A 56,138-nucleotide genomic window follows, 5' to 3' on the forward strand; every position below is an offset into this window, starting at 1 on the left:
GAAGAAGCCCGCCAGGCCGCCCGCGCCCAATCCGACCGCACCCAGCCGCGGCCACATGTGCGGCCGCGGGTAGCGGTCCGCCCCGCCCCGCCCGCGTCCGCGCACCATCAGCGCGGCGACCACCAGCATGAGCAGCGCGAACAGCACCAGCAGGTGCCTGCCGTTGATCGCCTTGCCCAGGCTCGAGCCCAGGAACGCGCCGACCACGCCGCTCGCCGCGAACACGAAGGCCACCTTCCAGCGCACATTGCCGGCACGCGCATGAGGCACCAGGTTGGCGAACGCGTTGGCGGCCACGGCGAGCGCGCTGGTGCCGATCGCCACGTGCGGATCGCGCACGCCGACCACGTAGAGCACCAGCGGCGTGGCGAGGATCGAGCCGCCGCCGCCGATCAGCGCGAGCGAGAAACCGACCAGCGAGCCGCACAGGATCGCCAGCAGGGCCTGGACCAGCAGATCGGACATCACGCGGTAGTGCTCATCTGGAGGCGTTCCCGGAAGGATGGTGGGTGAGTGAGGCTACTGGTGCGTGCGTCTCCCGTGAAGAACCCGCCGGATTCCCTGGGGTTTCGGTGCCAGCGCAGGGTCTGCCTGCCGACCGGGCGCGCGGTGGGGCGTGTTCCCGCCGGGCGCACCCGGAACGGGAACACGCCACGGCTTGGGTCAGTCGGCCTCCACCGACACGCGATCGATCGCAATGGCATCGCTCTGCGGGGCGCCGCCGGCATCGACCCGCACGAAGCTGACCGTGAGGGCGTCCAGCGGCTCGGGCCAGATCCGGCTGAGTACGTCCCGCGCCGGGAGCACCAGCCGCACCGGCCCGTTCATGGCCATCGGGCTGCCGCCGCCGGCCATCATCCGCGCATGGCGCGCGACGCTGATTTCGAAAGGCCCCAGGGTGCCGACCAGATAGGTCTGCTCCGGTTGCGCCAGCCCCTGGGCCGGCAGGTTCAGCAGGATCTTGTAGAAGAAGCCGCCCCGTGCCCCCGCCGAGGTGAGGTCGACGCCATCGAGCACGATGCGCACCGCGTCGGCGGCCTGCCCCGGGGTCGTGACCCGGCTGCGCACGCGGTTGCGCCCTTCCTCGGTCAGCGGGATCCGCACGCGCGCCGACCGCGGGCCGAGCGCCAGGCCGCCCACGCCGCCCAGCGACCCACCCTGCACGGCCAGTGGCGTAGCGAACACCTCCTGGATGGACGGCAGTGGCGCGGCCAGGTTGTTCGGCTGGCTCGCCGGCATGGCCGTGTCGTCGTAGCGGTAGCCGAGGATGCTGGGCGCGTAGGTGTTCACCCGCTTCACCGACGAGACCGCGGTGCCGTAGTGGAACGATCCGGACCAGTAGCTCGCGGTCTTGGCCGGCATGTGGCGGCCGTCCCCGGCGAGCACCCAGGCGTCCCACAGGCGGTCGATGTTCGCGTGGTGCACCCAGAAGATCGGATCGCGCGGCGAAATGGAAATGTTGTCCATCGCACCGCCGATCAGGTTGTGCACGCCGTTGTGCGGCGCGGTTTCCACCGCCGGCTCGAAGGCGTCGGTCTTGCCTCGTTGGAAGTTGATCAGGGTGGGATCGAAGGCGCCGAGGGTGCAGGCACCGGACACGTCCGAGCCCGTGCGGTTGGGCTGGTAGAGCGGCGAGGTCGAGTCGCGAAATTCCGCCGGGATCATCGGGTGCTCGTAGTAGTTCCAGTAGGGAAGCACCAGCGCACTGTTGCCGGAGGCCTTGCGCAGCTGCGCCTCGAAGCGCACCAGGAAACCACGGTGCCACGCAAGAAAATACGGTTTGCGGTGCGGACAATAGTTCGCGTGCACGTTCGTCCAGTAGGCCCAGCTCCCTGGCCGGGTGGAATCGGAGTTCGCGCGCATCTTGCGCACGGCGTCGAGGAACGACGGATACAACGGACCATCGCGGAAAGCCGGCCACGAAGGCCGGGTGCGCAAGCTGGTCGCGCCCATGATTTCGCGCGGAAGCATGGGTACCAGCGCCAACGATGCCGACGCCTGCAGGAATTGTCTCCGGGTAATCATTGTGTCCTCCATTTCGGTGCGTGGCTGCCGGCATGACTTCGCCGCAGCCCTCGGTCTTGCCGCGCGCATCTGGCGCGCAACCGGAACCTAGGTCGATGGCAATGCGTGGCGTTGATGCACATCAACCGATCGAAGGACGCGCAGCCCGATGTCGTGAAGGAACTCGGCCGCAGGAAACGGGCCGGCCTCGCGGTGGCTGTCGAGGGGGAGGCCTACTTGCGGGATGCTGCGCGCGACGGCTCCGCCGCGCGCATGAAGCGACGTTTGAGCAACTGCACGAGCAACAGGTAACTGCCGGTCGCGATGGCCAGGAAGGCGAAGAATGCCGGCGGCAATGGCACGAAGCCGAACATGCCGGCGAGTGGCGTCCACGGCAACACCAGACCCAGCGCGACCACCGTCACCACGCTGGCCACCAGCAACGCGGCCGGGCGGCTGCGCAGCGGGTTGCCGCGGGTGCGGATGACGAACACCACCAGCGTCTGCGTGGCCAGCGACTCGATGAACCAGCCGGTATGGAAGGTCTCGGCCGTGGCATGCAGCCCATGGATCAGCACGTAGAAGGTGAGCAGGTCGTACAGGGAACTCACCGGCCCGATGCCGACCATGAAGCGGCGGATCAGCGGCACGCTCCAGCGCTGCGGGCCGCGCAATTGGGCCTCGTCCACGTTGTCCGAGGGAATCGTCGTCTGCGCGAGGTCGTACAGAAAATTGTTGAGCAGGATCTGCGAGGGAAGCATCGGCAGAAACGGCAGCACCAGCGCACCGACGACCATGCTGAACATGTTGCCGAAGTTCGAGCTGGTGCCCATGAAGAGGTACTTCATGACGTTCGCGAACGCGCGGCGTCCCTCGAGCACCCCGGCGTGGAGGACTTCCAGGTTGCGTTCGCGCAGCAGGATGTCGGCGCTGTCGCGCGCGATGTCGACCGCATCGGCCACCGAGATCCCCACGTCGGCCGCGTGCAGCGAGGGCGCGTCGTTGACGCCGTCGCCGAGAAAGCCAACCACCTCGCCTCGCGCCTTGAGCGCCACCACGATGCGGTGCTTCTGCTCGGGCGTGACCTGGGCGAACACGCGCGTGCGTCCGGCCAGCAGGCCCAGCGCGGTTTCGCTCATGCCGAGCAGTTCGTCGCCGGTCACCACGCGGCCCGGTTCGATGCCCGCCTGCTCGCAGGTGTAGCGCGCCACGCGCGGGTTGTCGCCGGTGAGCACTTTCAGCGGAATGCCGTCGCGAGCGAGCGCCTGCAAGGCCCGGGCGACGCCCGGCATGAGCGGATCGACGAATGAGACGAAGCCGGCCAGGACGAGCCCCGTCTCGTCCGCAACGGCATAGCGCGCTTGCGCCTCGACCGGCCGCCAGGCGATCGCGAGCACGCGCAGGCCGCGCTCGCCCATCGCCTCGTACGTGCGTTCGCAGGCGGCCCGCCGTGACGCATCGAGCGGTGCATTGCCGTCGGCGACTTCGCATTGCGTGCAGGCGGACAGGATCGACTCGGGCGCCCCCTTGGCGACCAGCCACCGCTCCCCTGCCCGCGCCACGACCACGCTCATGCGGCGGCGTTCGAAATCGAGCGGGATCTCGTCCAGCTTGGTCCAGCCGGCCGCGGGCGCCGGGCAGTCGCGCAGGATCGCCGTATCGAGCGGGCTGCGCGTGCCGGTCTCGAAGCGGGCATTCAGGGCGGCCAGCTGCGCGGTGCGGGGCGACGGCTGCCCCTGCGCGTCCCAGCTGCCGTCCACGGCAGTGTCGCCGCGGGTGAGCGTGCCGGTCTTGTCGCTGAGCAGCACGGTCATGCTGCCGAAGTCCTCGATCGCCGCGAGGTGGCGGACGATTACCCGCCGCCGCGCCATGCGCACGGCGCCACGCGCCAGCGTGACCGTGGTGATCATCGGCATGAATTCCGGCGTCAGGCCCACCGCCAGCGCCAGCGCGAACAGCAGCGTCTGCAAAGGCGGACGATGCAGCACGACGCCGACCAGCAGCACCAGCAGCACCAGCAGCACGACGGTGCGCATGATCAGCCCGGCGAAGTCCTTCAGGCCGCGCTCGAACTCGGTCAGCGGCGGCCGCTCGCCGAGCCGTGCCGCGACTTCGCCGAAGGCGGTGGCCCGACCGGTGGCGACCACTTCGGCCACGGCGGTGCCGGCGACCACGGACGAACCGAGGAACACCTTGCCTTTCGACTCGGGACCCGTGGCGGCGTCGGCCGGCGCAGGCTCTTTCTCGACCGGCAGAGACTCGCCGGTGAGCGCAGCCTGCTGCACGTGGAAATCGCGGGCCTCGAGCAGAAGCGCATCGGCCGGAATGCGGTCGCCGGCCGAGAGCCGGATCAGGTCGCCCCGGACCAGTTCCCGCCGCGGGCGCTCCTGCCACCGGCCGTCGCGGCAGACCGTCGCCATCGGCGTGATCTCGGCGCGCAACCGCTCCGCCGCCCGCTGCGAGCGAAAGCCGAGCGTGGCGTTGAGCACCAGGCTCAGCAGCACGATCACCGCGATGATCAGCGCGCCGAGGACGTCGCCGAGCACACCGGAAGTTGCCGCTGCCGCGATCAGGATCGCCACCAGCGGATTGGCCAGGGCGCCGGCCAGGGTGGCCAGCAGGCCGGAGCCGGCATGGCGGAACTCGTTCGGGCCATCGCGGGCCCGGCGACGGGCCGCTTCGGCATCGGACAGCCCGGCGCAGGCCGATGGGGCGGCCTCTCCCGAGGGAGCCGCAGGTCCGGCCGCGCAACGGAATGAATGATCCATGTCGGCCACCATGCACGACCGCACGCGCACGCCGTTGACAGGCATCAAATCCGCGGCGATCGGCGCCGTTCTTGACGCAACTCAAGCCGGGAGAGGCCGGTCGTGATGGCATGGGCCCGTACGCCGTCCTCACCCAAGCCGATCCCATGGACCACGACCCGTCTGCGTCCAGCCACTGGCCATCGCCCCCCGCGGGCGGCGACCGGCCGGCGGCCACGCTGCAATGGACCGGGTGGCTCCTGGGTGCATTGGCCCTGGCCGCCCTCGCCGGCGTCGTCCTGCGCCGTGGCGAGGTGGAACGTTTCCTGGACCTGCTGGGTTCACTCGCGCCGGCCTGGCTGGGCCTGGCCGTGGTGTTGCAGGCGACCACCTACGCCTGCGTCGCCACCGCCTGGTGGCTGGGACTGGATCGTGCCGGCGCTCCCCGCTCCTGGCGCTCGCTGATCGGCCTTTCGGTCGCCAAGCTGTTCGTCGACCAGTCCGTGCCGACCGGCGGCATCGGCGGCACCGCCTTCCTGGTCGGCGTGCTGGCACGCCAGGGCGTGCCCAGGCCGGCGTGCATGGCTGCCTTGATGACGAATTTCATCGGCTTCCATGGCGCCTACCTGCTCTCGGCCCTGGCCGGCATGGGCCTGCTGTGGCTCCGCCACGATGCGCGCCCGTGGATGACGACCGTCACCGTCGTCTTCGTCATGGTCGCGGCGGCGGCGCCGCTCGCGCTGTTCGCGCTGCACCACTATGGACGGCGCGCGCCCGCATGGCTGGAACGCCTGCCGGGCGTGACCGCCTTGCTGGATGCCGCCGCTGCGGCGCCGATGGGCCGCCTGCTGCGCCGCGGCCGACTGCTGGCCGCCACCGCCGGGCTGAACCTCGCCGTCATCGCCACCGACGCGGCGACGCTCTGGACCATGCTGCAGGCGCTCGGGCTGCACGCCTCCTACGGCGTGGCCTACCCGAGCTTCCTGCTGGCCATGATGGTGGCGACGGTCAGTCCGATCCCGATGGGCCTGGGCACCTTCGAGGCGGCCAGCGTGGCGGCGCTGTCGATGCAGGGCGTGCCGATCGAAGGCGCGCTGGCGGGGACCCTGCTGCTGCGCGGCTGCACCACCTGGCTGCCGATGATCCCTGGACTCTGGCTGGCGCGCCGTGCCCTCCACGGCAGGCGGGGCGAGGCTTGATCCACGTCAAGCCGGATGCCCTCGTGCGTGGCAGCGTAGGCCTGCACCGGAGGCCCATGCCATGGCCCAGTCCACCGCCCTGCCCGCCGCCTCTCCCGTGGTCGCCGCCAGCAACGCCGAGGTCGCGGCCGTCTTCGACGAGATCGCCGACTGGCTGGAACTGGACGGCGCCAACCCATTCCGCGTGCGTGCCTATCGCAATGCCGCGCGCACGATCGGCGGCTGGCCGCAGCCGCTGGACACCTGGCGCGATGCCGACCATCCGCTGGCCGACCTGCCGGGCATCGGCGACGACCTTGCGGGGAAGATCGAGGAGATCCTGGCGGCCGGCTCATGCGCACTGCTGCGTGAACTGCGGCATACCCACCCGCGCGGCCTGACCGCCCTGCTCCGGCTGCCGGGCCTCGGTCCGCGGCGGGCGTTGCGGCTGCACGAGGAACTGGGTGTCAGCTCGGTCCGCGGACTGCTGCGCGCCGCGCGAGCCGGCCGCATCCGCACGCTGAAGGGCTTCGGCAAGGACACCGAGCGCCACCTGCTGGAGGCCGCGGTGCAATCGCTGGGCACCACGCCCCGCTGGAAGCTGTCGGCCGCGCTGCCGCAGGCCGAGGCGCTGGCGGCTTTCCTGCAGGCGGCGCCGGAACCCGCGCAGGTGGTGCTGGCCGGCAGCCTGCGGCGCTGGCGGGAGACGGTCGGCGACATCGACCTGCTGGTGGCCACCCGCCATCGCCGCGCGCTGAGCGAACGCTTCCTCGCCTATCCGCTGGTGCAGCATGTGCTGGCGCAAGGGGAGACCCGCTCGAGCGTGGTGCTGCGCAGCGGGCTGCAGGTGGATCTGCGCGTGGTCCGGCCGGCGAGCCTCGGTGCCGCGCTGGTCTACTTCACCGGTTCCAAGGCGCACAACCTCGCGTTGCGGGCGCGGGCGCGCAAGCGCGGGCTGAAGATCAACGAGTACGGCGTGTATCGCGGCAGCCGCCGGCTCGCGGGTGATACCGAAGCCTCGGTCTATGCCGCCGTCGACCTCCCCGTCATCGAGCCCGAGCTGCGCGAGGACGCCGGCGAGATCGAGGCCGCGGCGGCCGTGACGCTGCCCGCGCTGATCACGCCGGGGGACCTGCGCGGCGACCTGCACAGCCACACCAACGCCAGCGACGGCGGCGCCGATCTGGAGACGATGGCCCGCGCTGCCGCGGCCGCGGGGCTGGAGTACCTGGCGATCACCGACCACTCGCGCGGCCTCGCGGTGACCGGCGGCCTGGACCGGCGCCGGCTGCTGGCGCAGATCGAAGCGATCGACCGCTTCAACGACACGCACGCGGCGCCGGTGCTTCTGAAGGGCATCGAGGTGGACATCCTTGAGGATGGACGGCTGGATCTTCCGGATGCGCTGCTGGCCCGCCTCGACCTGGTGGTCGCTGCCGTGCACAGCCACTTCGACCTGTCCCGCGAACGGCAGACCGCGCGCCTGCTGCGCGCCATGGACCATCGCTGCTTCAGCATCCTGGCGCACCCGACCGGGCGCCTGATCGAGCAGCGCGCCGCCTACGCGGTGGACATGGAACGGGTGGTGCGCCACGCGCGGGATCGCGGCTGCTTCCTGGAAGCCAACGCGCACCCGGACCGGCTGGACCTGAACGACGCGCACTGCCGCCTGGCCAAGGCCGCCGGCGTGCCGCTGGCGATCGGCAGCGACGCCCACGACGCGTCCGGCTTCGCGGCGCTGCGCTTCGGCATCGGCCAGGCGCGGCGTGGCTGGATTGAAGCGAAGGACGTGGTCAATACCCTGCCGCTGGCCGCCTTGCGGGCCCGCCTGGCCGCCACCATGGGTGGCTAGGAAAGCCCGCGCTGGCCCGTGCAGGGGCGTACCCGCGCGCTACCGGGTTGGTCCGCGCTCGCGTTCGGGTGCGCTCCTACGTCGGACGCGGGCAGCGGCACTCAATGTCCGCAGCAGCACGACGGGGCCCCGTCTCACATGCCCACGGGAGCCTTGCTGTGAGGTGGCCGCCCTCGCGCCGTTTGGCGGGCTTCGCTTGCCGCCATCGCTTCGCGTGCGATGTCGCTCGCCCGCCAGATCGCCAGGCGGCGACCGAGGAAGGGTTGCCGGTACAGCGGCACGGCGGCGTAGTCGTAGTCCATGTCGCTGCTGATCACCCAGCCGCGCGGGTGGGCCCGGACCCAGGCCGCCACGTAGCGCGGGCCGGGCGCCGTCGGAATGGCGGCCGTCAGCCGGCCGGCGAAGGTGAACAGCCCGTTCTGGTGGTTGAGCATCAGCAGCGGCACGTCCGCGCGCTGTGCCTCCGCGACCATGCGCGAGGCTGTCGCCACGGAGTAGCGCGAGGCCGAACCCGCGAGGAAGGCCCCCTTGACCAGGGCCGCCACCACGATCATCGCCAGCGCGGCGGTTGCCACGTCGAGCGCGCGCCTCCCGCGCACCAGCAGGATTGCGCCGACCAGGGCGGCGCCGGCCAGTGCCAGGTGGACGCCCGGCGGCGCCTGTGGCGCGAAACGCCCGAGCGCGAACCAGGCCCCCACCGGCATCGCCAGCAGCAGCAGCCCGATGCGCCACCCGACCACCCGCCAGCGCCCCGAGGCCAGCCGGAGGGCGGCTGCGGGCGCGATCGCCGGCACGAGCGGAAGCAGATAATGCGGCTGCTTGCCGCTGATCACGCAGAAGGCGAGGAAGGCCGGCAGGGTTGCCGCAAGCGCGAAGCGGTCGCAGCGCGGTGCGGCCGCTTCGCGTTCGCGTGCCGGCCCGGTCCGGCCCAGGCCGATGAGCCAGGGAAGCAGCAGCACCGGCACGATCGGCAGATACCACCAGAGCGCGCGGTTGTGCGCAAAGCTCTCCGCCACCCTGCCGGCGGTCTGTCCGAGGAAGATGGCGTTGGCATAGGCAGGGCCCCCATGCATGGCCGCCGGCACCGCCCAGGCGAGCGCCAGCGCCGCGCCGCCGAGCAGGCCGAGCGCGATGGCCAGGTAGGGCCGGCGGAGCGGCCGCGGGGTCGGTGCACACCACCACGGCCCCAGCAGCACCGGCAGGCCGCCGACCAGCAGGCTCACCGGTCCCTTCGCGAGCAGCCCCAGTCCCAGGCCCAGGGCAAGCATCGCGGCGCCTGAGCGCAGGCGCCCGTACCAAAGCCACACGCCGCCGAGCCAGGCGACCAGCACGCACAGGCACAGCAGCATGTCGAACATCAGCGCACCGGCATAGCCGGCGAAGGTAAGGCTGCCGAGCCACAGCCACCCGGCCAGGGATGCCGTGGACGCGTCCGCGCCCAGCTCCCTGGCCAGGCGGCGCAGCAGCGGCAGCGTCAGCAGCCCCATCGCCACCTGCAGGAGCCGGGCCGCCCACGCATGGATGCCGGTCACCCACCAGGTGACGTTGATCAGCCAGAACAGGAGTGGCGGCTTGTCCGGATAGGGCATGCCATCGAGCCAGGGAACCAGCCAGTCGCCACGCCAGTGCATGTTCCAGGCGACGGCGAGGTAGCGCGTCTCATCGATCGGAACGGGCGGCAGCCAGCATATGGCGAGCAGCACGATGGCGGCCGCCAGCAGGCGGTACGGGTCCAGGGCCTCGTTTCTCGTCACCATGGAAGGCTCCATGGACGGACAGATGGGTCCCGAAATTACGGCGGCCATTGCCGGGCGTCAATGAAGAGCCCGTCGTGGCGGCACACACGGGCACGGCCATCGCTCCCGCAGGGGCCGCACGGCGCACGCTCCCGTTGACCGAAGTCAATTCGCCGCGGCACCGGCCGGGCCACGCTCCCGGTTGCGGGAGGCCGAGACCATGCGAGTCCACGACATATGCACGCACGAGGCGGTTTCGATCAGCCCCGCCGCCTCCGTGGCGGATGCCGCGCGACTGATGCGCGCGCGACACGTCGGGGTGCTCGTGGTGGTGGAGCAGCCCAACGGCGAGCGCATTCCGGTCGGCGTGCTGACCGATCGCGACATCGTGCTGGAGGTCGTGGCGCCGGAAGCGCCCTGTGCGCGGCTCCGGGTGGCCGACGTGATGACCCGCGAGCCGGCGACCTGCTCGGAAGAGGAGCTGTTGCTCGACGCGGTGGCGCGCATGCGCGCCTACGGCGTCCGCCGCCTGCCGGTGGTCAATCCGAAGGGCGGCCTGTGCGGCCTGCTCAGCCTGGACGACATCTACGGCGCGCTGGGCGTCTACCTGCAGGAGATGAGCCGGGCGCTGACCCGCGGGCACGTGCGCGAGATGGAAGCGCGCACGTGAACCCCGATACGCGGGATGCGGCCGTCACCGCGACCGGGCTCCCGTCGACCATGGCCGCCATCGGCCCTTTCCTGCCCCGGACGCACATCGCCTACTTCTCGATGGAGATCGCACTGGAGCCGCCGATGCACACCTACGCCGGCGGCCTCGGCGTGCTCGCCGGCGACACCGCGCGGGCCGCGGCCGACCTCGAGCTGCCGATGGTCTTCGTCACCCTGATGTCGCGCGAGGGCTACCTGCGCCAGGCCTTCGACGCGCAGGGGAACCAGCTCGAATCGGCCGATCCGTGGGCACCCGAAACCTTCGTCCATCCCCTGCGCGCCAAGGTTGCCGTGCTGGTCGAATGCCGCGAGGTGTGGGTGCGCCCGTGGCTCTACCGGCTGCAGGGACGCCTCGGACACGTCCTGCCGGTGCTGCTGCTGGACACCGACCTGCCGGAGAACGATCCGCAGGACCGCGGCATCACCGGCGTGCTGTACGGCGGCGATGCGACCTATCGCCTGCGGCAGGAGATCGTGCTCGGCATCGCCGGCATGCGCGTGCTGCACGCACTTGGCTTCGAGATCGCCACCTACCACCTGAACGAGGGGCATGCGGCGCTGCTCGGGCTGGAGCTCCTGCGCCGCTACCCGTTGCCGCCGGACACGGTCGGCGCCGGCGAGCTGGCCTTCGATGCCGGCCCGGTGCGCAGGTCGTGCGTCTTCACCACGCACACGCCGGTCGAGGCGGGGCACGACCGCTTCCCGTACGCGCTGTACGAACGCCTGCTGCCGGGCTACCTCGACAGCGGGCAGGTCCGCCTGCTGGCCGGACCGCAGGCACTGAACCTCACCCAGCTCGCGCTCAACCTGGCCGGCTTCGTCAACGGCGTGGCGGTGCGCCATGCCGAGGTGACCGAGCGGCTGTTCCCCGGCTACGACGTGCGCGCGGTGACCAACGGCGTGTACCTGCCCGACTGGGTGCATCCGGCCTTCGCCGCCCTCTTCAACCGCTGCTCGGACTGCTGGGTGCACGACCCGGAGACGCTCGCGCGGTTCGACCAGGTACCCGATGCCGACGTCTGGCAGGCCCACGAGCGCGCGCGCGCCGACCTGATCGCCCACGTCGCCGGGCACACGGGCGTGGCACTGGATGCGCAGCTGCCGATCCTGGGTTTCGCGCGCCGCATGACCGCCTACAAGCGGCCCACGCTCCTGTTCACGGACACCTCGCGGCTGCGCGCGATCCATGCGAAGTCGCCGTTCCAGGTGGTCATCGCCGGCAAGGCGCATCCGCGCGACGAGGCGGGCAAGGCGCTGGTGCGCCAGCTGCACGCGCTCGCCCGGGAACTGGCGCCGCAGATCCGGCTGGTGTTCCTGCCCGACTACGACCTGGCGGCCGCGCGGGTGCTGGTGGCCGGCTGCGACGTCTGGCTCAACACGCCGCTGCCGCCGATGGAGGCCTCCGGCACCAGTGGCATGAAGGCCGCCGCCAACGGCGTACTCAATCTGAGCGTGCGGGACGGCTGGTGGGTGGAAGGGTGCATCGACGGTGTCACCGGCTGGTCGCTGGGCGAGGAACACGACGATGCGACCGCGAGCAGGAAGCTCTACGACTGCCTGGAGCAGGTGGTGCTGCCGCTGTACCAGCGCAACCGCGCCGGCTGGATCGGCATGATGAAGCAATCGGTGGCCAAGCTCGCCAGCTATTTCAACGCCCATCGCATGATGCGTCGCTACGCGTCGGAGGCCTATCTCCAGCGGCGCGGTTCGGCGGTCCGCGGCGCCACGCACCCGCCGGCCTGATCGCGCCGGCGTTGCGCCGGTTTGACCTGCATCAAGCGCGCGACCCGCCCGCATGGGCATAAGCAAGGCTATGGATACTCCCCGGCACGACGTGCTCTGGTACTGGCTGGTGCCGCTGGTCATCCTGCTCGGCCTGCAGCTGATGCTGGCCGTCCCGCAGGCGCCGTCGATCCCCTACAGCGCATTCCGCGCGGCGCTGGCGGCCGGGAAGATCGGGAGCGTGGAGGTCGGACGGGACCGGATCAGCGGGACGTTCAAGCCCGCCCGGCCGGGAGCGGTCGCACGGCACTTCACCACCGTCCCGGTCGAGCCGGGGTTGGCCGACGCGCTGGCTGCGGCCGGGGTGGAGTTCAGCGCCGAGCCGCCCACCAATCCTTTCGGCCACGCGCTGGCCTGGCTGGTCGCGGGCCTGCTCCTGTTCGCCCTGTGGCTGGGGCTGACCCGGCGCGTGGGCGGCGGGGGCCGCGCGTCGGGCCTGTTGGGCGTGGGCAAGAGCAAGGCGAAGGTGTACGTCGAACGGGGTGTGGGCGTCACCTTCGCCGACGTGGCCGGCGCCGAGGAGGCGAAGGACGAACTGAAGGAAGTCATCAGCTTCCTGCGCGATCCCAAGCGCTACGGACGGCTGGGCGCGCGCATGCCCAAGGGCATCCTGCTGGTGGGGCCACCGGGCACCGGCAAGACGCTGCTGGCCCGCGCGGTGGCCGGCGAGTCGGACGTGCCGTTCTTCTCCATCAGCGGCTCGGAATTCGTGGAGCTGTTCGTGGGCGTCGGTGCCGCGCGCGTGCGCGACCTGTTCGAGCAGGCGCGGGCGCAGGCGCCGTGCATCATCTTCATCGACGAACTGGACGCGGTCGGGCGGGCGCGTGGCGCGTACGTTTCCACCGGCGGGCATGACGAGAAGGAGCAGACGCTCAACCAGCTGCTCAAGGAGATGGACGGTTTCGACCCGAGCGGCGGCGTGGTGCTGCTGGCGGCCACCAACCGGCCGGAGATCCTCGACCCCGCCCTGCTCCGCGCCGGCCGCTTCGACCGCCAGATCCTGATCGACCGGCCGGACAAGCAGGAGCGCATGGCGATCCTGCGCGTGCACCTGGCCCGGCTGGTGCTCGGCAGGGATGTGGATGTCGAGCAGATCGCCTCGCTGACCACCGGCTTCAGCGGGGCGGACCTGGCCAATCTCGCCAACGAGGCTGCCCTGCTCGCCACGCGTCGCGACGCGACCGACGTGGGCATGGAGGACCTGACCTGCGCGCTCGAGCGCGTGGTTGCCGGCCTGGAAAAACACAGCCGCGTGCTCAGCGCCAGGGAACGGCGCATCGTCGCCTTCCACGAGGTCGGCCACGCGCTGGTCGCGGTGGCGCTGTCGGGCGACATCCAGGTGCAGAAGCTGTCCATCGTGCCGCACGGCATCGAGGCGCTCGGCTACACCCTCCAGCGCGCCACCGAGGACCGCTTCCTGATGCAGCGGCAGGAACTGACGCAACGCCTCGCGATGCTGCTGGGCGGCCGCGCCGCCGAACTGATGATCTTCGGCGAGGCCTCCACCGGTGCCGCCGACGACCTGGCCAAGGCGACCGAACTCGCCCGGGCGATGGTCACCCGCCACGGCATGACCGTGGAACTTGGCACGGTCAGCTACGAAACCGACACGGCGCCGCTGCTCGGGACCGCCGATGCCTGGCAGCCCCGCCGCTACGCCGAGAGCACCGCGGCGACGATCGACCAGGCGGTGCGCCAGTTGCTCGATCAGGCCCTGCTCACGGCGACCGACGTGTTGCGCCGTCACCAGGTCGCACTGGAAGCGGCGGCGGGGGAACTGCTCCTGCATGAAACCCTCAGCGGCGAGGCGCTCAAGGCCATCCTGCAGCGGAACACGCCGACGCCGGAAGCACGGCATCCGGCGGGCCCGGTGCCGGCGCGTTCGGCAGGGTGAGCGCCGCGACGCCTGCGCCCCAGCCGGCAGTACGGCAACAAAAAGAGAGGGGCGCCCACGCGGGCGCCCCTCGCGCGGTCGCCATCGGGGTCAACCGACCTTGATGCGCCGCTGCTGGCCGTTCGGCTTCTTGGGCAGGTGCAGGCTCAGTACGCCGTTCTCGTAGCGCGCCTCCGCCCTGGCGTCGTCGACGTCGGTGGGCAGGCTGAAGGAGCGGAACACCTGGCCGTAGTAGCGTTCGCTGCACACTTCACGGTTGCCGTCCTTCTTTTCGGTCTCGCGCTTGGCTTCGGCGGTGATCGATACCTGGTTGCCGTCGATCGTGATGTCGATGTCTTCCTTGCGCACGCCCGGCACGTCGGCCTGGATGTCATAGGCCTCGTCGCTCTCGCTGACGTCGACACGGATCTCCGGCGCCACTTCCAGGTCCCTGAACATGGCGCGCAGCCCGAAGTTGCGGAACAGCTCGTCGAAGTCGCCCGGTTCGGTCCGTGAAACCGGCTTCAAGGGGTTCCAACGGGTAAGCATGGTCATGATGGCAAGCCTCCAATCGATGCGGGGGGAAGCCCTTCGGGCATCGCGCCCGTCGGGCCAGCGTCGACGCTACGCCGCGCCGCCGGCGCCGGGTTGATCGACATCAAGCCGGATCGACCATCGTCCCTGCCGCTCCGGCGACGGTGGGCCCGCGGCGCCGATTGACATGCATCAACGCCCACCGGTATTGGCGACCTACGCTGTGGCACCGAACGGTTCGGCGCGCTTCGGATGGCTTCCGCCCCCGCTCGCCGGAGCCCCTGATGCCAGACGATGCACCCCACGCCAAACCGGTAGCCGCCGTCGGCCCCGCGCCGCCGCATCCGGCGCGACACCGCCATGTGGCCGCATGGCTGGTGGGCGCCGTGCTGGTCCTCGCCCTGGCTGGCCTGGCGACCTGGCGGCTGCTGCCGCCACGCGTGGCCGTGGTGCACGCGCACCGCGGCACGGCCATCGATGCGGTCTACGCCACCGGCACGGTGGAACCGACCGTCATGCTGCCGATCGCCGCGCGCATCACCGCGCGGCTGGTCGAACTGGATGTCGACGAAGGCGACCGCGTGCACGCCGGGCAGCAGCTGGGCCGGCTGGAGGACACCGACCTGGCCAGCAACCTGGCGCAACTGCGCTCGCAGGAGGCGTTCGCGCAGGCCGAGTACCGCCGTTACGCCGCCCTGCTCCCGCGCGGGGTCATCGCGCGCACGCAGTACGACAAGGCCCGCTCGGACTGGCTGTCGGCGCGCTCGGCCGTCGCCCGTGCCGGGGCCGAGCTCCGCTACGCGCGGCTGCTGGCGCCGACGGACGGCACGGTGATCCGCCGCGATGGCGAGATCGGCCAGCTGATGACGCCCGGCACCACGCTGTTCTGGCTCGCCGTCGATTCGCCGCCGCGGATCACTGCCGATGTCGACGAGGAAGACATCGCGCGGATCGCACCGGGCCAACCGGTGCTGATCCGTGCGGACGCGTTCCCGGGCCGGGTCTTCCAGGGGCGCGTGCGCAGCGTCACGCCCAAGGGCGATCCGACCGGCCGCAGCTACCGCGTGCGCATCGCGATCGACGGGGACACGCCGCTACGGGTCGGCATGACCGCCGAGGTCAACGTCATCGTGCGCCGCCACGACCACGCCCTGCTGCTGCCCGACGGCGCGCTTGCCGGCGACCGGGTGTGGATCGTGCGCGCAGGCCGGCTGCAGTCGCGCCGGGTCGCCGTCGGGATCCACGGCGAGCGGCAGGTCGAGATCACCGCGGGCCTGTCCGGGGACGACGCGGTGGTGGCCTCGCCGGCCGACGGCCTGCGCGAAAACGCGAAGGTTCGCGTGGCCGGCGCCGGGGCACGCCCGTGATCCGGCTGCTGGTGGACATCGCCGCACGGCACCTGCTGGCGCGCCGACGCCAGAGCATCGTCTCGCTGCTGGGCGTGGTGCTGGGCGTGTCCTTCTTCCTCTCGATCTCCGCGATGATGCGCGGCTCGGAGCAGGACATCATCCATCGGCTGGTCGACAACGCGCCGCACATCACCATCGAGGACGAGTACCGCAACCCCACCCTGCAACCGGTCAGCCAGCTGTTCCCGCGGGCCGTGGTGCAGCTGCGCCACCTGGTCCCGCAGACCGAGATGCGCGGCATCCGCGGCTACCCGCAGATCCTGGACTACCTGCGGCGCACGCCGGGTCTGCGCGCCTCGGCGGTGCTGAGCGGCCAGGCATTGGCAAGCTTCGCCGGCAAGGACCGCGCGATCGGGCTGTACGGCATCGTCGCCAGCGAGTACGCACAGGTCTCGACGATCCGCCGCTACATGGTGCGCGGCTCGCTGGATGAGCTCGAAGCCAACCCCAACGGCATCGTCGTCGGCGACGAGCTGGCACGGCGCATGAGCCTGTCGATGGGCGACAACCTGCGGGTGGCGAGCACCACCGGCCAGGTGCGAACTTTCAAGATCATCGGCCTGTTCCATACCGGCCGGTCCGACTTCGACGCAGGCCAGGCGTTCGTCGCGCTCAAGCGCGTGCAGTCCATGCTCGACCGGCCGAACCGGATCAACACCATCGTCATCAAGCTGGCCGACCCCAACGCCGCGCGCACCGAGGCGGCCCGCATCGAGCGGCGCGTGCGCTACAAGACGGTGTCCTGGCAGGAACGCTCGGAGGACCTGATGAGTGCGCTGGCGATCCGCAGCGTGATCATGTACGCGGTGGTCGGCGCGGTGCTGGTGGTGGCCGCGTTCGGGATCTACAACGTGATCTCCACGGTGGTGCTGGAGAAGCAGCGCGACATCGCGATCCTGCGCGCGATGGGCTTCGAGGCGCGCGACATCGAAGGCATGTTCCTCGCCCAGGGCGCGCTGATCGGCGCGGTCGGCAACGTGTTCGGCATCGGGCTGGGCTGCGGGCTGATGGCCGGCCTGATGCGCATTCACTTCCGCGTGCCGGGCAGCACCGACGTCACCTACCTGGCGATCGACTGGAGCCCGTTCCAGTTCCTGCTCGCCGGCGGCGTGGCGATGCTCGCGGCGATGATCGCCGCGTACCTGCCGGCGCGGCGCGCGGCCAAGGTCGAGCCGGTCGACGTGCTGCGCGGGGGCACCTGATGGCCGAGGCGATCCGGCTGGAGCACGTGACCCGCCGACTGGAGGGCGAGGTGCCGGTCACGCTGGTCGACGAGGCCAGCCTGCGCATCGACGCCGGGGAGTGCGTGGCGATCACCGGTCCCTCCGGCTCGGGCAAGTCCTCGCTGCTCTACCTGATGGGCCTGCTCGACCTGCCCACGGCCGGGCGCATCTGGCTGGGCGGCACCGACACCAGCGACTACGGCGAGGACGAACGCTCGGAGGCGCGGCTGCGCACGATCGGCTTCGTATTCCAGGCGCACTTCCTGCTGCCGGAATTCAGCGCCCGCGAAAACGTCATGCTGCCGATGCGCCGGCTGGGCCTCTACGACGAGGCCACGATCCGCGAGCGGGCGGGTGCCCTGCTCGCCGGGCTGGACCTCGGCTCGCAATGCGACAAGTGGCCGCGCCAGCTGTCCGGCGGCCAGAGCCAGCGCGTGGCGATTGCCCGCGCGCTGGCGAACGACCCGATGCTGGTGCTGGCCGACGAGCCGACCGGCAACCTGGACAGCGTCGCCAGCCGCAACGTCCAGCGCACCATCCTGGCGCTGGCACACGCGCAGGGCCGTGCGGTGGCGGTGGTGACCCACGACCCCGACTTCGCCGCCCAGGCCGACCGGCGCATCCGCATCGTCGACGGGCGTATCCAGCCCTGACCGGCTGCGTCGTCCTAACCCGCGAGCCGGCCCGCCCCGGGGCCGTCGACCGGCCGCCGGCGCGGTGCGCGCACCCGTGCGCCCAGCCAGCGGGCGAACCAGTCGCGGGCAAGCTTCGAGGCCGCCTCGAGGGTGCCGGGCTCCTGGAACAGGTGGGTCGCCCCGGGCACCACCGCCAGTTCGTTCTTGCCCGGGATACGACGCTGCGCGGCGCGGTTGAGCGAGACCACCTGCCGGTCCTCGCCGGCGACGATCAGCAGGGTCGGCGCGGTCACACGGGCCAGGGTCCCGGCACCGGCCAGATCCGGCCGCCCGCTCCTGGACACCACCGCGGCGACGTCGCGCGGCCGCTGCGCGGCCACCGCCAGCGCCGCGCCGGCGCCGGTGCTGGCGCCGAACAGGCCCAGCGGCAGCTGGCCCAGCACGGGGTCCTGCCGGACCCGGGCCACCACCGCGGCGAGCCGGTCGGCGAGCGCCGCGATGTCGAAGACCGCGGCGCGCGAGAGCTCCTCTTCCGGGGTCAGCAGGTTGAACAGCAAGGTGGCCATGCCAGCCTGCTGCAGGAACTGCGCGAGGTTGCGGTCGCGCGGGCTGCCCCGGTCGGCGCCGCTGCCGTGGGCGAAAATGACCAGCCCGCGCGCGTGGGGCGGCACCGCCAGGTCGCCCGGCAGGCTCACGTCCGGCAGGTCGAACGTCACCGGCTCCGGCGCCGGTAGTCCGGCGGCCGCCTTCGGGGGCGCCGCGAGCAGCCGCAGGACCTCGACATCGTCGACCGGCCGGAAATCCTCGTAGAAGGCGCCGACGGCCCGGAACCGCGTCGGCGCGTACAGGCAGACGACCTCGTCGGCCAGCTCGTCCAGGCCGTCCAGGCTGTCCGGCGCCGCCACCGGCACCGCCGCCACCAGCACGGCCGGATGCTGCTGGCGCACCGCGTCCAGCGCGGCGCGCATGGTCGCGCCGGTGGCCAGCCCGTCGTCCACGACGATCACCACGCGACCGGTAGGGTCGACCGGATGGCGGCCCGGACTGTAGCTGGCGCGCCGCTTGCGGATCACCGCCAGTTGCCGGGCCGCCTCGGCCCTCACGTAGCCCATGCCCGCGCCGACCACACCGGAGCACGCCGACAGCTGGACGCGTCCCTGCTCGTCGACGGCGCCGATGGCGAGCTCGCAGTTGACCGGCGAACCGAGCTTGCGCACCAGCACCACGTCCAGGTCGCCGTCCAGCGCATCGGCGACGATGCGCCCGACGGGAACGCCGCCGCGCGGTATGGCGAGCACCAGCGGGCGCTGTCCGCGATAGGCACTCAACGCTTCGGCCAGTTGCCGGCCGGCGTCCTGGCGATCGGCGTAATGGCGGGTCCCGGATGGCACAAAACCCTTCATGACGATGACTCCGGCCGCAACCTGCATGTGCGGCGGCTTGCGAATCGCAGCGTTTCAGCCGATCACGAAGCTGACCCGCATGCATACGCGCCAGGCCATGATCTTGCCGTCGGGCCCGGTGACCACCTTGGTCTCGCTGATCCAGGCGCCCTTGATCCCGTCCAGCGTGCGGGCGGCCCGTTCCAGACCCTGCTGCACGGCATCCTCCACGCTGTCAGGTGATTCGGAAATGATTTCGATGACCTTGGCGACGCTCATGGCGCTCCTCCGGCGAGGGTTGCTCGGTCCGGGCGCGACCGGCGCCGGACACGCCCCACCCTAGGCCGCCGGGCGCGAGCGGCCTTGATCACGATCAACTCGGGACGCCGTGCGGCTATCCGTTGCGCACGGGCAACGCTACCCCGGCCGGATCGAGCACCCGCACGTCGACCTCGACGCCCTGGCGCACGCTGCCGGTGACCACGCAGAAGTCCTCGAACTGCGCCAGCACGCGGTCCAGGTGCTGCAGCGAGGTGGCCGCGTCGGCAAGCTGCAGGTCGACCTCGATGCGCGGCACCCGCCAGCGACCGGCCGCGTTGCGCGCGACGCTCGCGCGTGCCCTGGCGGCAAGGGGTGCCGGTGCGTTGCCGAACTTGCGCAGCGCGAACAGCAGGCTGGCCGCCAGGCAGTTGGCTACCGCGGTGGCCAGCAGGCGCGAGGGGTTGGGACCATGGCCCTGCCCCAGCGGCGGCGGCTCGTCGGTGGCCAGTTCGCCCATCGCGGCGCCGTCGAAGCGCACGTTGAACTCGTACTCGCCCACCTGGGTCAGGCTGACCTCGACCGTCTGCGTCTCGCTCACGTCACGTCTCCTTGCGAAGGTGGCGCCCGCTGCGCCAGCCAGGCGTAGTAGAGCAGCGGAATGACCAGCAGGGTAAGCACCGTCGACACCAGGATGCCGAAGATCAGCGACACCGCCAGGCCCTGGAAGATCGGGTCGTCGATGATGAAGAAGCCGCCGACCATCGCCGCCACGCCGGTCAGCACGATCGGCTTGGCGCGCACCGCCGCGGCCTCCACCACCGCCTCGCCCAGCGGCCGCCCGGCGGCCAATGCGTGGTTGATGAAGTCGATCAGCAGGATCGAATTGCGCACGATGATGCCGGCCAGCGCGATCATGCCGATCATCGAGGTCGCGGTGTACTGCGCGCCCACCAGCGCATGGCCGGGCATCACCCCGATCACGGTCAGCGGGATCGGTGCCATGATGATCAGCGGCACCAGGTAGCTCCTGAACTGGCCGACCACCAGCAGGTAGATCAGCAGCAGGCCGACCGAGTAGGCCAGGCCCATGTCGCGGAAGGTCTCGTAGGTGATCTGCCACTCGCCGTCCCATTTCACCGACGGCGCGGAGGTGTCTTCCGGCTGCGCGATGAAGTGCTGCCCGAGGCGCGCGCCGGCCACGTCCTGGTGGCGCAGCGTGCCGACCAGGCTGAACATGCCGTACAGCGGGCTGTCGGTGGCCCCGGCGTCGTCGCCGGTGACGTAGGCATAGGGCAGCAGGTCCTTGTGGTAGATCGTCTGCTCCCAGGTGGCCGGGCGCACGCTCACGACTTCGGACAGCGGCACCAGCGCACCTCCCTGCGCGCGTACTTCCAGCGCCAGCAGCTGGGCCAGCGAGGCCTGGTCGCCGGGCGGCAGGCGCAGGCGCACCGGTACCGCGTAGCGGGCGTGGCCGTCCATCAGGTAGGTGGCATCCTCGCCGGACAGCGCGGTGCGCAGCGCCTGCGCGATGCCGGCCTGGTCCAGCCCCAGCCGCGCGGCGCGCTCGCGGTCGACCACCATCACCTCGCGCGGGGCGGGGTCCTCCACGCTGGAGTCGACGTCAACGACGTCCGGGTTGGCCTTGAAGCGGCGTTCCAGCGCCAGCGCGGTGCGCCGCACGGTGGCGTCGTCCGGCCCGTAGACCTCGGCGACGATCGGCGCGAGTACCGGCGGGCCGGGTGGCACCTCCACGATCTTCACGGAGGCGCCGTAGCGGGCGCCGATCTTCGCCAGCGCCGGGCGGATGGCCAGCGCGATGGCGTGGCTCTGGCGGTGGCGCAGGGACTTGTCGACCAGGTTCACCTGCAGGTCGCCGACGTTGGCGCCGCTGCGCAGGTAGTACTGGCGCACCAGCCCGTTGAAGGTGATCGGCGCGGCGGTGCCGGCATAGCCCTGCCAGTTGGCCACCTCGGGCAGCCTGGACACCGCCGCGGCCAGCTCGCCGAGCACGCGGTTGGTGCGCTCCAGCGTGCTGCCCTCGGGCATGTCGACCACCACCTGGAACTCGGACTTGTTGTCGAACGGCAGCATCTTGAGGACCACCGCCCGGACCACCACCAGCCCGACCGCGGCGAGCACCAGCACGCCCATCGCGGCGAACAGCAGGCGCCGGCGGCGGCGCGCCCTGTCGCCGGCGATGAACGGCGTCATCACCCGGTCGAAGACCCGGTGCAGGCGGCTGTCGGCCGGCACCGCCGCGGCGTCGCCTTCGTGTGCGTGGTGGCGCAGCAGCTTCAGCGCCAGCCACGGCGTGACGATCAGCGCCACCGCCAGCGACAGCAGCATGCCGGCCGAGGCGTTGATCGGGATCGGCCGCATGTACGGCCCCATCAGTCCCGACACGAACGCCATCGGCAGCAGCGCGGCGATCACCGTGAAGGTGGCCAGGATGGTCGGCCCACCCACCTCGCTCACCGCCTCCGGGATCGCCTCGCGCAGGGTGCGCCCGCCGAGCGCCATGTGCCGGTGGATGTTCTCCACCACCACGATGGCGTCGTCGACCAGGATGCCGATCGAGAAGATCAGCGCGAACAGCGATACCCGGTTGAGCGTGAATCCCATCGCCCAGGAGGCGAACAGAGTCAGCATCAAGGTGATGATCACCGCGCTGCCGACCACGATCGCCTCGCGCCAGCCCAGCGCGAGGAGCACCAGCAGCACCACCGAGCCGGTCGCGAAGATCAGCTTGTGGATCAGCTTGTCGGCCTTGTCGGTGGCGGTCTGGCCGTAGTCGCGGGTGACCGTGACGTGCACGTCGGCCGGGATCGACACGTTTCGCAGCGCAGCCAGGCGTGCGGCGATGGCGGTGGTGATGTCGGCGGCATTGGCGCCCGGCTTCTTGGCCACCGCGAGGGTGACTGCCGGTGCGTTGCCGGTCGGCCCGTCCTTGCCCGCGGGCGCGCCGAACCAGACATAGCGGCCCGGCAGGTCGGCGCCGGCGTGGATGCGCGCCACGTCGGAGAGGAACACCGGCTGGCCGTGCTTGAGCCCGATCACCAGGTTGGCCACGTCCCCGGCGTTGGCCAGGAAGGTGCCGGCGGTGACCGGCACGTCGCGGTCGCCGGTCACCCGGTCGCCGGCCTGGGCGACCACGTTCGCCGCCTTGAGCGCCCCCGCGAGGTCGCCCACCGCCATGCCGTAGGCGGCCAGACGCGCCGCATCCAGCTCCACCACCACCGCCCGCGTCGGCGCGCCCAGGGCGTAGACGTCGCGCGTGCCGGGGATGCGCTTGAGATCGGTCTCCAGCGTGTGCGCCACCTCGGCCAGCCGGGTCGGGTTCTGCGCCGGCGCATCGCTCCACAGCGTGAGCGACATCACCGGCACGTCGTCGATGCCCATCGGCCGGATCAGCGGCGGACCGACACCCAGCCCCGGCGGCACGAAGTCCTGGTTCTGGAAAACCTGGTTGTACAACCGCACGATCGCGCTCTGGCGCGGCACGCCGACCTGGAACTCGACCGTCAGCACCGCCATGCCCGGCCGGCTCATCGAATAGACGTGCTTGACGCCCTCGATCTCGGCGAGCTTCTGCTCCAGCGGGAAGGCCACCAGGTTTTCCACGTCGCGCACGTCGGCACCGGGGAACGGCACCATCACGTTGGCCATGGTCACGTCGATCTGCGGCTCTTCCTCGCGCGGCGTGATCGCCGCCGCGGCCAGGCCGAGCAGCAGGGCGGCCAGCGCGAGGATCGGAGTGAGCGGGGATGCCTGGAAGGCGCGTGCGATGCGGCCGGAGAAGCCGAGCTTCGGCTCGCTCATGGCGCGGCCTCGCCGCGGTGCACGCCGATCCAGCGCGCCGTGGCCGCCGGATCGAGCGCGATGCGCTCGCCGTCGTCCAGGCCGGCGAGCACTTCGACCGAATCGCCGTAGCGCGCGCCAGTGCGTACCTGGCGCAATTGCGGCGCGCCCTGCCCCAGCACGTACACGCCCTGCAGTTCGCCCCGCTGTACCAGCGCCGAGGCCGGCACCAGCAGCCGGCGCTCGCGCCCGACCGCGAAGGCGACCTTGACCGTCATGCCCGGATACAGGCCGGTGTCGTCGCCCGGCAGCTCCAGCCGCACGCTGAAGGTGTGCGTGTCCGGGTCGGCGTAGGGAAACACCGTTACCTTGGTGGCCGCGACGCGGCGTGCGCCATCGGCCAGCAGTACCTCGGCATGGTTGAGCCGACGGATCGCGGCGACCGCGCTCTGCGGCACCTGCACGGTGACGCGCAGGTCCTTCAGCGAGACGCCGGCCATCAGCGGCTGGCCCGGCTGCACCGATTCGCCCACCTGCACGAAGCGACGCGTGACGATACCGGCGTAGGGCGCGCGCACCACGGTGTAGTCCAGCTGCTGGCCGATCTCGCGCAACTGCGCCTGCGCCGCCTGCAGCGCAGCCCGTGCCGCATCGCGCCGGGCGCGCTCCTGGTCCAATTGCTGGCGCGCGACCAGGCCGCGTGCGGCGATCGCGGCGACCCGCTTGTAGGACGCCTCCGCCTCGTCATAGGCCGCCTGCGCCGCGGCGATCTGGGCCTGTGCGCGGTTGTGCGCGGATTTCTGCTCGACGTCGGTGAAGCGCACGATCACCGCGCCCTCGGGCACGGTGTCGTTGACGTCGTAGGGCAGCTCGACCACGCGGCCGGCGGTCTGCGCCGACACGGTGGCCTGGTTGACCGCCTCGACCACGCCGTCCCAGGCCTGTTCACGCGGCGCCTCCTGCAGGCGCACCACGCGGCTGGCCAGGTCGATCGGCGCGCTTGCCGCGCGCGGCGCCGGCGGCGCATCGCCGTGGCAGCCGGCCAGCAGCGCGACGGCGAAGGCCAGTACAGGCAGTGGACGGGCGTGGCGCATCAGCGGGCCTCGTCGATCATCCGGCGCATCTGCGTCTGGACCTCGTCCGCCACGGGCTGCAGGGCGGGATCGTCCGACAGCATGCCGAGCAGATGGTCGGGCTCGATCATGCCGATGCGGGTCTGGCCGCCTTCGGTGTAGACCGAGATGCGGCACGGCAGCGCCATGTTCAGGCGCATGTCCGTCGCCATCACCGTCGCCGCCTGCCGCGGGTTGCACACCTCGAACACCTTGCACTCGCGCTCGAACGGCACGCCCTTGCCGCGCAGCGTGGCGCCGATGTCGTGCACGTGCAGCACGCCGAAGCCGTGGCGGCGCACGGCGGCATCCAGGTCCTCGGCGGCCTGGGCGAAGGGCTTGGCGGTCTCGGTGATGTAGTACACGGCGGTGGCCTCGGTGGTCGGCAGGGATGGCGTGGTCAGCGGGGGAAGGCGCAGCCGGGCTTGAACCCGAGGCCCTTGAGGATCATCGCCAGCGGGCAGAAGCCGGTGAACGAGGACTGCAGCAGGTTGGCGCCGACGAACACGGCCAGCCACAGCCAGGCGGGCGCCACCCACCAGCCCAGGGCGACGGACAGCAGAACCATGCTTCCGGCGAAGCCGAGCACGACGCGATCGATGTTCATGGAAGGTCTCCCTGGGCATGCTTGACGGGCGGCTTGAGCCGCTCGATGCCGAGCAGCCTGAGCACGTATTTCTCGTAGACCGGTTCGGTGTTGCCGCTGCGGATCTTGTGCAGGTAGTACTTCTCGAAGGCGAGCTTGGCCAGGTGCACCCACTTGCCCTCCTTCGCCCAGGTCACGTTGCGCGGCGGGATCTGCGGCAGCGCGACGAACGCCGCGCCGGTGTCGCCCATGTCGGCCAGGCATACCGCGTTCCAGGTCGCGCGCGCATCGGGCTGGCGGCCGGCGATTTCCTCGCGCAGGTTGTGCGCGATCGCGGTGACCATCGACTCGATCATGAAGCCGGTCTTGGGCGCGCCGGTCGGCACCGGCGTGGCCTCCACCGGCGGGATCGCCACGCACACGCCGGCGGCGAAGACGTTGCGGAAGCGGGGGTTGCGCTGGTGCTCGTCGACCAGGATGAAGCCGCGCGGATTGGTCAGCCCCTCGATGCCGCGCACCGCGTCCACGCCGGTGAAGGCCGGCAGCAGCATGGCGTAGGCGAACGGCAGCTCGCTCTCGCCTGCCGGCTGGCCCCGGGCGTCGAGCTCCTGCAGCCGGAGCTTGCCCGCCTCGGCGCCGAGCACCTTGGCGTTGGCGATCCAGCGGATGCCACGCTGGCGGAACTCGTGCTCGAGCAGGCCCTTGGAGTCGCCCACGCCGCCCAGCCCCATGTGCCCGACGTACGGCTCCGGGGTCACGTAGGTGATCGGCACGTGCTCGCGCAGCTTGCGCCGGCGCAGGTCGTTGTCCATCAGCATGGCGAATTCGTAGGCCGGGCCGAAGCAGCTGGCGCCCGGCGCCGCCCCGACCACCACCGGACCCGGTGCATCGAGGAAGCGCTGGTAGGCCTCCCAGGCACGCTGCGCATGCTCGGCCGTGCAGATCGACTGGGTGTGCCCGTCCGGACCGAGCCCGGGCACTTCGTCGAAGGCCAGGCGCGGCCCGGTGGTTATCACCAGGAAGTCGTAGTCGAGCACGCGGCCATCGACCAGCCGAAGCTGGCTTTCGGCTGCGAGGACCTTCTCCGCCGCCACGTCGATGAACCCGATGTCGTGGTGCGCCATCGGGCCGGCCAGCGCAAGACCGATGTCCTCGCGCTTGCGCGATCCCAGCGCCAGCCAGGGGTTGGAGGGGGTGAAGTTGAAGCGCGGCCCGTCGCCGACGAGGGTCACGGTGTGTCCCTTGCCGAGCGCGGCGCGGATCTCGTACGCCGCGGCGGTACCGCCCAGTCCGGCGCCCAGCACGATGATGTCGGCCATGTTCGCGCACTCCCGTTTGACTGCCGGCATGCTGGCGGCCGCGCGGCACGCGGCTGTTGACCGGCATCAAGCGTCTTGTAGATTAGGTTGCTCTAATATTAGACAACGTTAATATTCGAAAGTGCTAAAGTCAAGCCGCAACGGAGAACCCCTCATGCCCACGCGCCTACCCGCCGACCTTTCCGCCATGCACGCCCGCGCTGACGAGGCCGCGCGGCTGCTCAAGGCGCTGGGCAACCCGCAGCGGCTGCGGATGCTGTGCCTGCTGGTGGAGGGCGAGCGCTCCGTCGGCCAGCTCCACGAGGCGCTCCCCGCCCTGAGCCAGTCGGCGCTTTCGCAGCACCTGGCGCGGCTGCGCGAGGACGGCCTGGTAAGCACGCGGCGCGAGGCGCAATCGATCCACTACGCGCTCGAGCCGGGCCCCGCGCAGGCGGTCATCGAGGCCCTGCATGACGCCTATTGCGCCCCCTCGCCCAGGCCCAGGGGCGGTCGACGGTAGCCGCGACCAGGGCGCCACAAATGACCCGAGTTGATCCCGGTCAACAGCCGCCGGGCACGGCCTGCGCATGCTTGGCGCACACGCCTGCGGAAGCCGAGTCGATGACCGAACTGATCGTTAACGTGGCCGAGCCCGAACGTGAGGCGCCGTTGCTGGACTACGCCTTTTCGCTGGCCCGCCAGTGGCACGCCTGGGTCACCGGGTTGTGCGTGATTCCACTCGATGCGGTGGTGATGGCGTTGCCGGACGCCGCGGGCATCCTGGCCGCCGAGCAGCGCGACGCGCTGGCCGACGAAGCCTGGTGGCTCCAGCGCTGCAAGGCGGCCGCCGTCGGCGGCAACTGGGAAGTGGTCTGCGGCGTGTTCCGCAAGGTCGTGGCCGAGCGCGCCAGCCTGGCCAACCTGATCATCGGGCGCCTGCCTGGCTGGCCGGCCAGCCTGCAGGATGCCTCCCGCCGGCTGGCCGAGACACTGGTGCACGGCGGCTGTCCGGTCATCCTGGTGCCCGACGACTGGATCGCGCGGCCGGCGATCGGCCACGTGCTGCTCGCCTGGAACGGCAGCGCGCCGGCCGCCCGCGCCGCACGCGCCGCCTTGCCGCTGCTGCGGATGGCCGACCGGGTGACCGTGCTCGACGGCACGCACGGCCCCGGCGGCAGGACCGCCGCGCCGCTGCGCGAGTGGCTCGGCCGGCAGGACGTGGCCTGCGACTGGCTGCCCTTCCAGGTGCACGGCGACGTCGGCGAAGCGATCCACCATGAGGCCAGCCGCCTGGGCGTCGACCTGCTGGTGCAGGGTGCCTGGGGACGCCGGCGGACCAGCGAACGGCTGCTCGGCGGCGCCACGCGCCACTCCTTGCGGCACAGCCGCGTGCCGCTGCTGCTCGCTCCCTGACCCCGGGACCCGCCATGAAGATCCTGTTGCCCGTCGACGGAAGCCCCAGCAGCCACCGCGCCGTCCGCTACGTCATCCGTCACTGGAGCCAGGTGCCGGAGTCCTCGCGCCCCGCCCTGGTCCTGCTGCACGTGGACCCGCCGCTGAGCGCCGGCGTGACCCGCTACCTGAGCGCGGGCGACATCAGCCGGTATCACGCGTCCAACGCCAACACGGCCCTGCGCACCGCGCGGCGCACGCTGGCCAAGGCCGGTCACACGTTCGAGGAAAGGCACGAAGTCGGCGACCCGGCCGAGGCGGTCACCCGGCTCGCCTCCCGCCTCAAGTGCGACCTGGTGGCGATGGGCTCGCACGGCTGGGGCGCCCTGCTCAGCCTGGTGCTGGGCTCGGTGGTGGTGAAGGTGCTGGCCCATTCGCGCGTGCCGGTGCTGGTGGTGCGCTAGCTAGCCGCCCGCCGCGCCGAGGGCCGCCATGGCCTGGGCGACGCGGGCGCTGACGTCGATCGCCGAAAGCTCGCCGGGCACGGTGTTGGTGGTGACCAGCCGGATGATCCCGGCGCCATGCAGGGCTTCCAGCGCGCCGCGGCCGAGCAGGCCATGCACCACCACGGCGACCGGTGCCGGCTGCGGCAGTTGCTCGCGCACGCCGCGGGCCGTGTCGATCAAGGTATGTCCCGACGCGGCGATGTCGTCCAGCAGGACCGGCGTGTGCCCGCGCCAGCGGGCCAGTGACGGCAGTCGCACGCTGACGTCGCGGTCGCCGCGGCGCTGCTTGTGCGCCACCACGCAGGGCGCGCCCAGTGCGTCGGCCACCGCCTGCACCCACTGCGCGCTCTCCGTGTCCGGCCCGACCAGCAGCGGCTCGCGCACGTGGGCCCGGATCCATGCCGCCAGCTCGGGCGCCGCGTGGACCACCGACGTGCGGCAGGCGAACACCTCGGCGAGGTCGTGGATGCGGTGCAGGTGCGGGTCGACCGTCACTACCCAGTCGAAGGCGTTGCCGAGCAGCCCGCCGATGACCCGCGCCGACACCGCTTCGCCCGGGTGGAAGCGCACGTCCTGGCGCATGTAGGCCAGGTAGGGCGCGACCAGGCCCACCTGCGTCGCACCAAGCTCGCGCGCCGTCGCGGCCGCGGCCAGCAGCGGGAACAGCTTGGCGTCCGGCCGCTTCAGCGAGCACGCCAGCGCCACGGTGCCGCGCGGCGGGGTGGCCAGCCGCAGCAGCGATTCGCCGTCCGGAAACCGGTGCAGTTCCAGTTCGCCGCGCTGCCAGCCCGCGTGCCTGCACAGCGCCCGGGCGAAGGCCGCGTTGCCCGGCAACGCGTAGAGCAGGCTCATGCGGCGGCACCGAGGTGGACGATGTCCGGGTGGCGGGAGACGTATTCCATCGCGTAGGCAAGTTCGCCCGGGCTCTGCGCATGCAGGGTGAAGAGCGGCTGGCCGACCACCACCGGGTCGCCCAGGCGCACGTCGATCGACAGCCCCGCCAGCGGCGACAGCGGCGCGCCCGCCAGCTTGGCCGCCTGCGCGAGCCGGCGGTTGTCGACCGCCTCGACCCGGCCGCCGCGGCAGGCCGCCACCGGGCGCCGGTAGGGCGCGACGCCGGGGCTGCGCAGGCCGCCCTGGGCCTGGCAGATGGCCTGGAACTGCCGCCAGGCGCGGCCCGAATCCAGGCACTCGCGCGCCAGCGCCAGCGACGGCTCGCCCGCGGCCCGCCCGCCGGCTTCGATCACGGCCGCGGCGAGTGCCAGCGCCCGCTCGCGCAGGTCCTGCGGCTGTGCCGGAAGGTTCTGCAACACCGCCAGCACGTCGTGCGCTTCCAGCGCCGGGCCCACGCCGCGGCCGACCGGCTGCGCGCCGTCGGTGCGCAATACCGTCAGCGCCAGGCCAAAGCGCTCTGCCACCGCACGCAGCATCCGTTCCAGCGTCCGCGCCCGGCGCGGGTCGCGGACCTTGGCGGTTGGCCCGACCGGCATGTCGATCACCACGTGGGTGGAGCCTGCCGCGATCTTCTTGGACAGGATCGAGGCGACCAGTTGCCCGGGGCTGTCGATGTCCAGCGCACGCTCGATCCGGATCAGCGTGTCGTCCACCGGCGCCAGGTTGATCGCCCCGCCCCACACGATGCACCCGCCCGTGTGCTCGACCGTACGGCGCATCCGCGCCAGGTCCAGCTCGACCGGGGCCAGCATCGCCATGGTGTCGGCAGTGCCGGCCGGCGAAGTGATCGCGCGCGAGGAGGTCTTGGGCATGGTCAGCCCCAGTGCCGTGCAGATCGACACCACGATCGGCGTGGTGCGGTTGCCCGGCAGCCCGCCGACGCAATGCTTGTCCAGGATCACCGGGCCGGGCCATCGCAGCCGGGCACCGCTGTCGACCATCGCGGCGGTCAGCGCCACCACTTCGTCCAGGTCGAGGTGGTCGTCGCTGCAGGCGGCGATGAAAGCGGCCATTTCGATGTTCGAATAGCGGTGCGCGGCGATGTCGGCGACGATGGCCCGCACCTCGGCCTCGGCCAGGACGCGGCCGTACAGCTTCGCGCGGACGCTCGAGAGCGACTCCACGCTCGGCGGGTGCGCCAGCGTCACGTGCTCGTGCGCGGCAGGCTGCAGCCGCAGCCAGGCCGACTCGGACAGGCCGACCTCGTCCGCTGCCAGCCGCTCGCCCTGCACGATCGCCAGCGTCGCCATCAGCCGGCGCGGGCCGATGCTCACCTGTAACCGCGAATGCGGCCCGAAGCCCTCGCCGTGGCAGGCCGGCGACCCCTGCGGCAGGTACGCCACGTGCTCGCCGCCGGTATCGATGCCGATGCGCTGCGGGCGCAGCCGTTCGCCGGGGAAAGGCAGTTCGGGCAACGGCATGGCGGGCACGCGGGGCTCCTAGAGATAGGCGCGATCGAGCGTCGGCTGGACGTTGAGTGTCTGGTTGACGCGGTCGGCCAGCGCGGCGAGGGCCACCAGCACGTCGTCCGTGCTGACGATGCCGACCAGCACACCGGCCGCGTCGATCAGCGGCAGCCGGCGCAAGCCGCGCTGCTGCATCGTCTCCACGATCTCGTCGATGGCGGCCTCCGGCCGGCAGCCGAGCAGCGGGGCGGACATCACGCATTCCAGCGGCGTGGTCGCCGGGTCGATGTGCGCGGCGATGCCGCGGGTGACCAGGTCGCGGTCGGTGGCGATGCCGACCGGCACCGTCCTGCCGTCCTCCTCGCGGGTCACCACCAGGCAACCGGCCTGGTGCCTGCGCATGATGCCGGCCGCCTCGGTCACGGTCGTGGCGGCGTCCGCCTGGATCACCCGCCGGGTACCGATGTCGATCGCACGCATGGCGCCTCCTCGCGTCCGCCGTTGCGGACGGTCACAGGATGGCGGTTGCCGCGCCCGCCCGGTTGACCAGGATCAATTGGCCCACGCAGGTCATCGCTACCCTGCCCCTGCATGTCAGCGCTCTGCCGGAGAGAGCCATGAACAAGACCTGGGTGCTGGTGGCCGACAGCGAGAAGGCACGCCTGTTCGAGTACGAGCGCGGTCGCGCGCCATGGGCCGAGACCGCCTGTTTCGTCAACCCCGACGTGGTGCACGGCCCGACCTTCGAGCGACCGCCGCGGGTCCACGAGAGCGTCGGCCCTGCGCGCCACGCGATCGAGCCGCGCACCGACGGCAAGGACAAGGCGGCCGCGCGCTTCGCCTCCACGCTCGTCGGCGCGCTGCGCGCCGCCCACGGCGAGCGGCGCTTCCAGTCGCTGGTCATCGCCGCGGCACCGCGTTTCCTGGGCACCCTGCACGGCGAGCTGGACAGGACGCTGCAGCAGTGCGTGAGCCGCGAGATCCGGCGCAACCTGACCGGCCTGGACAGCGAGGGTATTCGCGACTACCTGCTCGACTGAGCGTGCACCGTCCTGCCGCTCCGGCTCAGTGCGAAAGCAGGATCGGCCGGTCGATGTGGCGGAGCAGCGTGTGCGTCATCTGGCTGCGGCCGAAGCTGCTGGTCCAGTGGTGGCCGTAGGCGCCCATCACGAGCAGGTCCGCGCCCATCCGGTTGGCGACGTCGGCGATGGAAACCTCCCGCTGACGCGCCTGGTCGAGCGACTCCCAGTGCGCGCCGACACCCTGGCGGGCCATCCATGCCTTCAGCGGCAGCGGCGAGGGGGTGATGCCCGGCAGGCAGGCCTGCTCGCCGTCGAGCACGCAGACGTCCGCTGCCCGGGCCAGCAACGGCAGCGCGGCACGGATGGCGTTCGCCACCTCGGCCGAGCCGTTCCACGCCACCAGGACGCGCGTGCCGGTGATGCCTCGCCAGGTGGACGGTACCAGCAGGAGAGGACCGGCGGCCTGCACCAGCGCCCGGTCTGGCTCGGGCGACAGCACGTCGCGCGCACCGCCCGCGACGGATACCTCGAGGCAAACCAGGTCGGCCAGCCGCGAGCGCTTGGCGATCGCCGGTGCGACGTCGCCGCGCAGGATCTCCCACTCGCCCTCGACGCCCGCCTGCGTGCACTGCGCCAGCCACCAGTCGCGCCGGGCACGCGCGCTCTGCTCCTCGGCTTCCAGCAACGACGTCTCGAAGGAAAGCGCCACCGGCGGCTGCAGCGGGAGCACCTGGAAGCCGCAGGCGAAGGCTTCCAGCCGCCGGGCCAGCGACAGCGCCGTGTCGAGGAAGAAGCTCCCTGCGTGGGGACCGGCATCGACAAGCATTTCGAACATGGCGGAATCCTCGGTCGGGCCCGGAGCATGGCGCCGGGGGCGCCCCGGCCTGTTGACCAGGATCAACCGTTCCGACGGGCTTTTTGACGCACCCTTGATGGCTTTCGCGCGGACTCTGGACTACCTCTGGTATATACCCCACAGGTTTCCGCCGAGAAGCGGACCTGCGGGCTTCCCTGTTATTGGCGGATATCACGCCACATACCAGCATGGACGGGACTCTCGTGTCGGCACAGGATCCTGACAAGCAAGGGATGTCACTCCGGCAGGCCCATCTGCTGGTGGTCGACGACGACCTCGAAATCGCGGCGTTGCTCAAACGCTATCTCGGCGCCCAGGGTTTCCAGGTGAGCATGGTCGACAAAGGCCACGACATGCTCGGGCTGCTCGCCGTCGCCGCGATCGACCTGGTACTGCTCGACCTCGGCCTGCCCGGCGAGGACGGGCTGGAACTGACCCGGCACCTGCACGAGCACTGGCGTGGCCCGGTGATCATCGTCACCGGGCGCGGCGATTCGGTGGACCGCATCGTCGGGCTGGAGATCGGCGCCGACGACTACGTGACCAAGCCGTTCGACCTGCGCGAACTGCTGGCCCGCATCCGCAGCGTCCTGCGCCGCAGCGGCGAGCGCCCGCGCCAGGCGATGTCGCGACCGGTGGTCTACCGGTTCGCCGGCTACCGGCTGGAGCTCGACAGCCGCACCCTGGTGGCGCCCTCGGGCGAGGCTATTGCGCTCACCAGTGGCGAATTCGGGCTGCTGCACGTGCTGGTCACCCACGCCAACCGGGTGCTCTCGCGCGATGAGCTCATGAACCACCTCTACGGCAGGGACGCCGGCCCCTACGACCGCGCGGTGGACGTGCAGATCGGCCGCCTGCGGCGCAAGATCGAGCCCGACCCTGCCGCGCCGGTCCTGATCAAGTCGGTGCGCGGCGCGGGCTACATCTTCAGCGACACCGTCCGCCAGGAGTAGCGCCATGCCGACCCCGCGCCTCGCCGCCGATGAAGGCCTGTTCCGCACCCTCTTCGAGACGGCACCCGACGCGATGGTGGTGGTGGACCGGACGGGCGCCATCGTGCTGACCAATCCGCAGGCCGACCGGATGTTCGGCTACGCGGCGGGACAACTGGTCGGCCAGCGGGTGGAGAACCTGCTGCCGGAGGGCAGCCGCGCCGCGCACGCCGCGCATCGCGCGCGCTACATGGCCGAGCCGCGGGTCCGCCCGATGGGTGCCGGCTACGAGCTGACCGGCGTGCGGCGCAACGGCGAGTCCTTCCCGATGGAGATCGCGCTGAGCCCGGTGGGCAACGATCTGTACGCGGCGTCCATCCGCGACATCTCCGAGACGCAGCGCTCCCGGCAGGCGCTGCAGCGTGCGCGCCGCGACGGCTACCTGGCCCAGTTGGGCCGACTGGTACTCGAATCGAGCCACGACGGCTCCTTGCGCGCCGCCGTGTCCGGGCTGATCGCCGAGGCCCTCGGCGCCGATGGCGTGGCGGTGGCCGTCGGCCTGCCCGGCGGCCACGCGCTGCCGATCCGTTCGGCCAGCGGCCTCGCTCCCGTGCTGATCGACGCGATGGCGGACGCTTTCGCGCGCGATCGCCTGGCCGCGCACCTGGGCAGGAGGCCACGCACGGATGCATGGATGCTGGCACGCGAACCGGAGGAGGAGCTGCCGGCGCTGCGCACGGCGCTCGCCACGCACGGCTTCGGCGACGCCGCGATTCTTCCGTTACTGGACCGTCACGAAACCACCGGCGCATTGCTGGCGCTCAACCGCCAACCGGGCGGCCTGAACAACGACCAGCTGCACTTCCTGCAACTGGCCGCCAACATGCTCGCCGCGGCAGTCCAGCGTGGCCGCAGCGAGGAGCAGCTGGCCCATGCCCAGCGGCTCGATGCGCTTGGCCAGCTCACCGGCGGCATCGCCCATGACTTCAACAACCTGCTGACGATCGTCTCGGGCAACCTGCAGATCCTGGATGCCGAGTACGGCGGCGTGGCCGATGCGCGCGAACTGATCGACGGCGCCTCGCGTGCGGTCGACCGCTGCATCAACCTGACCCGCAAGCTGCTGGGTTTCTCGCGCCGCCGCGCACTGACCCCGCGCGGCGTGCGGCCGCAGCAGGTTTTCGACGACGTCGGCGCCATGCTGATGCGGACGCTGGGGGCGCGCATCCAGCTGAGCCTCGATTGCCCCGCCGGCGTCCCTGCCGTCTACGCCGATCCCGGCGAACTGGAGACGGCCCTGGTCAATCTCTCGCTCAATGCACGCGACGCCATGCCCGCAGGCGGCTCGCTGCACATCAGCGCCCGCGGCCGCGAGATCGGCGACGGCGAGGCGGGCGCCCTGCCTCCCGGGCAGTACGTGGCGTTCCTGGTCGAAGACACCGGTACCGGCATGACGCCGGACGTGCGCGACCATGCGCTGGAACCGTTCTTCACGACCAAGGAATCCGGCAAGGGCAGCGGGCTGGGGTTGAGCATGGTCTACGGTTTCGTCCAGCAATCGGGTGGACGCCTTGTGATCGGCAGCCAGCCCGGCCGCGGCACGCGCGTGGAAATCCTGCTGCCGACCGCGCCATCGGCGGAGGATGCCGGCGAGGCCCGTACCGCGGGCAGTGTCAGCCCGGGGCACGCGCGGGTGCTGGTGGTCGAGGACGAGCCCGACGTGCGCAAGCTCGCCGTCCGCTTCCTGCACTCGCTCGGCTACGACACGCTGGAGGCCGGGAACGCCACCGAGGCGCTGGCCCTGCTGCGCAGCGACCACGGGATCGATCTGCTCTTCTCCGACGTCGCCCTGGGCAACGGCACCAACGGATTCGAGCTGGTGCGCGAGGCCCGGTGCCTGCGCCCGGACCTGCCTGCCCTGCTGACCTCCGGCTTCGAGCGCTCCACCGCGGGCGCCGACGCGGCCCTGCAGAGCGGCGTCGGCCTGCTGCGCAAACCCTACCGGCGGGAGCAGTTGGGCGAGGCGCTGGCGCAGGCGCTGGAAAGCCGCTGAACCGAGGTCAGTGGACCGTGGAGCCCTGGCCGGCCATGCGGCGCAGCCCGTCCGTGTCGAGCAGGCGGATGTCGCGGCGCTGCACATCGATGCACTGCAGCCGGTCAAGTTTCGTCAGTGCGCGGGTCACGGTCTCGTGCTTGAGGCCGAGGAAGCTGGCGATGTCGGCACGCCCCATGCGCAGCAGGAAATGGCGCGGGCTGAAACCCAGCCGCAGGTGCCGCTCGGCCATGTCCACCAGGAAGGCGGCCACGCGCTGCTCGGCCGTGAGCGTGCCCAGCGCCAGCATCCAGGCGCGGTCGTTGCGGATCTCGCCGGCCAGCGCCGCGGTCAGGCGCACCTGCAGTTCGGGCATGCGCAGGCAGGCGTGCAGCACCGGCGGGTAAGGCAGCTCCCAGATCTCGCTGTCGTCCAGCGCCACCACGTCGCAGGCGTAGTGGGCCAGGCCGATCGACTCCACCCCGACCAGGTCGCCGCGCATGCGGAAGCTGGTCACCCGCTCGCGGCCGTCCTCGGACAGCTCGCAGGTCTTCAGGAACCCGGCGTGCACCAGGAAGATGGCGTGGAACGGCTGGCCGGCGCGATAGGCGTGCTGGCCCGCCGCGAGCTTGCGCCGCACCACCTGGACGTGGCGCGACAGCTGCTCGACGTCGATCGGTCCCGTCGAGCCCATCGCCTGCGGCGGCGCCGTAGCGGGCGCGGGGTTCGTGGCGTAGGCGGCGAGAGCGTTCATGGCGGCTTCCCGGGGACTGGCGTGGGTCCCACGTTAGCCAGCCACTGCGACCGGACGACGACGGCCGCGCAACCCTGTGTAACGATCGGTAACAGTCGTCCCGCTGCCGGTTACGGCACCAGCACCGCGGCGCCGCTGTGCCTGCCGTGGCGCAGGTCGTCGAGTGCCTCGTTCGCCGCCTCCAGCCGGTAGCGCCGCGTGGTGGCGTGCACGACCGCGCGGGCGGCCTCGGCGAAGAAGGCATGGGCGTCGGCGCGGGTCAGGTTGGCGACCGAGACCAGTTCCCGTTCCTCCCACAGCAGCCGGTAGGGGAAGGCCGGAATGTCGGACATGTGGATGCCGCCGCAGACCACCCGGCCGCCCTTGCGCACGGCCTGCAACGCCGTCGGCACGAGTTTGCCGACGGGGGCGAAGATGATCGCCGCATCCAGCCGCTCCGGCGCATCCGCGTCCGCGTCGCCCGCCCATGCCGCGCCCTGCGCGCGGGCGAAGTCCTGCGCCGCCAGGTCGCCGGGCCGGGTGAAGGCGAACACCCGCCGCCCCTGGTAACGCGCCACCTGGGTCAGCAGGTGGGCGGCCGCGCCGAAGCCGTAGAGGCCGAGGGTGCGCGCCTGTCCCGTCCGGCAGAGCGCGCGCCAGCCAATCAGGCCCGCGCACAACAGGGGTGCGGTTGCGACCGGATCGGCGGCCTCGTCCAGCGGGACGCAGAAATCGGCGCGCGCCACCAGGTGGCTGGCGAAGCCACCGGGTAGCGTGTAGCCGGTGAAGCCCGGCGCATCGCACAGGTTCTCGCGCCCGCCGAGGCAGTAGGCGCACGTGCCGCAGGTCGAGCCCAGCCAGGGCACGCCCACGTGCTGGCCCAGCGCGATCCGGTGCACGCCCGCCCCCAGCCGGTCGACCCGGCCGACCACCTCGTGCCCCGGCACCACCGGCGGCGCCACCGCCGGCAGTTCGCCGTCGACCACGTGCAGGTCGGTACGGCACACGCCGCAGGCTTCCACGCGCAGGCGGACCTGGCCAGGCCCCGGCTCCGGATCGGCCGCCTGCCGCAGCACCAGCGGCTGCCCGACCGTCTCCAGCACCATCGCGCGCATCGGCGGACTCAATGGCGGAACAGCACCGGCAGCCGCGCATGCCAGAGCACGTGCCGCGTGGCCCCGCCGAGCGCCCATTCGCTGAAGCGGCTGCGGCCATAGGCACCCATCACCAGCAGGTCGGCATGGAAGCGGTCCGCGTGCTCCAGCAGGGCTTCGCCCGCGTCGTGGTCGTTGGTGGGCAGGTCCTGCGAACGCGCGCGGATGCCATGACGGTTGAGGTAGGCATCGATGTCGAAGGGCGGCTTCCAGCTGATCTCCTGGAACACCTCCTTGGGCGCCCCGCGCAGCAGCACCACCTCGCCGGCCCGCTGCAACAGCGGCAGCGCCGAGTGCACCGCGCGGATCGCCTCGGGTGCGCCGTTCCAGGCGATCGCCACGCGCGAGAGCGCAACGGTCTGCACCGGCTGCGGCGGTACCACGATGCACGGCAGTCCGATCGACAGGATGAGCGCGGCAAGGTCCGAGGGCGATGCCCAGGTCCGCACCGGGTCGCGCTCGAGCACCAGCAGGTCGTGCCAGCACGCGATCTGCACCAGCGCATCGGACAGGTTGCCCTGCCCCACCACCCAGGCGGCGTGCTCGATGCCCAGGCTCTCGGCCCACTCCACGAACGGCCGCTCGGCCGCCAGCGCGCTCGCCTCCAGCGTACGCGCCGTTTCCAGTACCGCTTCGATCAGTTCGGGCGTGCTGAAGCTGGGCGTCGCATAGAGCGTCGAGGGGTAGATGTACGCACCGGTGATCGACGCCTGCAGCAGGGCCGCCAGTTGCGTGCCGTACTGCGCACCGCGGGACCAGTTCTCGTAGTTGAGCGAGTTGACCAGGATGTCGTACATGGGGGACTCCGTGCATGCGCCGCGCGGATGGCGGCTGCGTGGCGGCGACACTAGGCCACCGGCCGCGACACGAAGTGACGCAGGTCAACTGGACGCATGACCGCTCCGGCAGGGGGGCTGACCTAGGTCAAATCCACCCTCGGGTGCTGCGGCACGCTTTCGTCGCGGATCCGTCCGCGGTCGAGGGAGATGAGCCGTGCGCGACATCGTGGTCCATTGCACGGAGTACCGGAGCTGGCATGGCAGCGTGCGTTATGCGGCACAACTGACCGCCTCGCTGCAGGGCTCGCTGACCGGGCTGTTCGTCGCACCGCGCAGCGGCCCGCTGTCCGGACCGCCGAAACTGGCTGCGGAAACGGCCGCCTACGCACAGGAGGAAGTGCACCAGGCGATGCTTGCCGGCCGCGACTTCGCGGCCTGGGCCGCCCGGCTGGGTGTCGCCCAGGCCTTCTGGCAGGTCGCCATCGCACAGGCGCACGACGCCCTGGCGATGATCGGCGACTGGCACGATCTGGTGGTACTGCAGGGCAGCACGGCGCAGGGCTTTCCCGGCGAACGCCTGGTCTGCGAAGCGGTGCTTTCCGGCGCCCCCTGCATCGCCGTGCCGGAGGCCAACAACGCGCCGGGGCACGTGGTGCATGCGATGGTGGCCTGGAACGGATCGGTGGCATCCAGCCGCGCCCTGCACGCCGCCCTGCCCCTGCTGCAAGGGGCGAAGGTGGTTTCCCTGCTGCAACAGGGTTCCGGACACGGCGGCGGCAGCCCGCCGGACGCGCTCGAGCACCTGCGCGCGCATGGTGTGCCGGTCGCCGCGGTGGAAACCGTCACCGGGGCCGACGAGGCGGCGAGCGAACAGGTGCTCGCCTACGCCAGCGACACGCGGGCCGACCTGATCGTGATGGGCGCCAGCGGACGCCGGCGCCTGGGCAAGCGTTCGCTCGGGCCCACCACCAGCGCGGTGCTGGCGCAGACCCGCCTGCCGGTATTCCTGAAACACTGACCGGGTCGCGGGGCGCCGGCGCGCCCCGCGCACCTGCCCTCAGTCGATGCGCACCCGGTTCTCCACCGCACGCACGCCCGGTGCCGACCAGGCGGCCCGCTCCACCGCCTGGCGCTCTTCCCAGTCGTCCACGCGGCCTTCGATGGCGACGGTGCCGTTGGCGTGCACGTCCACCTTGATGCGCTTCGCCTCGACCTCGGCATGCCGCTTGAGCGCATCGACGATGCTCTTGCGCACGTCGCCGGCCTGCACGCGCGGCTCGACCAGGATATTGTTGGACACCCCGGTCACGCCGGACAGCTTGCGGACGTCCGCCTCGGCGGCCTCGCGCTGGTAGTTCCACGGTACCTCGCCGCTCAGCGTGACCCAGCCGTCGGACACCTTGACGTGGATCCGGTCGGCCGGCGCGAGCACGTCCCAGGCCAGGATGTTCAGCGCGCGCCGGGCGATGTCGTCGTCACCGAGCTTCTTGCCGCCGGGCAGCTCGACCTCGATCTTCTGGGCGATCGCCTTGACGCCGTTCACGCGCCAGGTGGCGCGCTCGGCGACCAGCTTCTCGGCATAGCTGGCGACGTGCCCGGTCAGCGTCACCACGCCGTCCTTGGCCATCACGGCGATGTTCGAGGCATCCAGGCTCGGCTCGTAGTTGAGTTCCTCCAGTACGTCGTCCCGCAGGCTCAGGTCGTTCATGGCACACCTCGGTGGTGGGGTGGTGGGGACTGTCATTGGGCGACCGGCCGCCACCGGGCGATTTGATGGAGATCAACCGCCCATGCCCGCGGTTGACCCCGATCAATCCGCAGCACGGCGTTCGTGCGAACGTACGCGCACCTTCCCGGGATTGCATGGCGATGGCTCTCACCTATGCTTGTCATGGCGCCGCGCGCGAAGTCACCGGCTCGTGCCACCTGCTCGAGTGCGGCGGCCGCCGGATCCTCGTCGACTGCGGGCTGTTCCAGGGCGACCGCGAGGTGGAAGCGGCCAACGGCGAACCGTTCGGCTTCGATCCCGCGTCCATCGATGCCCTGCTGCTCACCCATGCGCACCTGGACCATTGCGGCCGCATCCCGCTGCTCGTGCGCCAGGGGTTCCATGGGCGCATCCTGGCCACCTCGGCGACCCGCGAGCTCGTCCGCGTGGTGCTGCTCGACGCAGCCAGTCTGCAGGTCGAGGATGCCGCGCACGCACGCCGCAGCGGACGCAACGGCACCGCGCCGCAGGCGCCGCTCTACGACATCGACGACGCCCTGCATGCGCTGGACTTCTTCGAGCCGGGGATCGGCTACGACCAGCCGGTCGAGGTCGTCCCCGGCATCGTGGCGCGCTTCCTCGACGCCGGCCACATCCTGGGCTCGGCGTCCATCCTGCTCGACGTGAGCGACGGCGACGCCCGCCGGACGGTGCTGTTCTCCGGCGACCTGGGCAATCCCGGCCGGCCGCTGCTGCGCGACCCGACGCCGGCACCGCCGGCCGACCACGTGGTGATGGAGTGCACCTACGGCGACCGCCCGCACCGCCCGCTGCCGGACTCCATCGACGAACTGTTCCGCGCCATCCGCGAAACCACCCAGCGCCACGGCAACGTGGTGATCCCCACCTTCGCGCTGGAACGGGCACAGGAGGTGCTCTACTACCTGCACCAGGGGTTGCGCGAGGGCGCGATCCCGGCGCACGTACGGGTCTTCCTCGATTCGCCGATGGCGATCTCGGCGACGGAGATCTTCCGTCGCCACCCCGAGTGCTTCGACCGGGCCTTCCTGCACCGGCTGCAGCACGGTGATCCGTTCGCGATGGAAGGCCTGCATTTCACCCGCAGCAGCACCGAGTCGATGGCGATCAACAACATCGAGGGCGGTGCGGTGATCCTGGCCGGCTCGGGCATGTGCAACGGCGGTCGCGTACGCCACCACCTCAAGCACAACCTGTGGCGCGAGCGCAGTTCCATCGTGTTCGTCGGCTACGCCGCCGAGGGCACGCTGGCCCGCCGCATCGTCGATGGTGCGGCGAGCGTGCGCGTGTTCAACGAGGACATCCCCGTGCGCGCCCAGGTGTGGACGATCAACGGCTTCTCCGCCCACGCCGACCGCCCCTCCCTGCTGGCCTGGCTGGGCGAGCTGCCGCGCAAGGAGGTGCTGCTGGTCCATGGCGAGTACGAGCGCGGCATGCGCTGCTTCGCCAACGTGCTCGCCTCGCGGGGGCTGTCCGCGCGGATGCCGCGCAGGGGCGAGCGCATGGCGCTGGCGTAGGCGGGCCCGTGTTCGCGAAAGGCGGCGGACCGGCGGCCTGGCCGGGATCACCGTTACCCGCCAGCTCCGGCAGAAGCGCGCCAGCGGCGGCAGGCCATCGGCCTCAGGCGGCAAAGCCCACCGTCTGCGCAAGCAGTACGCGCTGGCGCGCGCCCAGGCCGAGCGTCCTGACCAGCGCGTGGCGATCCACCATCCCGCGCACCACGGTGGCCAGGCCTTCGGCTGCGCAGAACAGGTACACGTTCTGCGCAATCGCTCCGGCATCGGCGCCGCAGTAGAAGCGACGTTCCAGCGGCTCGGTCACCTCCATCCGCGCCAGGTCCGCCACGTAGACCAGGTCCAGCGCGGCGGTGCCGACGAAGTCCTGCAACCCGGTCGACGCACGCACATCGCTCGAGAGCACGGCATGCAGGCGATGCCCTTCCGGTTCATAGCGCCAGGCGCCATCGGCGGCGGCAAGGTAGATGTCGATCTCGTGCCAGTTGCGCGCCGACGGGGCGGTGCGCCCGCCGGTGGCCGGGCGGTTGACGCCGTCGGCGGCCCACAACAGGTCCGACAGCAGCTGCGGCGACAGCGCGTGTCCGGTGTACAGGCGCGTGCTGTGCCGGCGCCCGAGCGCGCTCAGCAGCGGCATGCCACCGCTCCTGCGGGGCTCCGGCAGCGGCACGCTGCTCTTGCGTTCGATATCCATGGACAGACCCTCGGAAAAGGAAGTGCGCGCCTGCCGGCAGGGCGGAGGCGCGCGAACCGCGGGCGCATCGGCGAGCCCGCTGCCGGCCCCGTGCGCTCACGCCGGGGCGTCAGGTGCCGTCGCTCGCCGCGGTCGCGGCGCGCTGCTCCTCGTCGTGCCCGGAAAGGTCGACCACCAGCGTCACCCGGCGGTTCTCCATGCCCTCGTCGTGCGTCTTGCCCGGCGCATCCTGGCGATCGCGGGCTTCGCCGTAGCTGACGGCGCGCACCTTGTCAGCGGACAGGCCGCCGCTGCTGACCAGGTAGTCACGCACCGCCTCGGCGCGTTTCTCGCCCAGGCGCTGGTTGTAACCGTGGCTTCCCGCCGGATCCGCGAAACCTTCCACCGTGACCAGCGCGTAGGGATGGTAGTGCTGGATGACCTTGGCGAAATCGTCCAGCATCGGCTTGTCCTGGTCCTGCAGCGTGGCGTCGTCGAAGGCGAAGTGGGACATCGAGTCGACCTGGATGCGGCCGGCGACCTGCCGGATCGATGCGTCGTACTGGGCGAACTTCTGCTGCATGTCCTGCTCCAGCTTGTCGCTGCGGTTCTCCTGGTTCTGCAGCCGTGACTCGATCTGGCTGATCTTCGAGTCGTAGTCGGCCTGCTTGACGTAGCCGCGATCGGCGCAGCCCGCCGCGGCGAGCATGGTCAGGCCCACCGGCAGCCAGGTCCATTGGTGCAATGCGTGTTTCATGGCAACCTCCGGGCGTTTCGCCCTGGTATGCCCCGCGCCACGGAGCCAGGCAGCCTCACGGCACGGGACGATGGCCCCTGCGACACGGACCGTAGTCGGCGCTCCAGGCCCCGGTTTGACGTGCGTCAAATGCGCGGTGGATGGCGCCCGGGCGCGATGCATGCTCACCCACGGCCATACCGGGCGGCATGCGCAGCAGCGTTTTGTCCCGCACAAAGTAGTGGCGGAACAGCACGGCGGCCGCGTGTACGCCGACCAGGTAGTCGCCGGCGGTGCCGATGATCTCGTGGAACTCTTCCAGCCGGTGGCTCGGCGCGCGGTCCCCGCGGCCAGGCCGTGCCCGGGACCCGCCCGACCCGGCACCGGCATCAGAGGGAGGCCCGCAGGGGCGGCGTCCGGCCTCAGTGCTGCAGGAAGACCGGCACCCGCGCATGTCCGAGCACATAGCGCGTGGCGCTGCCGATGGCCTGTTCGTGCAGGCGTCCATGGGCGAACGCGCCCATCACGATCAGGTCGGCACCGACCTGGTCGGCCTTTTTCAGCAGGGCGGCGCCGGCGGTGCGGGCCGGGATGCCCACGCACATCGGGTCGGCTTCGATGCCGTGGCGGGCCATGTAAACGAACGGCTCGAAGTGCGGCAGGTAGCACTCGCCCTCCGGGCTGTGCGGCCGGCCGCCGTCGAGCAGCACCACGCGCCGGGCCCCCTGCAGGAAGGGCAAGGCCGCATGGATGGCCCGGGTGGCCTCGGTGCTGCCGTCCCATGCCACCAGTACGCGCTGGAACGGGGTGTCGTGGTTCCAGCCGGGAGGCAGGATCAGGCTGGGCAGGCGGCAGGCCAGAAGGACCTCGCCGAGCAGTTCGGCCAGGGATTCGCCGTCGACCACGTCGCGCTCCAGCACCGCCAGGCTGTGCCAGGCGCCCAGTTCGCGCAGGACGCGCGCAAGCCCGGTGTGGGCGACCACCCAGGAGGCGTGCGGCACGCCCATGGAGCGCGCGAAGGCGCGGAAATCCTGCCCCTCCTCGAAATCCTGCACGGGCGTGTCCAGCAACAGGCCGAGCACGGACGGCTCGCTTTCCGGCCCGCGCAGCAGCCGCAGCGACTCATCCACGAAGCAGCCCGTCAACAGGCTTTGCCATCGGGCGGCCAGCCTTGCGGCCACCCGTACGGCCGGATTCCAGGGGTCGGTCGACGTGGCGATGGCCACGATGTCGGAGGGCTGGTTCGCCACGGGCAGCGAAGGCGTGGCGCCGCCGTCGGGCAGCGGGTTCGGGGCATGGACTACCACACTCATGGCGCGCTCCTCACAGGGCCAGCGTATGGATGACCTGCGCCGGATCGCCCGGGTCGAGCGTGCGCTTGAAGCCGAGGTACCCCGCGAGTTCCTGCATGGGCTGGTTGTCGGCCGCATCGACCGAGTACATCTGCTTGAAGCCATGCTCGCGGGCCACCTGGATGAGATGGCGCATCAACACGACGGCGAGCCCGCGATGGCGCCAGTGGTCGGCCACGGTGACGGCGCACTCGCAGCGGGTCTGGTCCCCGTTCGCGCTGTAGCGGCTGACCCCGACCTCGCGCAGCTTCCCGTCCTCGTGCGCCAGCGCGACGAAGGCCATGCGCTTGTCGTAGTCGACGTCCATCAGCTGGTCGACCAGCTCCGGGCTGGCCTCGCGGAAGCTGCACATGAAGCGCATCCGCTTGGCGTCCGGCGACATCGCGCGCAGGAAGTCTTCCTCCCGCTCGCGGTCCTCGGGGCGCAGCGGACGGATCAGCACCACCGTGCCGTCGCGCAGGTGGTCGATCCAGTGGGTTCCCTCCAGCAACACGGGGGGACTGACGTTGGTGGGGGTCGTGATCCCGGTGGGTAGCGTGGCCATGGGAGAACCTCGTCGCGTGTTGATGCCCTGTGATCGCATTGGGGCATGGCGACATGCGCGCGGGATTGATCCTCATCAATTCCGTGCGTGGTCGCGGGCCGCCCGCCCGGCCGGCCATCCGCGGCGCAGGACGCGGACCGCGACAGGCAGCACGGCAAGCCAGCCGACCAGCACCAGCACCATCGCCGCGGCCACGCCCGCGCTGACCAGGCCGGGGCGCGCGAGCGCCAGCAGCCTGCTTGCGGCCGGCACGCCCAGCGCCACTGCCAGCATGCCGGCCAGTCCGGCCAGCATGACGAACAGCCAGCGGTTGCCCTGCCCGGGAGTCGCTGCGCCGCGCCGCTGGCGGCGGACCATCACGAGCAGCAGCAGGCAGGCCACGAGGCCGACGAACATCACGGTCCGTGCTTCCCCGGCGCCACGCCCCTGCCACAGGAGGACCCCGCAGCCGCACAGCAGGATGACCGCCAGCCCCCCGCCCTGGGCCAGCGCGTAGGCCAGCTTCGCGGGCGCGAACGGCGTTTCCGCCGGCGGCCGGGGCGGACGCCGTATGACGTCCGGCGCTTCGGGCTCGGCCTCGAACACCAGCGAGCAGGCCGGATCGATGACCAGCTCGAGCAGCACGATATGCACCGGCAGCAGCAACATCGGCCAGTGCAGCAGCGCCGGCATCAGTGCCAGCGCGATCACCGGCGCGTGTACCGCGAAGACGTAGGCGGTCGCATTGACGATGTTGTCGTAGATGCGCCGGCCCTGGCGGATCGCCCGCACGATGCTGGCGAAGCTGTCGTCGAGCAGTACCAGCGCGGCCGCCTCGCGGGCGACGTCGGTGCCCCGTTCACCCATGGCGATGCCGATGTCGGCAGCCTTCAGCGCGGGCGCGTCGTTGACCCCGTCGCCGGTCATCGCCACGACCTCGCCATCCTGCTGCAACAGGCGCACCAGGCGCAGTTTCTGCTCCGGCCGCAGCCGTGCGCATACGTCGACCTGGCGCAGCTGCGCGCGCAGCGCATCGTCGTCCAGCGCGTCGATGCGGTCGCCGGTCAGCGGCACGCGGTCCGGTGCCATGCCGATCTGTCCTGCGATCGCCCGCGCGGTCACCGGATGGTCGCCGGTGAGCATCAGCACACGGACGCCCGCCTGGCGGCAGTCGGCCACCGCCGCGGGCACGCCCTCGCGCGGTGGATCGCCGAAGCCCACGAACCCCAGCAGGCGGTAGTGGAAATCCCGCTGGCTCGCCGGCCAGGCCGGTCCGTCCCAGCAGGCGTCGGCCACGCCCAGCACGCGCAGGCCCTGCACCGCCATGGCCTCGACCTGGGCCAGCGCCGTCGCGGCGGCGGGCGGGTCCAGCTGGCACAGCGCGACGATCGCCTCGGGCGCGCCCTTCGCCGCCAGTACGAACTGCCCCGGCTCCGCGGTCGGATAGGCCCGCGTCATCGCCAGCACCGCGGGCGACAGCGGGTACTCGCGCACGGGGGCGGGTTCCGCTGCCAGGTCCAGCGCCGCGGCGTGCCGTCCCGCGTAGTCGCGGATGGCCTGCTCCATCGGATCGAACGGCGCCACCGGCGTCGCCAGCAGCAGGCCGCGGACCAGGCCGGCGAACCGGCCGGGCAGCGCCGGGGCGTCGCCCACGTGCATGTGCTTGTCGCCGGCCAGCGCCAGCGCCATCAGGCGCATGCGGTTCTGCGTCAGCGTGCCGGTCTTGTCCACCGCCAGCACGGTCACCGCCCCGAGCGCCTCCACGGCGGCCATGCGCCGCGTGAGCACCTGGTGGTGCGCCATGCGCCAGGCGCCCATGGCGAGGAACACGGTGAGGATCACCGGTATCTCCTCGGGCAGAATCGCCATGCTCAGCGCGATGCCGGCCAGGATGCTGTCGACCAGGCCGGCACCGTCCCACAACCAGCGCAGCAGGCTGTAGCCGGCCGCCAGCAGCACGGCCACGACCGCCAGGGTGCGTACCAGCCGGGCCGATGCGCGCTGCATCCGTGAAGGTGTCTCCCGGGTGGCGGCAAGCGCCAGCCCGATCCGGCCCACCGCCGTGGCCGTGCCGGTGGCCACCACCTCGGCCAGGCCCCGGCCCTTGGTCACCACCGTGCTCGCGTGCACGCGCGCGTGTTCGCCCTCCGGAAGCCGCGTGACCGCCACCGCCTCGCCGGTCAGCAACGACTCGTCCACCTCCAGCAGGCCCTCGCGCAGCAGGGCGTCGGCGGCGATGCGGTCGCCCTCGCCCAGCACCAGCAGGTCGCCGCGTACCACTTCCGACGCCGCGATGCGCTGGCGGCTGCCGTCGCGCAGCACCAGCGCACGCGGCGCCGACAGGTCGCGCAGGGCTTCCAGCGCCCGTTGCGTCCTGCGTTCCTGGGCCAAGGTGATGCCGATGACCAGCAGCACGGAGGCCAGCAGGAAGGCGGCCTCCGCCCGGTCGCCCAGGGCCAGGTAGAGGCCGCCCGCCACCAGCAGCAGCAGGAACATCGGCTCGACCAGGACCTTGAGCGCAATGCGCAGCAGCGACTGGTGGCTGCCGCCGGGCAAGGCGTTCGGACCGTCCGCCGCCAGCCGGCGGCGCGCCTCGGCGCTGTCCAGTCCGGCCGGCGGGTCCGGCGGCGATGCGGCGACCGCACTCAATGGCAGACCAGCACCGGCAGCGGGCTGCGCACCAGCACCTTCTGCGTCTCGCTGCCCAGCAGCAGTCTGGTGATGCCGCGCCAGCCGTGCGAGCCCATCACGATCAGGTCGCACTCGTGCTTCTCCGCGATGCCGAGGATGGCGTCGCAGGGGTGCTTGTCGAACACGTAGTCGCTGTCGCACGGAACCCCGGCCCGCTGGGCCTTGTCGCGCACTTCGCCGAGGTAGCGCTCGGCCCAGCGCACCGACTCCTCGGTATAGCTGGTCTCGCTCTCGGGAATGACCTGGGTCATGTAGGAAAGCGCCTGGAACGGCAGGATCACATGCAGTGCGTACACGCGCGCGTTGAGCGCCTTGGCCAGCTCGAGGCCCTGGTCCACCGCGCGGGTGGAGACCTCGGAGCCGTCGGTCGGCAACAGGATGTGCTTGAACATGCGCCTCTCCTTCAGCGGCAGGTGTAGCCGCCATCGATGACCAGTTCGCTGCCGGTGACGAACTTCGCCTCGTCGCTGGCCAGGTAGACCACGCCCCAGGCGATGTCGTCCGGCTCGCCCATGTGGCCGAGCGGGTGCAGCGCGCCGACCTGGCGGCGCTGCTCGTCCAGGTCGCCGCCGTGGCCGGCCAGGAAGCCGTGCACCATCGGCGTCCAGATGAAGCCCGGATGCACCGAGTTGACCCGGATGCCGTCGCGTGCGTAGAGCAGCGCGTCGGTCTTGCTCATCAGCCGCACCGCACCCTTGGAGGCGTGGTAGGGCGGCACGTCCGCAGCGCCGACCAGGCCGTAGATGGAGGACAGGTTGACGATGCTGCCGCCACCGGCGCGGCGCATGTGCGCGATTGCGTGCTTGGTGCAGAAGAACACGCCCTTGACGTTGACCGCCTGGACGCGATCCCACTCGTCCTCGGTGAGCTCGTCGGTGGGCTTGTCCGGGCCGGCGATGCCGGCGTTGTTGACCAGGACGTCCAGGCGTCCGAACAGGCTGGCGACCTCGTCGAAGACCCGGGCCACGTCCGTTTCGGAGGCGACGTCGGCGTGGAAGTAGCGTGCCTGGTAGCCGAGCCCGACCAGGTCGCCCGCGAGTTCGCGGCCGGTGTCGTCGGCGCGATCGAGGATCGCCACCCGGGCGCCCTCCGCCGCCATCCGCCGCGCACAGGCGGCACCGATGCCGACGGCACCGCCGGTGACGATGACCGCCTTGTCCTGGAGCCTGTTCATTGCGGGCTACCCCGTGCTGGTGGACTGCCTGGCCAGCCTAGGCCGCTGCCGCCGCCCCAACTTGATTTCGGTCAACGCACAGCCTGTTCAGGGAGGGCGTCTTCCGCAGCGCCCGCGCGCGCGGTTGATCCTGATCAAGCGGACGGCCCGCGGCAGGGCCGAGGATGGAAACCCGCCGGGAGAACCTGCCCATGTACGAGATGATCATCAGCGTCGACCAGATGCGCGAGGATCTGCCCGCGATCCAGCTCGGTTTCGCCGTGGCGCGTCAGCAGCAGGCGTTCGTGGCGGGCGTCCACATCGTCCAGCAGATCCCGTCGGTGACGGCGATCCCGGACGCACTGGCGATCCTCGAGGACGAGGAGGAATCGGCGCGCCGGCGGGCGCCCTGGTGGCAGGAGCTTTGCCGCCGCGCGGGCGTGGAGGGCAGCTGGGAGGTCTTCCGCGGGCTGTACGTGCCGGTACTGGCCACCCGCTCGCGGATGGCCGACCTGCTGGTCTGCAACGCCCCGGCCGGCAACCAGGATCTTCCGATCGGCTGGGACAACGCCACCCGCACCCTGTTCGCCGGCGGCGTGCCAATGCTGCTGGCCCCCGCTGCCGAAGAGGTGCGCGGCGCGCCGGAGCGCGTGCTGGTCGCGTGGAACGGCTCGGGCGAGTCCACCGAGGCGATCCACGCCGCACTGCCGCTGCTGCGCAAGGCCTCGGAGGTGCACCTGCTCGACGGATGGCACCAGACCTTGCCCGGGTTCGGCCCGCCGACCCTCGCCGTGGGCGAATGGCTGGCTCGTCAGGGCGTGACCGTGCAGCAGCGGCGCCCGTTCCACCCCGGCGAGGACGCCGGCGTGCACCTGCTGCGCGAGGCCGAAGCGATGCGGGCGGACCTGCTGGTCATGGGCGCCTGGGGGCGCTCGCGGATCAGCGAGCTGGTGCTCGGCGGCACCACCCACCACGTGCTCGCGAACGCGCGGCTGCCGTTGCTGCTCGCGCACTGACTTCTCCCTGCGGAGCCGATCCATGTTCAACGAAGATCCCGCGCGAGTCCCCGAACCTGCCACGCCCCTGCCACTGTCCGATGAACTGCTCGGGCGCATGGACGCCTACTGGCGCGCGGCCAACTACCTCACCGTCGGCCAGATTTACCTGCAGGACAACCCGCTGCTGGAGGTGCCGCTGGAGCGCCGGCACATCAAGCCACGCCTGCTCGGGCACTGGGGCACCACCACCGGCCTCAACTTCATCTACGTGCACCTCAACCGGCTGATCAAGGCGCACGACCTGGACATGATCTACGTGATCGGCCCGGGCCATGGTGGTCCCGGGCTGGTGGCGCAGGCCTACCTGGAAGGCACCTACACCGAGTTCTACCCGGACATCGAGCGCGACAGCAACGGCATGCGCCGGCTGTTCCGCCAGTTTTCCTGGCCCTACGGCGTGCCGAGCCACGTGGCGCCGGAAACGCCCGGATCGATCCACGAGGGCGGCGAGCTCGGCTATTCGCTGGCGCACGCCTACGGTGCGGCGTTCGACAATCCCGACCTGATCGTCGCCTGCATCGTGGGCGACGGCGAGGCCGAGACCGGGGCGCTGGCCACCAGCTGGCATTCGAACAAGTTCCTCGATCCGGCACGCGACGGCGCGGTGCTGCCGATCCTGCACCTCAACGGCTACAAGATCGCCAACCCGACCGTGCTGGCGCGGATCACGCCGGAGGAATTGGACGCGCTGTTCCGCGGCTACGGCTACGAGCCGCTGCTGGTCGAAGGTGACCATCCGGCCCGCGTGCACCAGCAGCTGGCCGCCGCGCTGGACACCGCGCTCGCGCGCATCGGCGAGATCCAGCGTGCCGCGCGCTCGGCGGCCGACGGCCACCCACCGCAACGGCCGCGCTGGCCGATGATCGTGCTGCGCACGCCCAAGGGCTGGACCGGTCCGAAGGTGGTCGACGGCCTGCCGGTCGAAGGCACCTGGCGCGCGCACCAGGTGCCCCTGAAAGATTTCGACAGACCCGGGCACGTCAAGCTGCTCGAGGACTGGCTGATGAGCTACCGCCCGCGCGAGCTGTTCGACGGCGAGGGGCGCCTCAAGCCGGAGCTGGCCGAACTGGCGCCGACCGGCCGCCGCCGCATGGGCGCCAACCCGCACGCCAACGGCGGCATGTTGCTGCAGCCGCTCACCCTGCCCCGCTTCCGCGACCATGCGGTCGCGGTGCCCTCGCCCGGCGCGGTGGAGATGGAATCCACGCGCGCGCTGGGCCGGTACCTGCGCGACGTCATGCGGCTCAACGCCGAAGCCTGCAACTTCCGCCTGTTCGGCCCTGACGAGACCGCCTCGAACCGCCTGCAGGACGTGTTCGAGGCGACCGCCAAGACGTGGATGGCGGCGATCGAGCCGGTGGACGTGGACCTCGCGCCGGAGGGCCGGGTGATGGAGGTGCTGAGCGAGCACCTGTGCCAGGGCTGGCTGGAGGGCTACCTGCTGACCGGCCGGCACGGGCTGTTCTCCTGCTACGAGGCCTTCATCCACATCATCGACTCGATGTTCAACCAGCACGCCAAGTGGCTGAAGACCGCGCGGCAGATTCCCTGGCGCGCGCCGATCGCCTCGCTCAACTACCTGCTCAGCTCGCACGTGTGGCGGCAGGACCACAACGGCTTCTCGCACCAGGATCCCGGCTTCCTCGACCACGTCGCCAACAAGAAGGCCGACGTGGTGCGCATCTATCTGCCGCCGGACGCCAACTGCCTGCTGTCGGTGGCCGATCATTGCCTGCGCAGCCGCAACTACGTCAACGTGATCGTCGCCGGCAAGCAGCCGGCCTGGCAGTGGCTGGACATCGATGCGGCCGCCTGCCACTGCAGCGCCGGCGCCGGCATCTGGGCATGGGCGGGCAACGACCAGGGCAGCGAACCGGACGTGGTGATGGCCTGCGCCGGCGACGTGCCGACGCTGGAAACGCTCGCCGCGGTGACCCTGCTGCGCGAGTACGCGCCGGACCTGCGCGTGCGCGTGGTCAACGTGGTCGACCTGATGGTGCTGCAGCCACCCGGCGAGCATCCGCACGCGCTGAGCGACCACGACTTCGATGCGCTCTTCACCCGCGACCGGCCGGTGATCTTCGCCTTCCACGGTTACCCCGGGCTGATCCACCGGCTGGCCTACCGGCGCCACAACCACGACAACTTCCACGTGCGCGGCTACAAGGAGGAAGGCACCACCACCACGCCGTTCGACATGACGGTGATGAACAACCTGGACCGCTTCCAGCTCGCGCTGGACGCGATCCTGCGCGTACCGCGGCTGGCGCACCTGGCCTCGGCGGCGACCGACCGCTACTGGGCGACGATGGAGCGCCACCGCCTGTACATCAGCGAGCACGGCGAGGACCTGCCGGAGGTGGCGCAGTGGCAGTGGACGCCCGGGACGCAGCCGGCATGAACCCCGGCGGCTTCCACGTGCTGGCGCTCAACAGCGGCTCGTCCTCGCTGAAGTTCGGGTTGTTCCGGGCGCGTGGCTGCGAGATGCATCCGCGGGTCACCGGCGAGGCGCAGGCGATCGGCAGTTCGGCCGGCATGCTGCGCGTGCGCGACGGCCATGGTGGCGTCACGCTGCACGAAGAGACTGTCGCGATCGCCGACAGCGTGCAGGCCTTCGGTCGCATCGCGCGGCTGCTGGCGGGCATGGACGTGCCGGCCCCCGACGCGATCGGCCACCGCATCGTTCATGGCGGCCCCCAGCTGCGCACCCATGCGCGCATCGACGCGGCGGTCATGGCGCAACTGGAGGCGGCCAGCATCTTCGCGCCGCTGCACGTGCCCCCGGCGCTGGCGGTGGTCCGCGCCGCCCAGGCGCGCTATCCCGCGCTGCCGCAGGTGGCCTGCCTGGACACCGCGTTCCATGCCGGCCTCCCCGGGGAGGCACGCACCCTGCCGGTCGATCGCGCACTGCAGGCCGACGGCGTGCAGCGCTACGGCTTCCACGGACTGTCCTGCGCCTCGATCCTGGCGCAATGGCCGGAGGCGCCGGCGCGGCTGGTGATCGCGCACCTGGGCAGCGGCGCCAGCGTCACCGCGCTGCGCGAGGGCCGCTCGGTCGACACCAGCATGGGCATGACGCCCAACGGCGGCGTGATGATGGCCACCCGCAGCGGCGACCTGGACCCGGGCGTGCTGGCCTGGCTGGTCCGCGAAAAAGGGATGGATGCGCGCGACCTGGAGCGCCTGGTGGACCACCGTTCCGGCCTGCTCGGCGTGTCGGGCATCAGCGGCGACCTGCGCCGGCTGCGCCAGCTCGAACGCCGCGAGCCGGCAGCCCGGCTGGCGATCGACATGTTCGTGCTGTCGGTGCGCAAGCAGATCGCCGCCATGGCGGCGGTGTTGCACGGCATCGACGCACTGGTATTCACCGGCGGGATCGGCGAGCACGATGCGCAGGCGCGCGCCGATATCTGCGAAGGCCTGGCCTGGGCGGGGATCCGCCTGGACCTGTCACGCAACCGGGGCGGTGCGCTGCGCATCGGCGCCCGCGACACCGCCTGCGAGGTGCGCGTCATGCCCGCCGAAGAGGAGCGGCAGATCTGCCGGCACGTGCACGTCCTGCTTGCCGGCGCCGGCGATCAGCGCGAGGACAGCGCCTCGTCCCCGCCGCAGTCGCCCAACAACCTGGATGTCTGCAGCCAGCGCTGATCCGGGTAATAGGCGAACACCACCGACTGCCTGGCGATCGCATCGATCAGCTTGTGCGCCACGCCGGCGCGCACCGCGGGGCAGCCCCAGCTGCGGCCGAGCCTGCCCTGGCTGCTGGCGAACGCCTTGCTGACGTAGCGGGCACCATGGATCACGATCGCGCGCTCCTCGGCGCGGTCGTTGAACCGCCCGTCGATTCCCTTGAGCCGGAGCGAATAGCCGTTGTGCCCGGTATAGGTCCCGTCGGTCACGAAGGTGCCCAGGCTCGACATCAGGCTGCCCGGCGTGTTGGAAAAGCGCGTGGCCAGGTTGTCGCCGCTGTTGCGGCCGTGTGCCACCCATTCGTGGAACAGCAGGCGCGGCTGCCGGCGGAGCTCGAACACCCACAACCGGGGCGTGGTGGAAGGCAGCGAGTAGTCGATCACGCTGAGCGTGTTGGTCGGCATGCTTCGTTGCACGCATTTGAGCGCCCGCGTGGCCAACGCCAGCACCTTCGGGTTGGCCGCCGGCGCGGCCCGGCTCAGTGCGCGGGCGAGCGCGTCGGCATCGGTGGGGGATGCGCCGGCGGCCGCCGGTGCGAGGAACAGCGCCACGGTGACCAGGCGGCGCGCGGGGGATGCAGGCATAGCCGGGAAAGACAAAGCAAAACGCAAGCTTGCCCGCCAGGCCCTTAATAAATCGCTATGGTTGCGGAACCGGCTCGCGTGCCTCGAGCAAGGTGCCGTAGGGCACCGGCTGGCCACCCCGCGCCGGCAGGTCGGTGACCAGCACGGTGGTGCCGACCGCGATGCGCTCGCGCAAGCGGGCGCCGAAGGCGTCGGGCACCTTCAGCCGGGTGGCCAGGTCACGCGGCGCGGGCGCGGTCCCTTCGCCGAGCACCCGGTACGCGGACCAGAGCCCGCCCCCGCCTTCCCGTGTGGCGGACAAACCATCGGCGCGCCGCACGTAGAGCAGCATGCCACCCACCTCGAAGCCTTCGGATACGCTCATTGGCGTGCGTGCGATCACCCTGCCGGATTGCAGGACGTAAAGCGCGCGGTCGTGGGTGCTGGCAACCACGCTGAGCGGACCACCATCGTCCGGTGGCCAAGGCATGTCGCCCGCCCCTGCCGATTCCTCGCCGGCACCCTCCAGGCCGAGCGGGGCGATCGCCGCGGGATGGTTGAGCTCGGGTGGCGCGACCTGCTGGTCGGTCACCACGACCACGGTCCCGCGCGGGCTGACCGCGAACAGCCGCTCGGCAAACGCCGCGGGCAGGCGTATGCAGCCATGCGACGCGGGATGTCCCGGCAAGCTGCCCGCGTGGAGCGCGAGGCCGTCCCAGGTCAGGCGCTGCATGAAGGGCATCGGCGCGTTGTCGTAGAGGTTGGAGTGGTGCACGCGCTCCTTCTGCAGAATCGTGTAGACGCCGGTCGGCGTCTCATGGCCGGGCCGGCCGGTGCTGACCTGGGTCGCACCGATCGCCACGCCGTTCCGATAGACGTAGATGCGCTGCTCGTCCAGGCTGACCAACATCACCATGGGACCTGCCGGGGCCAGCTCGGGATGCCAGAAGGCTTTCTCCGTCGCCAGGCTCGCGGCCGGCAGCACCAGGAGCACGAGCAGGTACCCCGGCGCCACCAGGCGCCGGGCGGCCGCTCGGCAGCGCACTGACCTGATCGTGGACCAGCCGATGGATTGCATGGGTGTCCCGCCTTTGACGGCACCCATGTTGACCGGCGCGCGGAAGGGGCCGCTGATCCAGATCAAACGCCGGATGGGCGTTCACCGGATCCACTCCACGCGCACCGGATGCAGGCTGCTCACTGCACTCGCGGGCGAACGTTCCCGCACCTTGACCAGGGCGGAACCGGATCCGTTCCCCGCCGACCTCAGCGAATCAGGTCGGCGAGCACCCGGTGCGGATCCAGTGGCTTCTGGTGACAGGGAACGTCGGCGAACCGGGCCGGAATGACGCTTTCGTCGTAGCCCGTGGCAAAGGTGAAGGGGATGCCGCGCTCGGCCAGCGCATCGGCGACGGCGAAGGAGATCTCGCCGTGCAGGTTGATGTCGAGCAACGCGCCGTCCAGGCGGGTGGTGCCTTCGATCAGCCCGAGCGCCTGGTCCACCGACATGGTCGGGCCGAGCACTTCGGCGCCGCGGTCCTCGAGCATGTCCACCAGCGCATAGGCGAGCAGGAACTCGTCTTCCACCACGAGGATGCGGCGTCCGACCATGTCCCGTACGGCAGGCATGTCTCAGGTCTCTCCATGTGGCGCCAGCTTGGCGCCGAGCGGAAGTGCGATCGTGCAACGCAGTGCCGTGTCTACCAGTTCGTACGTCGTCCTGGCGTCCAGATTGTAGGGCAGCGCCCGTTCGATGAGCATGCGTCCGTAGCCGCCGCCCGTCGACCCCGTCGTGCTCGGCTGCAGGCCGTCCTCGCGCCAGTCCAGCACCACGTGGCTTCCCTCGTCGCCATCGGGCACGACCTCCCAGGTGACCCGCAGGTGGCCGGCCGGGGTGGTCAGCGCGCCGTACTTGCGTGCATTGGTGGCAAGCTCGTGCAAGGCCAGGGAAAGGGTCTGCACCGCCGACTTGCGCAGCACCACGTCGGGGCCGCCAAAGCTGACCTTCTCGCCGCCCAGGTCCGCGCCCACCGCACTCAGTTCCATACGCAGCAGCGCTTCGAGCGTGACCGGGGCCTTGTCCGACCGACACAGCAGGCTCTGTGCGCGCGACAGCGCACCCAGGCGATCGTTGAAGGCGTCCCGGAATTCCTCGAGCGAGGTCGAGCGCTGCAGTGTCTGCGAGGCGATCGCCTGCACCACCGTGATCAGGTTGCGCGTGCGGTGCTGCAACTCGGCCACCAGCACACCCTGCTCGTCCTGCATGCGCCGCAGGCTGTCGATCTCGGTGGAGGTGCCCAGCCACTCGACGATCTCGCCGCGTTCGTCCCGCAGCGCCGTGCTGCGGGTGTGGAACCAGCGGTAGGTGTTGTCGGCCGCGCTGTGGATGCGCTGCTCCATGTCCATGGTGCCGCTCGAGGACGATGCGGCCCAGGCCTGCATGCATGCCTCGCGGTCATCCGGGTGGATGGCCTTCAGCCAGCCGAGCCCGCGACTTTCGGCCTCACCCTGCCCCGTGTACGTCGTCCACTGCGGGCTCGACCAGGTCCAG

50 protein-coding genes and 1 pseudogene (1 of these 51 running past the window's edge) are annotated in these 56,138 nt (G+C 71.3%); 19 read left to right on the plus strand and 32 right to left on the minus strand.

Annotated features, from left to right (window positions below; genetic code table 11):
- The 3 genes from VFH59_RS08655 to mgtA all read right to left on the minus strand — a co-directional run.
- A partial coding sequence (locus VFH59_RS08655) for a sulfite exporter TauE/SafE family protein (RefSeq protein WP_414655870.1) occupies positions 1-465 on the minus strand: 465 nt, incomplete at its 3' end.
- A 198-nt stretch (positions 466-663) separates the two neighbouring features.
- Positions 664-1,971 (minus strand): tyrosinase family protein, encoded by a 1,308-nt coding sequence (locus tag VFH59_RS08660; protein WP_325164485.1) that lies wholly within the window; start codon positions 1,969-1,971, stop codon positions 664-666.
- Between the two features lie 266 nt (positions 1,972-2,237).
- Positions 2,238-4,772, minus strand: coding sequence for a magnesium-translocating P-type ATPase (gene mgtA, locus VFH59_RS08665; protein WP_325164486.1), 2,535 nt, complete (start codon positions 4,770-4,772; stop codon positions 2,238-2,240).
- A 110-nt stretch (positions 4,773-4,882) separates the two neighbouring features.
- On the opposite strand from mgtA, the gene VFH59_RS08670 reads away from it, so the two are divergent.
- Together VFH59_RS08670 and polX are read left to right on the plus strand one after the other, a co-directional pair.
- On the plus strand, positions 4,883-5,950 hold the full coding sequence (locus tag VFH59_RS08670) for a lysylphosphatidylglycerol synthase transmembrane domain-containing protein (protein ID WP_325164487.1): 1,068 nt from the start codon (positions 4,883-4,885) through the stop codon (positions 5,948-5,950).
- A 61-nt stretch (positions 5,951-6,011) separates the two neighbouring features.
- On the plus strand, positions 6,012-7,781 hold the full coding sequence (polX, locus tag VFH59_RS08675) for a DNA polymerase/3'-5' exonuclease PolX (protein ID WP_325164488.1): 1,770 nt from the start codon (positions 6,012-6,014) through the stop codon (positions 7,779-7,781).
- Between the two features lie 134 nt (positions 7,782-7,915).
- Here polX and VFH59_RS08680 read toward each other — a convergent pair whose 3' ends face one another.
- Complete coding sequence (locus VFH59_RS08680) at positions 7,916-9,538, minus strand: ArnT family glycosyltransferase (RefSeq protein ID WP_325164489.1); 1,623 nt, start codon at positions 9,536-9,538, stop codon at positions 7,916-7,918.
- 199 nt (positions 9,539-9,737) lie between these two features.
- On the opposite strand from VFH59_RS08680, the gene VFH59_RS08685 reads away from it, so the two are divergent.
- From VFH59_RS08685 to ftsH, 3 genes are all read left to right on the plus strand, one after another.
- Positions 9,738-10,187 carry a CBS domain-containing protein gene (locus VFH59_RS08685; RefSeq protein ID WP_325164490.1) on the plus strand — a complete coding sequence of 150 codons (450 nt, stop codon included), beginning with the start codon at positions 9,738-9,740 and terminating at the stop codon, positions 10,185-10,187.
- Complete coding sequence (gene glgP, locus VFH59_RS08690; protein ID WP_325164491.1) at positions 10,184-11,971, plus strand: alpha-glucan family phosphorylase; 1,788 nt, start codon at positions 10,184-10,186, stop codon at positions 11,969-11,971. The genes VFH59_RS08685 and glgP overlap by 4 nt, the downstream gene beginning before the upstream one ends.
- Positions 11,972-12,041: 70 nt before the next feature.
- Entirely contained in the window at positions 12,042-13,904 is a 1,863-nt protein-coding gene (ftsH, locus tag VFH59_RS08695; protein ID WP_325164492.1) for an ATP-dependent zinc metalloprotease FtsH, read from the plus strand.
- A gap of 90 nt (positions 13,905-13,994) precedes the next feature.
- Here ftsH and VFH59_RS08700 read toward each other — a convergent pair whose 3' ends face one another.
- Positions 13,995-14,438: an Hsp20/alpha crystallin family protein gene (locus tag VFH59_RS08700; RefSeq protein ID WP_325164493.1), complete on the minus strand. Its 444-nt coding sequence runs from the start codon at positions 14,436-14,438 to the stop codon at positions 13,995-13,997.
- A 263-nt stretch (positions 14,439-14,701) separates the two neighbouring features.
- Here VFH59_RS08700 and VFH59_RS08705 point away from each other — a divergent pair, with 263 nt between their 5' ends.
- From VFH59_RS08705 to VFH59_RS08715, 3 genes are read left to right on the plus strand one after another with little or no spacing between them, the layout of a single operon-like run.
- On the plus strand, positions 14,702-15,784 hold the full coding sequence (locus tag VFH59_RS08705; protein WP_325164494.1) for an efflux RND transporter periplasmic adaptor subunit: 1,083 nt from the start codon (positions 14,702-14,704) through the stop codon (positions 15,782-15,784).
- Complete coding sequence (locus VFH59_RS08710) at positions 15,781-17,028, plus strand: ABC transporter permease (protein ID WP_325164495.1); 1,248 nt, start codon at positions 15,781-15,783, stop codon at positions 17,026-17,028. The genes VFH59_RS08705 and VFH59_RS08710 overlap by 4 nt, the downstream gene beginning before the upstream one ends.
- A complete protein-coding gene (locus VFH59_RS08715; protein ID WP_325164496.1) occupies positions 17,028-17,702 on the plus strand; it encodes an ABC transporter ATP-binding protein in 675 nt (224 codons plus the stop codon). Before VFH59_RS08710 ends, VFH59_RS08715 begins: the two co-directional genes overlap by 1 nt.
- A 14-nt stretch (positions 17,703-17,716) precedes the next feature.
- Here the strand turns inward: VFH59_RS08715 and VFH59_RS08720 are convergent, their stop codons facing one another.
- From VFH59_RS08720 to VFH59_RS08755, 8 genes and pseudogenes are all read right to left on the minus strand, one after another.
- Positions 17,717-19,087 (minus strand): alpha/beta family hydrolase, encoded by a 1,371-nt coding sequence (locus VFH59_RS08720; RefSeq protein WP_325164497.1) that lies wholly within the window; start codon positions 19,085-19,087, stop codon positions 17,717-17,719.
- A 54-nt stretch (positions 19,088-19,141) separates the two neighbouring features.
- Positions 19,142-19,345, minus strand: a complete 204-nt coding sequence (locus VFH59_RS08725; RefSeq protein WP_325164498.1) for a dodecin family protein — start codon at positions 19,343-19,345, stop codon at positions 19,142-19,144.
- Between the two features lie 175 nt (positions 19,346-19,520).
- Positions 19,521-19,844: pseudogene (locus tag VFH59_RS08730) on the minus strand (OsmC family protein); the annotation flags it as partial.
- 77 nt (positions 19,845-19,921) lie between these two features.
- Positions 19,922-23,146, minus strand: coding sequence for an efflux RND transporter permease subunit (locus VFH59_RS08735; protein ID WP_325164500.1), 3,225 nt, complete (start codon positions 23,144-23,146; stop codon positions 19,922-19,924).
- Positions 23,143-24,219, minus strand: a complete 1,077-nt coding sequence (locus VFH59_RS08740; RefSeq protein ID WP_325164501.1) for an efflux RND transporter periplasmic adaptor subunit — start codon at positions 24,217-24,219, stop codon at positions 23,143-23,145. The genes VFH59_RS08735 and VFH59_RS08740 overlap by 4 nt, the downstream gene beginning before the upstream one ends.
- Positions 24,219-24,602 carry a DUF302 domain-containing protein gene (locus VFH59_RS08745; protein WP_325164502.1) on the minus strand — a complete coding sequence of 128 codons (384 nt, stop codon included), beginning with the start codon at positions 24,600-24,602 and terminating at the stop codon, positions 24,219-24,221. The genes VFH59_RS08740 and VFH59_RS08745 overlap by 1 nt, the downstream gene beginning before the upstream one ends.
- 35 nt (positions 24,603-24,637) lie before the next feature.
- Entirely contained in the window at positions 24,638-24,844 is a 207-nt protein-coding gene (locus VFH59_RS08750) for a DUF2892 domain-containing protein (RefSeq protein WP_325164503.1), read from the minus strand.
- Positions 24,841-26,142, minus strand: coding sequence for an FAD/NAD(P)-binding oxidoreductase (locus VFH59_RS08755; protein ID WP_325164504.1), 1,302 nt, complete (start codon positions 26,140-26,142; stop codon positions 24,841-24,843). Before VFH59_RS08755 ends, VFH59_RS08750 begins: the two co-directional genes overlap by 4 nt.
- Positions 26,143-26,296: 154 nt before the next feature.
- Between VFH59_RS08755 and VFH59_RS08760 the strand changes: the two genes are divergently transcribed.
- From VFH59_RS08760 to VFH59_RS08770, 3 genes are all read left to right on the plus strand, one after another.
- Positions 26,297-26,641, plus strand: a complete 345-nt coding sequence (locus VFH59_RS08760; protein WP_325164505.1) for a metalloregulator ArsR/SmtB family transcription factor — start codon at positions 26,297-26,299, stop codon at positions 26,639-26,641.
- Positions 26,642-26,742: 101 nt separating this feature from the next.
- Complete coding sequence (locus tag VFH59_RS08765; protein ID WP_325164506.1) at positions 26,743-27,534, plus strand: universal stress protein; 792 nt, start codon at positions 26,743-26,745, stop codon at positions 27,532-27,534.
- A gap of 14 nt (positions 27,535-27,548) precedes the next feature.
- Entirely contained in the window at positions 27,549-27,977 is a 429-nt protein-coding gene (locus tag VFH59_RS08770; RefSeq protein ID WP_325164507.1) for a universal stress protein, read from the plus strand.
- Here VFH59_RS08770 and VFH59_RS08775 read toward each other — a convergent pair whose 3' ends face one another.
- Genes VFH59_RS08775 through VFH59_RS08785 form a run of 3 tightly spaced genes read right to left on the minus strand, consistent with a single transcriptional unit; the run spans position 27,978 to position 30,859 of the window.
- The gene (locus VFH59_RS08775; RefSeq protein WP_325164508.1) at positions 27,978-28,871 is read right to left on the minus strand and encodes a ribose-phosphate diphosphokinase; all 894 of its coding nucleotides are present in this window, start codon (positions 28,869-28,871) and stop codon (positions 27,978-27,980) included.
- Positions 28,868-30,394 (minus strand): thymidine phosphorylase family protein, encoded by a 1,527-nt coding sequence (locus VFH59_RS08780; protein ID WP_325164539.1) that lies wholly within the window; start codon positions 30,392-30,394, stop codon positions 28,868-28,870. Before VFH59_RS08780 ends, VFH59_RS08775 begins: the two co-directional genes overlap by 4 nt.
- An 18-nt stretch (positions 30,395-30,412) precedes the next feature.
- Positions 30,413-30,859 carry a CBS domain-containing protein gene (locus tag VFH59_RS08785; RefSeq protein ID WP_325164509.1) on the minus strand — a complete coding sequence of 149 codons (447 nt, stop codon included), beginning with the start codon at positions 30,857-30,859 and terminating at the stop codon, positions 30,413-30,415.
- A gap of 137 nt (positions 30,860-30,996) precedes the next feature.
- Here VFH59_RS08785 and VFH59_RS08790 point away from each other — a divergent pair, with 137 nt between their 5' ends.
- Entirely contained in the window at positions 30,997-31,419 is a 423-nt protein-coding gene (locus tag VFH59_RS08790) for a host attachment protein (protein ID WP_325164510.1), read from the plus strand.
- A gap of 25 nt (positions 31,420-31,444) precedes the next feature.
- On the opposite strand, the gene VFH59_RS08795 is transcribed toward VFH59_RS08790, so the two are convergent.
- The gene (locus tag VFH59_RS08795) at positions 31,445-32,236 is read right to left on the minus strand and encodes a universal stress protein (RefSeq protein WP_325164511.1); all 792 of its coding nucleotides are present in this window, start codon (positions 32,234-32,236) and stop codon (positions 31,445-31,447) included.
- A 254-nt stretch (positions 32,237-32,490) separates the two neighbouring features.
- Here VFH59_RS08795 and VFH59_RS08800 point away from each other — a divergent pair, with 254 nt between their 5' ends.
- Together VFH59_RS08800 and VFH59_RS08805 are read left to right on the plus strand one after the other, a co-directional pair.
- On the plus strand, positions 32,491-33,210 hold the full coding sequence (locus VFH59_RS08800) for a response regulator (protein ID WP_325164512.1): 720 nt from the start codon (positions 32,491-32,493) through the stop codon (positions 33,208-33,210).
- Between the two features lie 4 nt (positions 33,211-33,214).
- Positions 33,215-35,242 carry a PAS domain S-box protein gene (locus VFH59_RS08805; RefSeq protein WP_325164513.1) on the plus strand — a complete coding sequence of 676 codons (2,028 nt, stop codon included), beginning with the start codon at positions 33,215-33,217 and terminating at the stop codon, positions 35,240-35,242.
- A gap of 7 nt (positions 35,243-35,249) precedes the next feature.
- Here VFH59_RS08805 and VFH59_RS08810 read toward each other — a convergent pair whose 3' ends face one another.
- From VFH59_RS08810 to VFH59_RS08820, 3 genes are all read right to left on the minus strand, one after another.
- A complete protein-coding gene (locus tag VFH59_RS08810) occupies positions 35,250-35,975 on the minus strand; it encodes a Crp/Fnr family transcriptional regulator (protein WP_325164514.1) in 726 nt (241 codons plus the stop codon).
- Between the two features lie 110 nt (positions 35,976-36,085).
- Positions 36,086-37,069: a zinc-dependent alcohol dehydrogenase family protein gene (locus VFH59_RS08815; RefSeq protein WP_325164515.1), complete on the minus strand. Its 984-nt coding sequence runs from the start codon at positions 37,067-37,069 to the stop codon at positions 36,086-36,088.
- Positions 37,070-37,077: 8 nt separating this feature from the next.
- Complete coding sequence (locus VFH59_RS08820) at positions 37,078-37,905, minus strand: universal stress protein (RefSeq protein ID WP_325164516.1); 828 nt, start codon at positions 37,903-37,905, stop codon at positions 37,078-37,080.
- A 196-nt stretch (positions 37,906-38,101) separates the two neighbouring features.
- Between VFH59_RS08820 and VFH59_RS08825 the strand changes: the two genes are divergently transcribed.
- Positions 38,102-38,905 carry a universal stress protein gene (locus tag VFH59_RS08825; protein WP_325164517.1) on the plus strand — a complete coding sequence of 268 codons (804 nt, stop codon included), beginning with the start codon at positions 38,102-38,104 and terminating at the stop codon, positions 38,903-38,905.
- A gap of 39 nt (positions 38,906-38,944) precedes the next feature.
- On the opposite strand, the gene VFH59_RS08830 is transcribed toward VFH59_RS08825, so the two are convergent.
- Positions 38,945-39,595 (minus strand): BON domain-containing protein, encoded by a 651-nt coding sequence (locus VFH59_RS08830; RefSeq protein ID WP_325164518.1) that lies wholly within the window; start codon positions 39,593-39,595, stop codon positions 38,945-38,947.
- A gap of 161 nt (positions 39,596-39,756) precedes the next feature.
- Between VFH59_RS08830 and VFH59_RS08835 the strand changes: the two genes are divergently transcribed.
- Positions 39,757-41,151: an MBL fold metallo-hydrolase gene (locus tag VFH59_RS08835; protein WP_325164519.1), complete on the plus strand. Its 1,395-nt coding sequence runs from the start codon at positions 39,757-39,759 to the stop codon at positions 41,149-41,151.
- Positions 41,152-41,254: 103 nt separating this feature from the next.
- On the opposite strand, the gene VFH59_RS08840 is transcribed toward VFH59_RS08835, so the two are convergent.
- The 7 genes from VFH59_RS08840 to VFH59_RS08870 form a co-directional block, all read right to left on the minus strand.
- Entirely contained in the window at positions 41,255-41,842 is a 588-nt protein-coding gene (locus tag VFH59_RS08840; RefSeq protein ID WP_325164520.1) for a SagB/ThcOx family dehydrogenase, read from the minus strand.
- A 109-nt stretch (positions 41,843-41,951) separates the two neighbouring features.
- On the minus strand, positions 41,952-42,578 hold the full coding sequence (locus tag VFH59_RS08845) for an OmpA family protein (RefSeq protein WP_325164521.1): 627 nt from the start codon (positions 42,576-42,578) through the stop codon (positions 41,952-41,954).
- 401 nt (positions 42,579-42,979) lie between these two features.
- Positions 42,980-43,870, minus strand: coding sequence for a universal stress protein (locus tag VFH59_RS08850; RefSeq protein WP_325164522.1), 891 nt, complete (start codon positions 43,868-43,870; stop codon positions 42,980-42,982).
- Between the two features lie 10 nt (positions 43,871-43,880).
- Positions 43,881-44,453, minus strand: a complete 573-nt coding sequence (locus tag VFH59_RS08855; RefSeq protein ID WP_325164523.1) for a GNAT family N-acetyltransferase — start codon at positions 44,451-44,453, stop codon at positions 43,881-43,883.
- A gap of 75 nt (positions 44,454-44,528) precedes the next feature.
- On the minus strand, positions 44,529-47,081 hold the full coding sequence (locus VFH59_RS08860) for a cation-translocating P-type ATPase (protein WP_325164524.1): 2,553 nt from the start codon (positions 47,079-47,081) through the stop codon (positions 44,529-44,531).
- Positions 47,078-47,515, minus strand: a complete 438-nt coding sequence (locus tag VFH59_RS08865) for a universal stress protein (RefSeq protein ID WP_325164525.1) — start codon at positions 47,513-47,515, stop codon at positions 47,078-47,080. Before VFH59_RS08865 ends, VFH59_RS08860 begins: the two co-directional genes overlap by 4 nt.
- Positions 47,516-47,526: 11 nt before the next feature.
- The gene (locus VFH59_RS08870) at positions 47,527-48,297 is read right to left on the minus strand and encodes a glucose 1-dehydrogenase (RefSeq protein WP_325164526.1); all 771 of its coding nucleotides are present in this window, start codon (positions 48,295-48,297) and stop codon (positions 47,527-47,529) included.
- Positions 48,298-48,488: 191 nt separating this feature from the next.
- Here VFH59_RS08870 and VFH59_RS08875 point away from each other — a divergent pair, with 191 nt between their 5' ends.
- The 3 genes from VFH59_RS08875 to VFH59_RS08885 are packed head-to-tail and all read left to right on the plus strand — an operon-like array spanning position 48,489 to position 52,982.
- Positions 48,489-49,292 (plus strand): universal stress protein, encoded by an 804-nt coding sequence (locus VFH59_RS08875; RefSeq protein WP_325164527.1) that lies wholly within the window; start codon positions 48,489-48,491, stop codon positions 49,290-49,292.
- 22 nt (positions 49,293-49,314) lie between these two features.
- A complete protein-coding gene (locus tag VFH59_RS08880; RefSeq protein ID WP_325164528.1) occupies positions 49,315-51,735 on the plus strand; it encodes a phosphoketolase family protein in 2,421 nt (806 codons plus the stop codon).
- Positions 51,732-52,982 carry an acetate/propionate family kinase gene (locus VFH59_RS08885; RefSeq protein ID WP_325164529.1) on the plus strand — a complete coding sequence of 417 codons (1,251 nt, stop codon included), beginning with the start codon at positions 51,732-51,734 and terminating at the stop codon, positions 52,980-52,982. Before VFH59_RS08880 ends, VFH59_RS08885 begins: the two co-directional genes overlap by 4 nt.
- On the opposite strand, the gene VFH59_RS08890 is transcribed toward VFH59_RS08885, so the two are convergent.
- From VFH59_RS08890 to VFH59_RS08905, 4 genes are all read right to left on the minus strand, one after another.
- Positions 52,913-53,608, minus strand: a complete 696-nt coding sequence (locus VFH59_RS08890) for a murein L,D-transpeptidase catalytic domain family protein (RefSeq protein ID WP_325164530.1) — start codon at positions 53,606-53,608, stop codon at positions 52,913-52,915. The genes VFH59_RS08885 and VFH59_RS08890 overlap by 70 nt on opposite strands.
- Before the next feature lie 55 nt (positions 53,609-53,663).
- Positions 53,664-54,665, minus strand: coding sequence for a L,D-transpeptidase family protein (locus tag VFH59_RS08895; RefSeq protein ID WP_325164531.1), 1,002 nt, complete (start codon positions 54,663-54,665; stop codon positions 53,664-53,666).
- Positions 54,666-54,853: 188 nt separating this feature from the next.
- Complete coding sequence (locus tag VFH59_RS08900) at positions 54,854-55,216, minus strand: response regulator (RefSeq protein WP_325164532.1); 363 nt, start codon at positions 55,214-55,216, stop codon at positions 54,854-54,856.
- A 3-nt stretch (positions 55,217-55,219) separates the two neighbouring features.
- Positions 55,220-56,138 carry the final stretch of a CheR family methyltransferase gene (locus VFH59_RS08905; RefSeq protein ID WP_414655871.1) on the minus strand. The gene runs 2,639 nt beyond the window's last position, so 919 of the gene's 3,558 nt are visible here — the last part of the coding sequence; the start codon falls outside the window, past its right edge; it ends in the stop codon at positions 55,220-55,222.

This window comes from Frateuria sp. (assembly GCF_035695185.1).
Classification (GTDB): Bacteria; Pseudomonadota; Gammaproteobacteria; order Xanthomonadales; family Rhodanobacteraceae; genus Frateuria_A.

Bases quoted from the DNA above. Each gene is read 5' to 3' on its own strand.
- VFH59_RS08770 (WP_325164507.1), top strand. From the start codon at position 27,549: ATGAAGATCCTGTTGCCCGTCGACGGAAGCCCCAGCAGCCACCGCGCC.
- VFH59_RS08865 (WP_325164525.1), bottom strand. From the start codon at position 47,515: ATGTTCAAGCACATCCTGTTGCCGACCGACGGCTCCGAGGTCTCCACC.
- VFH59_RS08875 (WP_325164527.1), top strand. From the start codon at position 48,489: ATGTACGAGATGATCATCAGCGTCGACCAGATGCGCGAGGATCTGCCC.
- VFH59_RS08705 (WP_325164494.1), top strand. From the start codon at position 14,702: ATGCCAGACGATGCACCCCACGCCAAACCGGTAGCCGCCGTCGGCCCC.
- VFH59_RS08720 (WP_325164497.1), bottom strand. From the start codon at position 19,087: ATGAAGGGTTTTGTGCCATCCGGGACCCGCCATTACGCCGATCGCCAG.
- VFH59_RS08780 (WP_325164539.1), bottom strand. From the start codon at position 30,394: ATGCCGTTGCCCGAACTGCCTTTCCCCGGCGAACGGCTGCGCCCGCAG.
- VFH59_RS08750 (WP_325164503.1), bottom strand. From the start codon at position 24,844: ATGAACATCGATCGCGTCGTGCTCGGCTTCGCCGGAAGCATGGTTCTG.
- VFH59_RS08660 (WP_325164485.1), bottom strand. From the start codon at position 1,971: ATGCTTCCGCGCGAAATCATGGGCGCGACCAGCTTGCGCACCCGGCCT.
- mgtA (WP_325164486.1), bottom strand. From the start codon at position 4,772: ATGGATCATTCATTCCGTTGCGCGGCCGGACCTGCGGCTCCCTCGGGA.
- VFH59_RS08820 (WP_325164516.1), bottom strand. From the start codon at position 37,905: ATGTACGACATCCTGGTCAACTCGCTCAACTACGAGAACTGGTCCCGC.
- VFH59_RS08740 (WP_325164501.1), bottom strand. From the start codon at position 24,219: ATGCGCCACGCCCGTCCACTGCCTGTACTGGCCTTCGCCGTCGCGCTG.
- VFH59_RS08700 (WP_325164493.1), bottom strand. From the start codon at position 14,438: ATGACCATGCTTACCCGTTGGAACCCCTTGAAGCCGGTTTCACGGACC.
- VFH59_RS08895 (WP_325164531.1), bottom strand. From the start codon at position 54,665: ATGCAATCCATCGGCTGGTCCACGATCAGGTCAGTGCGCTGCCGAGCG.
- VFH59_RS08870 (WP_325164526.1), bottom strand. From the start codon at position 48,297: ATGAACAGGCTCCAGGACAAGGCGGTCATCGTCACCGGCGGTGCCGTC.
- VFH59_RS08840 (WP_325164520.1), bottom strand. From the start codon at position 41,842: ATGGATATCGAACGCAAGAGCAGCGTGCCGCTGCCGGAGCCCCGCAGG.
- VFH59_RS08845 (WP_325164521.1), bottom strand. From the start codon at position 42,578: ATGAAACACGCATTGCACCAATGGACCTGGCTGCCGGTGGGCCTGACC.
- VFH59_RS08680 (WP_325164489.1), bottom strand. From the start codon at position 9,538: ATGGTGACGAGAAACGAGGCCCTGGACCCGTACCGCCTGCTGGCGGCC.
- VFH59_RS08670 (WP_325164487.1), top strand. From the start codon at position 4,883: ATGGGCCCGTACGCCGTCCTCACCCAAGCCGATCCCATGGACCACGAC.
- VFH59_RS08850 (WP_325164522.1), bottom strand. From the start codon at position 43,870: ATGAGTGTGGTAGTCCATGCCCCGAACCCGCTGCCCGACGGCGGCGCC.
- VFH59_RS08755 (WP_325164504.1), bottom strand. From the start codon at position 26,142: ATGGCCGACATCATCGTGCTGGGCGCCGGACTGGGCGGTACCGCCGCG.
- VFH59_RS08890 (WP_325164530.1), bottom strand. From the start codon at position 53,608: ATGCCTGCATCCCCCGCGCGCCGCCTGGTCACCGTGGCGCTGTTCCTC.
- VFH59_RS08800 (WP_325164512.1), top strand. From the start codon at position 32,491: ATGTCACTCCGGCAGGCCCATCTGCTGGTGGTCGACGACGACCTCGAA.
- VFH59_RS08685 (WP_325164490.1), top strand. From the start codon at position 9,738: ATGCGAGTCCACGACATATGCACGCACGAGGCGGTTTCGATCAGCCCC.
- VFH59_RS08760 (WP_325164505.1), top strand. From the start codon at position 26,297: ATGCCCACGCGCCTACCCGCCGACCTTTCCGCCATGCACGCCCGCGCT.
- VFH59_RS08715 (WP_325164496.1), top strand. From the start codon at position 17,028: ATGGCCGAGGCGATCCGGCTGGAGCACGTGACCCGCCGACTGGAGGGC.
- VFH59_RS08830 (WP_325164518.1), bottom strand. From the start codon at position 39,595: ATGAACGACCTGAGCCTGCGGGACGACGTACTGGAGGAACTCAACTAC.
- VFH59_RS08765 (WP_325164506.1), top strand. From the start codon at position 26,743: ATGACCGAACTGATCGTTAACGTGGCCGAGCCCGAACGTGAGGCGCCG.
- VFH59_RS08810 (WP_325164514.1), bottom strand. From the start codon at position 35,975: ATGAACGCTCTCGCCGCCTACGCCACGAACCCCGCGCCCGCTACGGCG.
- VFH59_RS08735 (WP_325164500.1), bottom strand. From the start codon at position 23,146: ATGAGCGAGCCGAAGCTCGGCTTCTCCGGCCGCATCGCACGCGCCTTC.
- VFH59_RS08880 (WP_325164528.1), top strand. From the start codon at position 49,315: ATGTTCAACGAAGATCCCGCGCGAGTCCCCGAACCTGCCACGCCCCTG.
- polX (WP_325164488.1), top strand. From the start codon at position 6,012: ATGGCCCAGTCCACCGCCCTGCCCGCCGCCTCTCCCGTGGTCGCCGCC.
- VFH59_RS08855 (WP_325164523.1), bottom strand. From the start codon at position 44,453: ATGGCCACGCTACCCACCGGGATCACGACCCCCACCAACGTCAGTCCC.
- VFH59_RS08795 (WP_325164511.1), bottom strand. From the start codon at position 32,236: ATGTTCGAAATGCTTGTCGATGCCGGTCCCCACGCAGGGAGCTTCTTC.
- VFH59_RS08900 (WP_325164532.1), bottom strand. From the start codon at position 55,216: ATGCCTGCCGTACGGGACATGGTCGGACGCCGCATCCTCGTGGTGGAA.
- VFH59_RS08815 (WP_325164515.1), bottom strand. From the start codon at position 37,069: ATGCGCGCGATGGTGCTGGAGACGGTCGGGCAGCCGCTGGTGCTGCGG.
- VFH59_RS08775 (WP_325164508.1), bottom strand. From the start codon at position 28,871: ATGAGCCTGCTCTACGCGTTGCCGGGCAACGCGGCCTTCGCCCGGGCG.
- VFH59_RS08885 (WP_325164529.1), top strand. From the start codon at position 51,732: ATGAACCCCGGCGGCTTCCACGTGCTGGCGCTCAACAGCGGCTCGTCC.
- VFH59_RS08790 (WP_325164510.1), top strand. From the start codon at position 30,997: ATGAACAAGACCTGGGTGCTGGTGGCCGACAGCGAGAAGGCACGCCTG.
- VFH59_RS08785 (WP_325164509.1), bottom strand. From the start codon at position 30,859: ATGCGTGCGATCGACATCGGTACCCGGCGGGTGATCCAGGCGGACGCC.
- ftsH (WP_325164492.1), top strand. From the start codon at position 12,042: ATGGATACTCCCCGGCACGACGTGCTCTGGTACTGGCTGGTGCCGCTG.
- VFH59_RS08835 (WP_325164519.1), top strand. From the start codon at position 39,757: ATGGCTCTCACCTATGCTTGTCATGGCGCCGCGCGCGAAGTCACCGGC.
- VFH59_RS08725 (WP_325164498.1), bottom strand. From the start codon at position 19,345: ATGAGCGTCGCCAAGGTCATCGAAATCATTTCCGAATCACCTGACAGC.
- VFH59_RS08805 (WP_325164513.1), top strand. From the start codon at position 33,215: ATGCCGACCCCGCGCCTCGCCGCCGATGAAGGCCTGTTCCGCACCCTC.